General features: G+C 74.9%; 45 protein-coding genes, 1 tRNA gene and 1 pseudogene (1 of these 47 running past the window's edge). 25 read left to right on the top strand and 22 right to left on the bottom strand.

Annotation, left to right across the window (positions count from 1 at the left end):
- The 3 genes from ACZ5WK_RS03360 to ACZ5WK_RS03350 all read right to left on the bottom strand — a co-directional run.
- Positions 1-4499, bottom strand: the 5' portion of a protein-coding gene (locus tag ACZ5WK_RS03360; protein ID WP_465544465.1) for a hypothetical protein. The gene continues 709 nt to the left of window position 1, outside the view; 4499 of the gene's 5208 nt are visible here — the first part of the coding sequence; its start codon is at positions 4497-4499; its stop codon lies beyond the left edge, outside the window.
- The gene (locus ACZ5WK_RS03355; RefSeq protein WP_465544463.1) at positions 4496-5356 is read right to left on the bottom strand and encodes a DUF4132 domain-containing protein; all 861 of its coding nucleotides are present in this window, start codon (positions 5354-5356) and stop codon (positions 4496-4498) included. The genes ACZ5WK_RS03360 and ACZ5WK_RS03355 overlap by 4 nt, the downstream gene beginning before the upstream one ends.
- Positions 5357-5529: 173 nt before the next feature.
- Complete coding sequence (locus tag ACZ5WK_RS03350) at positions 5530-6264, bottom strand: DUF4386 domain-containing protein (protein WP_465544461.1); 735 nt, start codon at positions 6262-6264, stop codon at positions 5530-5532.
- Between the two features lie 206 nt (positions 6265-6470).
- On the opposite strand from ACZ5WK_RS03350, the gene ACZ5WK_RS03345 reads away from it, so the two are divergent.
- Positions 6471-7205 (top strand): TetR/AcrR family transcriptional regulator, encoded by a 735-nt coding sequence (locus ACZ5WK_RS03345; RefSeq protein WP_465544459.1) that lies wholly within the window; start codon positions 6471-6473, stop codon positions 7203-7205.
- Between the two features lie 91 nt (positions 7206-7296).
- On the opposite strand, the gene ACZ5WK_RS03340 is transcribed toward ACZ5WK_RS03345, so the two are convergent.
- Positions 7297-8460 carry a PQQ-dependent sugar dehydrogenase gene (locus ACZ5WK_RS03340; RefSeq protein ID WP_465544457.1) on the bottom strand — a complete coding sequence of 388 codons (1164 nt, stop codon included), beginning with the start codon at positions 8458-8460 and terminating at the stop codon, positions 7297-7299.
- A 338-nt stretch (positions 8461-8798) separates the two neighbouring features.
- Here ACZ5WK_RS03340 and ACZ5WK_RS03335 point away from each other — a divergent pair, with 338 nt between their 5' ends.
- From ACZ5WK_RS03335 to ACZ5WK_RS03325, 3 genes are all read left to right on the top strand, one after another.
- Complete coding sequence (locus tag ACZ5WK_RS03335) at positions 8799-10070, top strand: MFS transporter (protein WP_465544455.1); 1272 nt, start codon at positions 8799-8801, stop codon at positions 10068-10070.
- Positions 10071-10074: 4 nt separating this feature from the next.
- Positions 10075-10761: a TetR/AcrR family transcriptional regulator gene (locus ACZ5WK_RS03330; RefSeq protein WP_465544453.1), complete on the top strand. Its 687-nt coding sequence runs from the start codon at positions 10075-10077 to the stop codon at positions 10759-10761.
- Positions 10762-10828: 67 nt separating this feature from the next.
- Positions 10829-11572: a siderophore-interacting protein gene (locus tag ACZ5WK_RS03325; RefSeq protein ID WP_465544451.1), complete on the top strand. Its 744-nt coding sequence runs from the start codon at positions 10829-10831 to the stop codon at positions 11570-11572.
- A 610-nt stretch (positions 11573-12182) separates the two neighbouring features.
- Here ACZ5WK_RS03325 and ACZ5WK_RS03320 read toward each other — a convergent pair.
- Positions 12183-13334: a CapA family protein gene (locus ACZ5WK_RS03320; RefSeq protein ID WP_465544449.1), complete on the bottom strand. Its 1152-nt coding sequence runs from the start codon at positions 13332-13334 to the stop codon at positions 12183-12185.
- 231 nt (positions 13335-13565) lie between these two features.
- Here ACZ5WK_RS03320 and ACZ5WK_RS03315 point away from each other — a divergent pair, with 231 nt between their 5' ends.
- The 3 genes from ACZ5WK_RS03315 to ACZ5WK_RS03305 all read left to right on the top strand — a co-directional run bounded on the left by ACZ5WK_RS03315 (position 13566) and on the right by ACZ5WK_RS03305 (position 16584).
- Complete coding sequence (locus ACZ5WK_RS03315) at positions 13566-14789, top strand: M48 family metalloprotease (RefSeq protein WP_465544448.1); 1224 nt, start codon at positions 13566-13568, stop codon at positions 14787-14789.
- A gap of 84 nt (positions 14790-14873) precedes the next feature.
- Positions 14874-15296 carry a MarR family winged helix-turn-helix transcriptional regulator gene (locus ACZ5WK_RS03310; protein ID WP_465544446.1) on the top strand — a complete coding sequence of 141 codons (423 nt, stop codon included), beginning with the start codon at positions 14874-14876 and terminating at the stop codon, positions 15294-15296.
- Positions 15297-15480: 184 nt separating this feature from the next.
- Positions 15481-16584: a PP2C family protein-serine/threonine phosphatase gene (locus tag ACZ5WK_RS03305; protein WP_465544444.1), complete on the top strand. Its 1104-nt coding sequence runs from the start codon at positions 15481-15483 to the stop codon at positions 16582-16584.
- Between the two features lie 24 nt (positions 16585-16608).
- Here the strand turns inward: ACZ5WK_RS03305 and ACZ5WK_RS03300 are convergent, their stop codons facing one another.
- Positions 16609-18015 (bottom strand): ABC transporter substrate-binding protein, encoded by a 1407-nt coding sequence (locus ACZ5WK_RS03300; protein ID WP_465544442.1) that lies wholly within the window; start codon positions 18013-18015, stop codon positions 16609-16611.
- Complete coding sequence (locus tag ACZ5WK_RS03295; RefSeq protein ID WP_465544440.1) at positions 18006-18638, bottom strand: MTB12 C-terminal domain-containing protein; 633 nt, start codon at positions 18636-18638, stop codon at positions 18006-18008. Before ACZ5WK_RS03295 ends, ACZ5WK_RS03300 begins: the two co-directional genes overlap by 10 nt.
- Before the next feature lie 169 nt (positions 18639-18807).
- On the opposite strand from ACZ5WK_RS03295, the gene ACZ5WK_RS03290 reads away from it, so the two are divergent.
- Genes ACZ5WK_RS03290 through ACZ5WK_RS03270 form a run of 5 tightly spaced genes read left to right on the top strand, consistent with a single transcriptional unit; the run spans position 18808 to position 23275 of the window.
- Complete coding sequence (locus tag ACZ5WK_RS03290; protein WP_465544438.1) at positions 18808-19614, top strand: hypothetical protein; 807 nt, start codon at positions 18808-18810, stop codon at positions 19612-19614.
- A gap of 9 nt (positions 19615-19623) precedes the next feature.
- A complete protein-coding gene (locus tag ACZ5WK_RS03285) occupies positions 19624-21627 on the top strand; it encodes a branched-chain amino acid ABC transporter permease (protein ID WP_465544436.1) in 2004 nt (667 codons plus the stop codon).
- On the top strand, positions 21624-22406 hold the full coding sequence (locus ACZ5WK_RS03280) for an ABC transporter ATP-binding protein (RefSeq protein ID WP_465544434.1): 783 nt from the start codon (positions 21624-21626) through the stop codon (positions 22404-22406). The genes ACZ5WK_RS03285 and ACZ5WK_RS03280 overlap by 4 nt, the downstream gene beginning before the upstream one ends.
- The gene (locus tag ACZ5WK_RS03275; protein WP_465544432.1) at positions 22403-23074 is read left to right on the top strand and encodes an ABC transporter ATP-binding protein; all 672 of its coding nucleotides are present in this window, start codon (positions 22403-22405) and stop codon (positions 23072-23074) included. Before ACZ5WK_RS03280 ends, ACZ5WK_RS03275 begins: the two co-directional genes overlap by 4 nt.
- A 57-nt stretch (positions 23075-23131) precedes the next feature.
- On the top strand, positions 23132-23275 hold the full coding sequence (locus tag ACZ5WK_RS03270) for a hypothetical protein (RefSeq protein WP_465544430.1): 144 nt from the start codon (positions 23132-23134) through the stop codon (positions 23273-23275).
- Positions 23276-23279: 4 nt separating this feature from the next.
- On the opposite strand, the gene ACZ5WK_RS03265 is transcribed toward ACZ5WK_RS03270, so the two are convergent.
- The 6 genes from ACZ5WK_RS03265 to ACZ5WK_RS03240 all read right to left on the bottom strand — a co-directional run bounded on the left by ACZ5WK_RS03265 (position 23280) and on the right by ACZ5WK_RS03240 (position 29082).
- Complete coding sequence (locus ACZ5WK_RS03265; RefSeq protein WP_465544428.1) at positions 23280-24065, bottom strand: SDR family NAD(P)-dependent oxidoreductase; 786 nt, start codon at positions 24063-24065, stop codon at positions 23280-23282.
- 168 nt (positions 24066-24233) lie between these two features.
- Positions 24234-24923, bottom strand: coding sequence for a response regulator (locus tag ACZ5WK_RS03260; protein WP_465544425.1), 690 nt, complete (start codon positions 24921-24923; stop codon positions 24234-24236).
- The gene (locus tag ACZ5WK_RS03255) at positions 24913-26217 is read right to left on the bottom strand and encodes a sensor histidine kinase (protein ID WP_465545207.1); all 1305 of its coding nucleotides are present in this window, start codon (positions 26215-26217) and stop codon (positions 24913-24915) included. The genes ACZ5WK_RS03260 and ACZ5WK_RS03255 overlap by 11 nt, the downstream gene beginning before the upstream one ends.
- 79 nt (positions 26218-26296) lie before the next feature.
- Complete coding sequence (locus ACZ5WK_RS03250; protein ID WP_465544423.1) at positions 26297-27076, bottom strand: ABC transporter permease; 780 nt, start codon at positions 27074-27076, stop codon at positions 26297-26299.
- On the bottom strand, positions 27073-28011 hold the full coding sequence (locus ACZ5WK_RS03245; RefSeq protein ID WP_465544421.1) for an ABC transporter ATP-binding protein: 939 nt from the start codon (positions 28009-28011) through the stop codon (positions 27073-27075). Before ACZ5WK_RS03245 ends, ACZ5WK_RS03250 begins: the two co-directional genes overlap by 4 nt.
- A 141-nt stretch (positions 28012-28152) precedes the next feature.
- The gene (locus ACZ5WK_RS03240) at positions 28153-29082 is read right to left on the bottom strand and encodes an NADP-dependent oxidoreductase (RefSeq protein ID WP_465544419.1); all 930 of its coding nucleotides are present in this window, start codon (positions 29080-29082) and stop codon (positions 28153-28155) included.
- Positions 29083-29236: 154 nt separating this feature from the next.
- On the opposite strand from ACZ5WK_RS03240, the gene ACZ5WK_RS03235 reads away from it, so the two are divergent.
- Both ACZ5WK_RS03235 and ACZ5WK_RS03230 read left to right on the top strand, forming a co-directional pair.
- Positions 29237-30577 (top strand): helix-turn-helix transcriptional regulator, encoded by a 1341-nt coding sequence (locus ACZ5WK_RS03235; RefSeq protein ID WP_465544417.1) that lies wholly within the window; start codon positions 29237-29239, stop codon positions 30575-30577.
- 98 nt (positions 30578-30675) lie between these two features.
- Positions 30676-31119 (top strand): protein-tyrosine phosphatase family protein, encoded by a 444-nt coding sequence (locus ACZ5WK_RS03230; RefSeq protein ID WP_465544416.1) that lies wholly within the window; start codon positions 30676-30678, stop codon positions 31117-31119.
- Positions 31120-31150: 31 nt separating this feature from the next.
- On the opposite strand, the gene ACZ5WK_RS03225 is transcribed toward ACZ5WK_RS03230, so the two are convergent.
- A complete protein-coding gene (locus ACZ5WK_RS03225; RefSeq protein ID WP_465544414.1) occupies positions 31151-31879 on the bottom strand; it encodes a hypothetical protein in 729 nt (242 codons plus the stop codon).
- Between the two features lie 118 nt (positions 31880-31997).
- Positions 31998-33287 carry an MFS transporter gene (locus ACZ5WK_RS03220; protein WP_465544412.1) on the bottom strand — a complete coding sequence of 430 codons (1290 nt, stop codon included), beginning with the start codon at positions 33285-33287 and terminating at the stop codon, positions 31998-32000.
- A gap of 91 nt (positions 33288-33378) precedes the next feature.
- Here ACZ5WK_RS03220 and ACZ5WK_RS03215 point away from each other — a divergent pair, with 91 nt between their 5' ends.
- Complete coding sequence (locus ACZ5WK_RS03215) at positions 33379-34371, top strand: ArsR/SmtB family transcription factor (protein WP_465544410.1); 993 nt, start codon at positions 33379-33381, stop codon at positions 34369-34371.
- 284 nt (positions 34372-34655) lie between these two features.
- On the top strand, positions 34656-35177 hold the full coding sequence (locus ACZ5WK_RS03210; RefSeq protein ID WP_465544408.1) for a GNAT family N-acetyltransferase: 522 nt from the start codon (positions 34656-34658) through the stop codon (positions 35175-35177).
- 114 nt (positions 35178-35291) lie between these two features.
- Here ACZ5WK_RS03210 and ACZ5WK_RS03205 read toward each other — a convergent pair.
- A tRNA-Glu gene (locus tag ACZ5WK_RS03205) sits at positions 35292-35363 on the bottom strand.
- Positions 35364-35786: 423 nt separating this feature from the next.
- On the opposite strand from ACZ5WK_RS03205, the gene ACZ5WK_RS03200 reads away from it, so the two are divergent.
- From ACZ5WK_RS03200 to ACZ5WK_RS03170, 7 genes are all read left to right on the top strand, one after another.
- On the top strand, positions 35787-38780 hold the full coding sequence (locus tag ACZ5WK_RS03200) for a hypothetical protein (protein ID WP_465544406.1): 2994 nt from the start codon (positions 35787-35789) through the stop codon (positions 38778-38780).
- 728 nt (positions 38781-39508) lie between these two features.
- On the top strand, positions 39509-42457 hold the full coding sequence (locus tag ACZ5WK_RS03195) for a sensor histidine kinase (protein WP_465545205.1): 2949 nt from the start codon (positions 39509-39511) through the stop codon (positions 42455-42457).
- Positions 42454-42885: a roadblock/LC7 domain-containing protein gene (locus tag ACZ5WK_RS03190; protein WP_465544404.1), complete on the top strand. Its 432-nt coding sequence runs from the start codon at positions 42454-42456 to the stop codon at positions 42883-42885. Before ACZ5WK_RS03195 ends, ACZ5WK_RS03190 begins: the two co-directional genes overlap by 4 nt.
- Before the next feature lie 7 nt (positions 42886-42892).
- Positions 42893-43315, top strand: a complete 423-nt coding sequence (locus ACZ5WK_RS03185) for a DUF742 domain-containing protein (RefSeq protein WP_465544402.1) — start codon at positions 42893-42895, stop codon at positions 43313-43315.
- Between the two features lie 3 nt (positions 43316-43318).
- Positions 43319-43957 (top strand): GTP-binding protein, encoded by a 639-nt coding sequence (locus ACZ5WK_RS03180; RefSeq protein WP_465544400.1) that lies wholly within the window; start codon positions 43319-43321, stop codon positions 43955-43957.
- A gap of 42 nt (positions 43958-43999) precedes the next feature.
- Positions 44000-45142 (top strand): FAD-dependent monooxygenase, encoded by a 1143-nt coding sequence (locus ACZ5WK_RS03175; protein WP_465544398.1) that lies wholly within the window; start codon positions 44000-44002, stop codon positions 45140-45142.
- A gap of 109 nt (positions 45143-45251) precedes the next feature.
- Positions 45252-46325: an aminotransferase class I/II-fold pyridoxal phosphate-dependent enzyme gene (locus tag ACZ5WK_RS03170; protein ID WP_465544396.1), complete on the top strand. Its 1074-nt coding sequence runs from the start codon at positions 45252-45254 to the stop codon at positions 46323-46325.
- Here ACZ5WK_RS03170 and ACZ5WK_RS03165 read toward each other — a convergent pair.
- The 4 genes and pseudogenes from ACZ5WK_RS03165 to ACZ5WK_RS03150 form a co-directional block, all read right to left on the bottom strand.
- Positions 46232-47059, bottom strand: coding sequence for a serine hydrolase (locus ACZ5WK_RS03165; protein ID WP_465544394.1), 828 nt, complete (start codon positions 47057-47059; stop codon positions 46232-46234). The genes ACZ5WK_RS03170 and ACZ5WK_RS03165 overlap by 94 nt on opposite strands.
- A gap of 86 nt (positions 47060-47145) precedes the next feature.
- Complete coding sequence (locus tag ACZ5WK_RS03160) at positions 47146-47934, bottom strand: leucyl/phenylalanyl-tRNA--protein transferase (protein WP_465544392.1); 789 nt, start codon at positions 47932-47934, stop codon at positions 47146-47148.
- Positions 47931-51326 (bottom strand): non-ribosomal peptide synthetase, encoded by a 3396-nt coding sequence (locus ACZ5WK_RS03155; RefSeq protein WP_465545203.1) that lies wholly within the window; start codon positions 51324-51326, stop codon positions 47931-47933. Before ACZ5WK_RS03155 ends, ACZ5WK_RS03160 begins: the two co-directional genes overlap by 4 nt.
- A 108-nt stretch (positions 51327-51434) precedes the next feature.
- Positions 51435-51560, bottom strand: a pseudogene (locus ACZ5WK_RS03150) (MbtH family NRPS accessory protein); the annotation flags it as partial.
- 272 nt (positions 51561-51832) lie between these two features.
- On the opposite strand from ACZ5WK_RS03150, the gene ACZ5WK_RS03145 reads away from it, so the two are divergent.
- On the top strand, positions 51833-54985 hold the full coding sequence (locus ACZ5WK_RS03145; RefSeq protein ID WP_465544390.1) for a putative bifunctional diguanylate cyclase/phosphodiesterase: 3153 nt from the start codon (positions 51833-51835) through the stop codon (positions 54983-54985).
- Between the two features lie 143 nt (positions 54986-55128).
- Here the strand turns inward: ACZ5WK_RS03145 and ACZ5WK_RS03140 are convergent, their stop codons facing one another.
- On the bottom strand, positions 55129-56094 hold the full coding sequence (locus tag ACZ5WK_RS03140) for a DUF4331 family protein (RefSeq protein ID WP_465544388.1): 966 nt from the start codon (positions 56092-56094) through the stop codon (positions 55129-55131).
- Between the two features lie 313 nt (positions 56095-56407).
- Between ACZ5WK_RS03140 and ACZ5WK_RS03135 the strand changes: the two genes are divergently transcribed.
- Positions 56408-56977, top strand: coding sequence for a hypothetical protein (locus ACZ5WK_RS03135; protein WP_465544386.1), 570 nt, complete (start codon positions 56408-56410; stop codon positions 56975-56977).
- 115 nt (positions 56978-57092) lie between these two features.
- Here ACZ5WK_RS03135 and ACZ5WK_RS03130 read toward each other — a convergent pair whose 3' ends face one another.
- Positions 57093-57554, bottom strand: a complete 462-nt coding sequence (locus ACZ5WK_RS03130; protein ID WP_465544384.1) for a hypothetical protein — start codon at positions 57552-57554, stop codon at positions 57093-57095.
- Positions 57555-57671: the final 117 nt, after the last annotated feature.

Raw genomic sequence — 57671 nt, 5'->3', positions numbered from 1 at the left:
CCGCCCTCGGCCGGCAGGCCGTACCGGGTGCGCAGGATGGTGGCCGGCTTCTGGTCCTTGACGGTGCGCTGGAGGTCGTAGTCCAGCAGCAGGCCGGGGTCGGCGAGCCTGGCACGCAGTGCGGCGACGGCCTGCGGCAGCAGCGGGCGCAGCGGGCTGTCGGCGGGCAGGTAGTAGGCCAGCCAGCGGAGCGCGTCGACGGTGCCGCTGAGCGTGTTGCTCCCGGGCAGGGCGGCGGCGTCGTCGGGGCGGAGGCGGACGTCGCCGGCCTCGTCGGCGCGCACCCGGAAGCCGGTGGTACGGCTGAGCCAGGGCGTCCGGGCGGGGTTGAGCACCGCCTCGATGTGGCCGATGGCGGCGCCGCTGACGGTGGCCTGGGCCTCCTCGGGCAGGGTGACGAGCGTGCCGAACCGCTCCGTCCAGCGGGCTGCGCCGGCGAGGGTGTCGGGGCCCTCGGTCCAGAGGCTCTTCGGGTCGGCGGGCAGCAGGGCGGCCCAGACGTCGGCGAGGCCGGTCCGGTCCCGGTCACGGAGCCAGTCGCGGGCGGCCCTGGCCTCGGTGGACTTGAGGCCGAACTCCTTCAGCCGGTCGGCCGGGAGCACGTTGCCGTACCACTGGAAGAGACCGCTGGTGGGGCTGAGCAGCAGGGTGGCGCGGGTGGTGCCGATGCCCGTCCGCCCGGCGAAGTCGGCGGCGTGGCCGGCCTGGTGGGCGACGGCGCCGTGCAGGGCGAGCAGGGCGGTGAACCGGGCCGTCCAGTCGGCGGTGAGGGTCTCCTCGGTGGTGCGCTCCTCGGCGGTGGCGAAGTGGGCGACGGGGCCGAAGGCGCCGCTCGGGTCGTGGTCGACGGCGAGCCAGTGCACCCGGTCGCCGCGGTGGTGGCGGCAGCCCAGGACGATCACGGTGCGGTCGCCGTGCCGCAGCACCTGGCCGGTGCGCTTCTCGTGCTTGTGGTTGTGGTTGTGGCTCGCGCCGTGGAGCGGCTCGGTCAGGGTGATCTCCCGCAGGGTGGCGCCGCGGTCGGCGAGCGGGCCCTTCGTCAACTCGTGGAGCAGCAGCGCGAGAGCGGACCGCTCGGCGCCTCCGGTGAGCGGGGCGGCCGCGGCGTAGGCGAGGGTGCCGAGCCGGCCGAGCAGGTGGAGCCAGCCGTGGTGGTTGTCGTCGCCGTGCAGCTCCACCCGCAGCGGGGTGGACCAGCCCTCGGTGCCCTCGGGCGCCGCGGGCGGGTCGGCGAGGACGGCGGTGACGGTGCGCAGGTTGTTGATGACCCGCCACTGGCCGTCGCTCCCCCAGGACCGGCCGAAGCCGCCGAGGTCGGGGAACACGACGCCGACGGCCTCGCGCAGCTCGTCGTCGCGGCCGTGCTCGGGCCGGTAGGCGGCCGGGCGGGCGGCGCCCGCCTTGGAGCGCGCCTTGGCCTCGGGCTGCGGCACGAACCGCGCGACCCCGTCGAGCAGGTCGGCGGCGGCCCGGGCGAGCCCGGCGACGCCGGCGCGCAGCAGCGGGTGGCCGATACCGGGCAGCGCCTCGCCGACGGCCGCGACGGGCACCCTGGCACGGCACTTCTTGCCGTTGGCGAGCAGGCGCCGCCCGCCCTGGACGGTGAGCCAGCGCTGCTCGTCCGCGGCAACCGGCCGGGTGTCCACCGGCCAGGCGGCGTCGATCAGCCGGGCGGCCTGCTCGTCGGTGACGGCGCGCAGGACGAGCGAGCCCTCCTCGTCGCGCGGCCGCAGGGCGTGCCAGTGGACGAGCGGCGGGACGAGCCCGGTGCCGGCGGCGTCGAGCCCGCCGGCGCGGCAGACGCTCAGGTCGGCGGTGGTGCCGGTGGTTGCGTCCACCCGGGCGCCGTCGGCGTGGGTGCCGTCGTTGCCGGGCAGGGCGAGGGCGAGGGAGCCGCCGCGCCCCTCGACGACCATCGGGCGGGCGCCGCCGGGCAGGGCGAGCCGGCCGACCGGGAAGCGCTGGGGGTGGCTGCCGGCTCCGGACAGGACGAGGGTGGTGCCGTCGGCGGTACCGGTGGTGACGCGGCCTGCTCCGACGCGGACCCAGCTGCCGAGCGCGGCGCCGTCGGTGCCCAGCGGGCTGGCCTCCAGCCCGGGCTGCATCGGCAGCAGCCGGGTGCGGTGCACGTCGAGCCGGCCGGCGGCCGCGGTGGCGGCGATCCGGGGCGGCTCGGCGGCGCGGCCGAGGGTGCCGGTGGCCGGGTCCAGCTCGGTGAGGAAGCCGCCGCCCTGGCCGTGGCGGACCGTCCAGTGGCCGGTGCCGTCGCCGATCACCGGGTGCTCGGCGGGCATCCGGGTGTCGCCGGCGTGCAGCGGGCGCTCGCCGGTGGTGCGCCCGCCGCCGGGCAGCGGGAGGGACGGGGCTTCGGGCTCCTGGTTGCCGCCGTAGTAGCGGGCGACGGTCTCGCCGCCGAGGAGGAAGGTCTCGGCGGGGCGGCCGGACCAGTAGGCGTGTTGCTTGCCGTCCCGGTACCAGGCGACCAGCAGTTCGCCGTCGACGTAGCGGAGCCGGGGGCGCTGCCACTGCTCCAGCTTGTCGGGGATGCGCAGGGTGTGCTCCAGCAGGATGCCCTGCGGTCCGGCCACCACGACCTGGTTCTTGCGGGCCAGGACGAGGTGCGGCCAGGCGTCCTCCGCGTACAGGCCCTCGGGGAGGTGGTTGCCGGCCGTACCGCCGGGGGCCTCGCCGCGCTCGACGCCGAGCCTCTCGAGCGCCTCTTCGAGCGCGGGCCAGCCGAGTTCGTCGAAGATGCCGGCCCGCAGGGTGCGGGCGAGCAGGCCGGCGACGTCGAGGCCGGCGATCCGCTCGGCGGCGGCCGGGTTCTCGGCGCGGATGGCGCGGCGGCTGCTCCGCAGCTCACGCAGCAGGTCCGCGGCGCTCGCCAGGCCGCGGGCGGCGAGGAGTTCGTCGGCGCGTGCGTCGGACCATTCGACGAACAGCTCGCGCAGCACCGGGAGGGCGGGCACCTGCTTCGCCACCGCGGCGTCCCAGACCCCGGGGACGGCGGCACGCAGCGCGGGCCGGAACCGGGGGTCGGCGGCGAGCGCGGCGAGCGTACGGCTGCCGGGGCCGGACTGGGCGACCCAGGCGCCCAGGTCGAGGGCGAGGCCGTCGGCGGGGTCGGCGACCGGGACGCCCTCGGCGAGCAGCAGGTCGAGGACCTCGATCAGGGTGGTGCTCCGGCGGCCGCCGAGGAGCTCGACCGGCACACCGTCGGCGCGCAGCCGCCCGGCCATCCGCCCGGCGAGGGCGACGGTCTCGGTGCTGAGGCCCCGGCTGCGCCAGCCCCGGCCGATGTGGCCCAGCCAGCGCTGCAGCCAGGCGGCGGCCGGCTCGACGGGCCCGGCGCCCTCCACCGGCCCGGTGCACGGCCCGGTGAGCTGCTGCTCGGCGCCGCTCTCGGCGAGGACGGCGAGCCAGGAGGCGTCCTGGGCGTTCTGGTCGCCGGAGCCCGCCGGGTCGGGCAGCAGCTCCAGCAGGCGGGCGCGGACCGTCCCGTCACTGCGGCCGAGGTCGACGACGGCGCCGTGCCAGGACTTCCAGAAGGCGCCGGGCGCCCGGTTGACGGCGGGTGAGGCGAGCAGCTCGCCGAGGAGGGCCCGCTCGTGCTCGGTGCGGTCCAGCCCGGCGGCCCGGATCAGGGCGCGGGCGTCCTCGGCCACGCCGGCGTACGGGGCCATGCCGGCCGCCGAGCGCTCGGTGCAGAGCTGGCGGAACCGCTGCCAGGCGGTCAGCGGGTCGAGCCGGCCGCTCAGCTCCCTGACGTACTGCCGCAACGCCTTGACGGTGAGTGCGCCGGCCAGCGCGAACTCCAGGAAGACGGCGCGCAGCCGCTCCTCGTCCACGGTGAGGCTGTGGGTGCGCTCGGCCTCGCGGGCCTTGCCGAAGAAGGTGCCGGCGTAGGTCTGGTTGCCGTGTTCGAGGAAGATCCGGCCGACCTCCTCGCAGTAGGTGGGCAGGAAGTGCGGGACGGCGCGGCCGAGGCGCACGGCGAGCGCCTCGAAGCCGTCCTTGGCGTGCCCGGGCTTGGACCTGGCCTGCCGGGCGAGCCGCTCCATCTCCTTGACCAGGGCGAGCGCGTGGTGTCCGTTGGCCGGGTCGTGGACCAGCGCCCAGGCCGGGAAGCCCAGCGCCTCCTGGCGGACCTGGCCGACCTCGGCCGGCTCCTGCGCGGGCTTGAGGCCGAGGAAGTCGACCGCGAGGTCCTCGGCCGGGCCGAGCGCGCGGGGCACCAGCCGGACGACGCGGCGGCCGTCGAGCGCCGGGTGGGCGTAGCTGCGGGCGGTGAGCACGTCGGCGGGGCTGTCGGGCTGCCCGGCGCCGGGCAGCGCGCCGGCCGGGAGCACCGCGCCGGCGTCCAGCAGGCGCTCGTTCAGTGCGGTGGCGTCCGTGCGGTCGGTGTCCGTGCGGTCGGTGTCCGTGCGGTCGGTGTCCGTGCGGTCGGCGTCCGTGCGACCGGTGCCCGTGTGACCGGTGTTCATCTGGCTGGTGCTCATGCGGCTTCCTCCCCTTCGATCGTGCGGCCGGAGTGCAGCGCGGCGGCCATCCGCATGCCCTCGGACCAGGCGACCGGCCCGACCCGGGCGAGCGGCAGGACCTTGCCGTCCGGACCCGTCCAGCTGAGTGCGCCGGTCTCGCACTCGTCGTAGTCGTAGAAGTCCCCGACCCAGACGCGGGCCTCCAGTGCGACGCCGCCCTCGACGACCGGCAGGACGGCGTGGCCGCCGCGCACCCGGTAGCCGAGCCGGGCGCAGCGGCCGAGCAGCTCGCGCAGCTCCTTGTAGCGGCCGCCGGCGTAGGTGGTGACCTCGGTACCGGGTGCGTCGGCACCGGCCGGGCGGTGCCAGACCTCCCGGTACAGCTGCTGGACCTGCTGGGCGACGCCGAGTTCGACGGCGAACTCGCGCAGGTCGTCCAGGTCGTCCAGGAGGACGGGGTGGGGTATCCGGATCTCGCCGTCGGTGAGACGCACCGTGTCCCCGTCGAGGTCGACCAGGCCGAGCCCCCGCTCGGCGTCGGCGCCGCGCAGGAACCCGGCGACCGAACCGTCAGCCCCGGTGACCACCAGGTCACGCAGGACCTCCTGCCAGGCCTCGTCGGCCCAGACGGCGGTGACCACGGCGGCGGGCACCGGCAGCGAGCGCACCATCCACCGCTCGACGTCGTCCAGGCAGCGGCGCCGGTGCGCGGCCAGCCACTCGGCGAGCTGCCTGAGCCCGGTGACCACCGGATCGTCGTTCAGCTTCGGCGGGACGGCCTTCAGCCGGCGGCCCGCCGCGTTGCGGCAGATCACCTTGCCCTCCTCGTCGAGCGCGACTTCGTACCCGCCCGCTCCCGCTTCCACCCACGCCACGGCCGCTCTCCTCCCAGCTGGTCAGTGATGGGAGGAACGTAACGGGACACACTGACAACGCGTCCGCCGCCGCTTCGCCGAGGTCATCGGCGGTACGGCGGCGGCGGTGCGACGGGGGTACGGCGGCGGCGCGACGGGGGTGCGGCGGCGGCGCGGCAGCGGCGCGTTGCCGCTCAGACCTGCGGCAGACCGACCGGGACCGGAACCGGGTCGCCACCCACCGGCAGGGGCCCGCCGGCGGCGGCCGGCGTCCGGAAGCCCCGGAAGATCAGCCGGAAGGCCAGCGCCAGTTCCCAGGCGAACACCGGGACGGCGGCCAGCTGTCCCCACGCCGAGAGCTGCCCGTAGAGGCCGAGCAGCACGGCGATCGCCGAGGCGAAGATCAACGGGCCGCCGACCAGGCCCAGGACGGCGATGAACCGCGGCACGAGGCCCGACCGGTACAGCAGATGCGCCACCAGCACGGTGTTGGCGCCCAGCACGAAGTTCGGCCCGAGCAGGAACGTCCAGTCGTGGACCGCGAGCAGCGCCCTGCCGACGGTGCGCGACGCGGCCGGATCCGTTCCCGCCCCCTGATTCTGACGGAGCGTCACCATCGAGAGAAGGCTGACGATGCCGACGGTGATGACGGCCGCCTCCAGGGTGCGCAGGCCGAGATAGCCGACCGCGGCGCCTTCGCCGTACCGGCGGACGACGGGGAACAGCGCGATCGCGGTGCCGACGACGGCCAGGGCGAGCACCACCTCGAAGAGCGCCCCCAGCAGCACCCGGCCGTCCGGGCCGGCGCCCACGACGAAGTCGGGGTTGCCGAGCACCGGGCCGTAGAGGACCAGCCCGCCGATCGAGGCGACGTGGGTGACCAGGTAACACGCGCCCGCCGCTGTCGCGAGCCTTCTCGAGGGGATCACCGGAACTCCTTCACTGGCACGGCCGGCCGCATCCGGCACCAGAGGTGTACGGCGTACACCTTCGTCGATGACGCTAGGGTGTACCGCGTACACCTGTCAAGGAAGAATCGGCCCGGACCGGGCGGGCTCCGGGATGAACGGGCTCCGGGACGAACGGAGTCCGGCCGGCGGAGTCCGGGCCGAGCCCGAGGAGAGGCGGTCAGGAGATGCCCCAGCAGACGAACGCCACCGCGCGTCGGACCACCCTGAACCGGGACCGGGTGCTGCGCGCCGCCGTCGCACGTGCCGACCGGTCGGGCATCGAGGCGCTGAGCATGCGCAGCCTCGCCCAGGAGCTGGGCGTCGTGCCGATGGCGCTCTACAAGCACGTGGCGAACAAGGAGGAGCTCCTCGACGGCATGGTCGACGCCGTCATCGGGGAGATCGGCGAGGAGGGCGGGGCGAGGGCCGGCTCGCCGGCCGACGCGTCCGCCGGCGACGCCGACTGGAAGGGCGCCGCCCGCCGGCACATCCTCTCGGCCCGGCACGCGCTGCTGCGTCACCCGTGGGCCGCGCGCGTCATCGAATCGCGAACCGGCCCCACCCCCGGCATCCTCGGCTACCTCGACTCCCTGATCGGAACGCTCCTGGCCGGCGGCCTCTCGGCGGACCTCACCCACCACGCGATGCACGCCCTGGGCAGCCGCGCGTGGGGATTCACGCAGGAGCTACTGCCCACCGCGCCCAGCCCCGACCCGCAGGTCCAGGCGGCCGCCCTGCGCGAGCTGGCCGTCCGATTCCCCCACATCGCCGAGATCGCCACCGTCCGGCCCCACGACGACGGCACCGTGGTGGGGCAGGGCTGCGACGACCAGTTCGAGTTCGAGTTCGCACTCGATCTCCTGCTGGACGGCTTCGAACGGCTCCACCGGCAGGGCTGGTCCTCCGCCGGCCGCGCGTGAAACCGGCCCCGTCCGGCACCGGTCCGGCCTGAGCCCTTCCCCCGGCGAAGCCCGCCCCGCCCGGAGGCCGGCCCCGCCCGGCGCGCTGTCCCTAGGAGATCGCCAGCCGCAGGAGGCGGTCGTCCCCCGGCTTGGGCTCGCCGTTCCCGTCGGTGTTGTCGGTGAGCACCAGCAGCGTGCCGTCCCGGTCCGCGACGACCGTGCGCAGGCGGCCGTAGGCACCGTCGAAGAACTCCTGCGGAGAAGACGCGAGATGCTCACCGTCGAGCGGGACGCGCCAGAGCCGGGTGCCGCGCAGCGCGGCCATCCAGACGGCCCCCTGGGCATAGGCGATGCCGCTCGGGGAGGCCTCGGAGGTGCGCCACTCGGCCACCGGGTCGGTGAACTCGGGGCGGCCACCGACGCCTTCGACGACCGGCCAGCCGTAGTTGCCGCCGGCGCGGATCAGATTCAGCTCGTCCCAGTTGTCCTGGCCGAACTCCGAGGCCCAGAGCCGGCCCTGGGGGTCCCAGGTGAGCCCCTGCACGTTGCGGTGGCCGTAGGAGTAGACGGGCGACCCGGGGAAGGGGTTGCCGGGGGCGGGGGTGCCGTCGGGGGCCAGCCGGAGGATCTTGCCGCCGAGCGAGCCCTTGTCCTGGGAGAGCGCGCCGTTGCTGCTGTCACCGGTGCCCGCGTAGAGCAGCCCGTCCGGACCGAACGCGATCCGGCCGCCGTTGTGCCGGTGGCCGCGCGGAATACCCGTCAGCAGGACGGACACGTCGCCCAGCTGCTGCCCGGCGGGCCGCGTCGGGTCGTACGGGAAGCGGACGATCCGGTTGTCGTCGGCGGTACTGACGTACGCGTAGACCAGGTGGTCGGTGGCGTAGCCGGGCGACAGCGCGAGGCCGAGCAGGCCGCCCTCGCCACCGGGGACCACCCCGGGGACGGTGCCGGCCTCGGTCTTGCCGCCGCCCTTCGCGGCGATGCGGAGGATCTTCGCGGCGTCCCGTTCGGAGACCAGGAAGTCCCCGTCGGGCAGGACCACCAGACCCCAGGGCGACGCCAGTCCGTCGGTGACCGTCGCCCGGACCGCCACCGACGGGGTGGAGGCCGGCGAGGCGGGGGACGCCAGGGTGGGGGTGCCCGAGGGCACCTCGGACGCGCCCGGGGTGGGCACCGTGGAGCTCGCGGCCCTGGAAGCCGCGGAGGAGCAGCCGCCGACCGCACCGGACCCGAACAGCACTGTCAGCAGGGCGACCACAGAACGACGGCGCATGGACGTCTCCTCCAGAGAGCCTGGTGCGGCTGCCGCGCGGCTGACACGGCCGCGACCAGCTCACCACACCGGCCGCCCCGCAGCCCTCGGTACGCGCCGTGCCGGCGCAGCCGACCGGCTGCCGGTCCGAACCGGGCCTCCGCGGCAGGCCCCTGACCAGGCCCAATGGCGCCCGCAGTGGAGCCGCCCGGCGACGGTGACCGCCGCGGGCACGCGCGCAGGAGGCCGGGGCGATCGAGCGAATCCAATCTAGACGCAACGTTGCGTCCAGTGTTAGCGTCCATCCAACCGAGACGCACCGTTGCGTCCACTCTCGCCGCGACCCCTGAGGAACCCCCATGCCATCCGCCCCGCAAACCCCGGCCGGCCCACTCGCCCGCGCCGCGGTCGCACTCGCCTTCTGGGTCACCATGGCCGGCACCACCGTCCCGACCCCGCTCTACCCGCTCTACCAACAGGCCTTCGGCTTCTCGCCGTTCATGGTCACGGTGATCTTCGCCGTCTACGCCGCCGGCGTCGTCGCCGGCCTGCTGACCCTCGGCCGGCTCTCCGACGCGATCGGCCGCCGCCCCGTCATCGCCGCCGCCCTGCTGCTCGCCGCGGCCGCCGCCGACCTCTTCGAGGTCGCGGACTCGCTGCCCTGGCTGCTCACCGCCCGCGTGGTCTCCGGCCTCGCCGCCGCCCTGGTCACCGGCGCCGCCACCGCGGCCCTGCTCGACCTCGCCCCGCCCGAGCGCCGGCTGCGCGCCCAGACCCTCGCGCTGGCCGCCAACATGGGCGGCCTGGCCGGCGGCACCCTGCTCTCCGGCACCCTCGCCGAGTGGGCCGGCTCGCCGCTGCGCCTGCCCTGGACGGTGATGCTCGCCCTCACCGCCCTCGCACTGGCCGGGCTCCTCGCCGTTCCCGCAACGGCACGGGAAGCCGCCCCCGGCGCCGCACCGACGGGCTCCGGTGACCGCCCCCGAAGCACCCCCGCCCGGCTCCGCCCCCGCCTCCAGCCGCTGCGCATCCCGGCCGGCATCCGCCCCGCCTTCGTACGCGCCGCGCTCGCCGGCGGTTCCGGGTTCGCCGTGCTCGGGGTCCTGACCGCGGTCAGCGGCCTCTTCCTGGCCACCGTCCTGGACCTCCACCACCACGCGCTCACCGGCTTGGTGGTCTGCCTGGCCTTCGCGGCCACCGCCGTCGGCCAGCTGCTCGCCCGTGTCCTGCCCAAGCCGCGTGCGCTGCCCGCCGCCTGCGCCGGCCTGGTGCTGGCCGCCGCGCTGATCGCCATCGCGCTGCTCACCGAGTCGCTGCCACCGCTGCTGCTCGGCGCCTGCGTCAACGGCCTCGCCACGGGCACCGCCGTCGGCACCGGCCTCGGCGCCATCAACAACGGGGTCGCCCCGCAGCAGCGCGGCGCGGCGGTCTCCACCTTCTTCGCCATCCTGTACGCGATGCTCTCGGTGCCGGTGGTCGGCGTCGGGGTCCTGATCCAGGCCACCGACCTGCGCACGGCGGGTGTCACGTTCAGCGCGCTGGTGGCCGCGCTGGCCGTCACCGTCGCGGCCGGGCTGGTGCGGCGGCCGCGGAGCGCGCTCCCGTCGACCGCCCGCCCGGAGGAGGCATGAGAGGATGAGCCCGACCAGCGCCCCCGGCCGGCTCCCGCACCGGCCCGCCCGTGAGGACCTCCGCACCATCGCCGCCCAGCCCCGCACCGCCACCGGCAGCAGCAGCGCGAACAGCAGCAGCAGCCGCCGGAGCGAGGCCGCGCGCCTGGCGGTGCTCAACGCCGCCGACGACCTCCTGGTGGAGCACGGCTTCGAGGGCCTCACCATCGAGGGCATCGCCGCGGCGGCCGGCGTCGCCAAACAGACGATCTACCGCTGGTGGAAGTCCAAGGTCGACATCCTCTTCGACAACCTGGTCCTCGACGCCGCCTCCGCCCTCACCTGGCCCGAAGCCCCGTCCGACCGGACGGCCGGCGCCGCCGGCCCCTCGGGCCCCGCGGACCTGCGCGCCTACGTCCACCGCTTCGCCGCCTTCCTCGGCGAGGAGCCGGCCGGCCGCGTCCTCCAGGCCCTCCTGGGACACGCCCAACTGGACGCCCGTACGGCCGAGTTGCTGCACGGCGGATTCCTCGACGGGCTCCGCGCCCGCGATGTCGCCCACACCCGCACCGCACTCGGCTGCTCCGAGGACGAGGCCGCGGTGCTGCTCGACGCCCTCCTCGCCCCGCTCTACCACCGCACCCTGGTGCTGCGCCGCCCGCTCGACGCCGCGTTCGTCGACGCACTGCTCGACCAGCACCTCCCGCGCTGAGCGCGACACCTCCCGAACTCCCTCTCACCCGGCCCGTGTTCACCTCCGGGCCCGCTCTGGAGTCACCATGTTCCGACGCCCCCGACCGGCCCACGACGCCGAGGTCACCGCGGTCACCCCGCTGACCTCCACCCTGACCAGGATCACCTTCACCGGCCCCGGCCTGTCCGACCTCGCCGTCGAACACCCCACCCAGTGGGTCAAGTTGGCCGTGCCCGACAGCCCGCCCCGGTCCCCCCGGGCCTCCCGGGACCCCGAGGGCCGCGAGGTCTCCCGCGCCTACACCATCCGTCACCACCGCCCCGCCGAAGGCGAGGTCGACATCGACCTCGTCCTGCACGGCAACGGCCCCCTCGCCCGGTGGGCCGCCGCGGCCCGCCCCGGCGACCGCGCCCGGATCGCCGGCCCGCGCGGGCGCCGCCCCTCCTTCGACGGCGCCGGCCACGTCCTCGTCGCCGCCGACGAGAGCGCCCTGCCCGCCGCGCTCACCGTCCTCGAACAACTCCCGCCCGGGGTGAGGGTGTCCGCCTACTTCGAGATCGCCGGACCGGCCGACACGCTGCCCCTGCCCGCCCGGGCCGGACTCACCGCGGCGTGGCTCCCCCGTCCGCCCGCCCACCCCAAGGGGCGCCTCCTCACCGAGACGCTCCTCGCCACCGACCTGCCGCCCGGCACCACCGCCTGGCTCGCCGGTGAGGCCGGCGCCGTCGCCACCGTCCGCCGCCACCTCCTCACCGACCGGTCGCTCCCCCGCGACCGCGTCCACGCCAAGGGCTACTGGAAGCACGGCGAGGCCGACCACAAGGGCTGAACGCCCTTCGGCGGCGCACACTCTCAGCCACCGACCGCATCGCGGGGGGAGAGATCGTCGGGCCGCCGCCCGCTCCACCCCGGCCGGTGACCCGCCCGACCCCGCTGGACGGGCCCGCCGTTCGCGGCGGGTGTCCCGCCCCTCGGGGGCGGACTCCGGCCCGGGGTCTCCGCCACCTGTCCGGCGAGGTCCGTCCCGGCCGCCCGCGCTCATCCGCGGGCCGGGGAAATCCACGTGCTGACGGTCCGTCACCGCCCTATCGTGGTACCCATGTGTACACGCGCTCGGACGTCTCGCCGGCACTTCGTCTGCCCGCCCTGCCGGGTCTCGGTGAAGCGGTGGCCGGCACCGGGGCACGACCTCTGCCCGCACTGCCGGGGCAAGTTGCTCGAGGCGGGGCAGGATCTTGCGGTCCCGAAGCGGCGGGACGACGCCGGGTGGCGGGCGCTGACCGCCGTGCTCGCCGCCGGGGTGACGTTCCACTCGGGGTGCTGCCACGGCCCGGGGTGGCGGCCGCGGACGCCGCGCGAGGTGCGGGAGCGGCTCGCCCTGGCGCACCGCAGCAGCATCCCCGTCGCCGAGGCGGTCACCACCCGGGACTTGGACGAACTCAGCGCGCGGGGCCGGGCGCAGGGGCCAGGCCGGTACAGCCCCGGAGGCCGTCGCGCCGCTTGAGGGCGGCCTCGGCGGCGGCGCCGGTCTGCGGGACGGGGACGCCCTGGCCGTCGACGGTGGCCGGGGTGAACACCTCCCCGGTGACCTTGCCCGCCGAGGTGAGGGTCAGCGTCGTGACACCGGTCTCGTTGGAGAACGCGTAGTTGGACGTGCCGTACCAGAGGAAGTTGCCGAAGCCGTACCCGACGTAGGTGTTGCCGAGCATGCCCGAGCCGAGCATGGTGTGCGCGTGGGTGCCGACCACCGCGGTGGCACCGGCCGTCGCGAGCTTCTTGGCGATGGCGGTCTGCGGGCCGGTCGGGCAGGCCTTGCCCTCGTCCCCCCAGTGCAGGTAGACGAGGACGACGGGCGCCTGCTGCTTCGCCGCCTCGACCGCCTTGACCAGCGCGGCGGCGTCCAGCGCCGAGGCGATGCCCGGCTTGTCGGCACCGGCCCGCCACTTCTGGTTGGTGATGTCCTCGACCTGGCTGGCCGCGACCACGGCGACCTTCACCCCGCGCACGGTGGTGACGTACGGGGCGTACGCCTCCTTGGCGTTGTGGCCGACGCCGACGACCGGGATCGGCGAGGCGGCCTTGGCGGCGAGGGTGTCGGCGAGGCCGTCGGGGCCGAAGTCGACGGCGTGGTTGTTGGCCATCGAGACGACGTCGACGCCGGAGTCCTTGAGCGCGGTGAGCGCCTTGGGCGAGGTGCGGAAGGTGTAGGTCTTCGGCTCGGGGGCCCCGCGGTCGGTGATCGCGGTCTCCAGGTTGAGGACGGCGAGGTCCGCGTCGGAGATGGTTCCGGAGATCGGGCCGAGCGCCTGCTCCGGGGGCTTCACCGCGAGCCGGGACTCCGTCCGGCCCTCGAAGTGGACGTCGCCGGCGAAGGCGACCGTGATGCTGCCGTCGGGCCGGGGTCCGGCGGCGCTGCCGGACGGCGCCGGCGCCGCGGTGCCGGTCGCACCCGCCGTGGCGGACCCGGCGGCCGAGGGCCCGGCCGCATCGCCGGCCGGTGCGGCCTTGGCCGGGGCCGGGTCGTCCGGCCCGCAGGCGGCCACGGGTATCAGCCCGAGCAGCAGTGCGACGGCGGCCGCGGCACGGCGCATGTGAGATCCCCCCCGGGGTCGGTCCAAGAGCGGTCAGCCTACGCCACTCCCCCGCGCCTCCTCCGCCCCGCCTCCACACCGTGTTCGGCGAGCAGCACGAGGCACGGCGGTCCTGCGCGCGGGAGGGCCCGCCCGCTCCGCCACCGGGGCGGCGGAGCGGGCGGGCGGCTGACAGAATTCAGAGGACAGATGACGGACGACAGATGACAGCAAACGGATGACGGCCCACAGATGACAGATTCCGTCAGCCCGCCCCCGGGCACCCCGGCACCCGCCCCCGAGCCCCACGACGCCCCCGGCCCCGCCGCCGACTTCACCGACGCCGAGCTCACCCGCGGCCGCACCCTCCGGCGTGCACAGCTGCCGTGGGCACTGGGCGGGCGCCTGGCGGGCCTGGCGCTGACGCTCGCCCTGGGGCTGACGCCCGCCGGGGCGGGGCTGGTGACGGCGGCGGGCGGCTGGTTCGGCGGCTCGCGGACGGCGGAGGTCCTGGCCGGGGCGGCCGCGCTGGTCGTGCTCGGGCAGGTGGCGCAGCTGCCGTTCGGCGCGGGCGTCCGCTCGGCGCGTGCCCGGTACGGGCTGGTGACCCAGGGCTGGGCCGGCTGGGCGGTGGACGCGCTGCGCGGGTCGGCGCTCGCCCTGGCGCTGACGCTCCCCGTGGCGCTCGGGCTGTTCGCGCTCACCGCCTGGTCGCCGGAGCGCTGGTGGCTCCCGGCGGCGGCCGCAGCCGCGCTGCTCACGGCGGCGCTCTCGTTCCTGTACCCGCTGCTGGTGGAGCCGGTGTTCAACCGCTTCACCCCGATGCCGCCCGGCCCGCTGCGCACAGCGCTGCTGGCACTGGCCGAACGGGACGGCGTCCGGGTGCGGGACGTCCTGGTGGCGGACGCGTCGCGGCGGACGACGGCGCTGAACGCGTACGTGTCCGGCCTGGGCGCGACGCGCCGGATCGTCGCGTACGACACGCTGCTGTCGACCGCCGAGCCGCGCGAGGTGGAGCTGGTGGTGGCGCACGAGCTGGGGCACGTCAAGCACCGGGACGTGCTGACCGGCACGCTGCTGGGGGCGGCGGGAGCGGCGGCGGTGGTCGTCCTGCTCGGCCGGTTGGCCGCCTGGGGACCGCTGCTGTCGGCGGCCGGGGCCGCGGACGCGGCCGATCCGCGCGCTCTGCCGTTGCTGGTCGCCTGCGCGGCGCTGCTGGGCGCGCTGTCCGGCCCGGTGCAGTGCGCGGCGAGCCGCCGGATCGAGGCCCGGGCGGACCGGCACGCACTCGAACTCACCTCCGACGCCGAGCAGTTCGTCGCGATGCAGCGCAGACTGGCCTTGGCCAACGTGTCCGACGTCGACCCGCCGCGGATGCTTGAGCTACTGTTCGCCACTCACCCGAGCGCGACGCGCCGGATCGCGGCCGCCCGCGCCTGGCAGGCCTCGGCACCCGACGGGAGCCGGGCCGGCTGAGCGGGGCGGCGCCGGGCAGGACTGCGCCGCCTACCATAAAATCGTTGTATAGTGCAACAAAATTCCCGAGGAGGTAGGTACGCCGTGCCCGGTCGTGAGACGTCGATCGACACCATCCAGCGCGAGCTGACCGCCTTCGCCCGGCGGGCCCGCCACAAGGCCAGCCAGCTGCACCCGGACCTCTCCCTGGTCACCTACAGCATCCTCGACCTGATCAACGAGCGCGGCGGCTGCCGGGCCGCGGACGTCGCGATGCACTTCATGCTGGACAAGTCCACCGTCAGCCGTCAGGTCACCGCGCTGGAGAAGCTCGGCCTGCTGCGCCGCGAGGCCGACCCGGACGACCAGCGCGGCCAGATCCTGCGCGCCACCGAGGCCGGCCTCACCCTATTGCGCGAGGCCAACGAACAGCGCCGGGCCTCCTTCACCGCCCGCTTCACCGACTGGTCAGACCAGGACGTGGCGCGCTTCGCCGACTACCTCGCCCGCTACGGCGCCCAGGACTGAGCCGCCCGCGGGGGACCGAGCCCCGGGACTGAGCCGCCCGCCCGGGCGCCGTTCCGCGCGGACGGCCCACCCACGGCCCGGGGTGCGGCGCACCGCCCGGACGGTGTACAGAGGAGAGGTGCCACTTCGGCAGCGTCCCCGTGACCGCCGCCGGTCGTGGCGGCCCGGCCGCCGCGCTCTGACGGTGCTGTCGCTCGCGCTGATCGTGGCGATCACCGTGGTCGACATCGTCGCCCCGCCCGAGATCCACCTGGGCCCGCTGCTGATCGTCGCCCCCGCGATCACCGCCTCCTTCGCGGGGGCCCGGGCCACCACCGCCGTCGCCCTGATCGCCCTCGCCGCACTGACCGTCATCGGCCTCCTGCGCGACGGCATCGACACCGCCAACCACGAGACCCAGCTCGGCGCGCAGATCGCCGTCTCGGCGCTGATCATCGGCCTACGGGTGCTGCGCGACCGGCACGAACGGGAGCTGGCCCAGGTCCGCTCGGTCTCCGAGGCGGCCCAGCGGGTCCTGCTGCGCCCGCTGCCCGACCGGATCGGGCCGCTCCACCTCGCCTCCGTCTACCTGGCCGCCGAGGCCGAGGCACAGGTCGGCGGGGACCTCTACGCGGCGGCCCGCACCGCCACCGGCACCCGGCTGCTGGTCGGCGACGTCCGCGGCAAGGGCCTCTCCTCGCTCGGCGACGCGGCCCTGCTGCTGGGCGCGTTCCGGGCCGCCGCCCACCTCCACGCCGAGCTCCCCGACCTCGCCACCTACCTGGACGGCAGCGTCTGCTGGGACCTCGCCCAGCTCGGCGAGCAGAACCGCCTGCGCCGGGCGGTGGCGGGCGCCGTCCCCGACCCGGCCCGGGACGGCCCGGCCGCGGACGACGCCGGCGAGTCGTTCATCACCGCCGTCATCCTGGACATCCCGGACGACGGCTCCGTGCTGCGCCTGATCGACTGCGGCCACCCGCCCCCGCTGCTGCTGCACGCCGACGGCATCACCGCCCTCAGCGCCCGCCACCCCGCTCCCCCGCTCGGGCTCGGCGAGCTGGCCCCGACCAGGTACGAGGTGGAGGTGTTCCCCTTCCTCCCCGGCGACCGCCTGCTGATCTACACCGACGGCGTGATCGAGGCCCGCGACGCCGCACGCCGGTTCTACCCGCTCACCGAGCGTGTCACCGCCTGGCGCGCCGACCGCCCGGCCGCCCTGCTGAACCACCTGCGCCGCGACCTGCTCCACCACGTCGGCGGCCGGCTGGACGACGACGCGGCGATCGTCCTGGCGGAGCGGCTCACCTGAGAGCCGACCCGTCCCACGGGCGCGTCACGGCCGGTACGGCAGCTGCGGCACCTCGAAGCAGTCGGTGGTCATCGACGCCACCTGGGTGACCCAGCCGCCCTTCCCGCCCTGCGCCGCGTCCTGCCAGCGGGCCGCGTTCAGGCAGGCCCGGGTCGGCCCGGACGGCGGCGGCTGCGGCACGAAGGAGGCGGGCAGGATCAACCCGTGCGCGTCGTACGGCTCGGAGCGGTTCATGAACCGCTCGACGCAGGCCCGGGTGACGTCCGCGCCGCAGGAGTCCATCGCGTCGGTGAGCCACTGCGCTCCCGCCCACCCCTCCAGCTCCCAGGCCGAGAGCAGCGGCTCCCGGTCGGGGTAGTACCGGGCCATCGCGGTGCGGAACTCCTGCACCGCCGGGTAGCCCACGTCCTCGTAGTTGAGGCTGGACGAGGTCGCCCAGAGCGCGTTACGGCAACCGGGTGACGACCGGTAGTCGGTACGGACGGTCTCGGACCAGTTCTGGACGTTGGTCACCTTCGCCGCGACCTTCACCCCCGAGTCGTCCAGCGCCCGGCAGAGCGCCGCGTTGCCGCGCGTGTCCATGGCGTCGAAGAGGAGCTGCGAGCCGTCGGCGCGGACGGCGGCGGCCACCGCCTGGAAGTTCGGCAGCGCGAAGTCGACCGTCTGCACCAGGACGCGGTAGCCCTCCGCCTCCAGGCCGGTCTTCAGCTGCGCGGCGTAGCGGGCCGAGTCGGCCTGGTTGTAGGCGACCACGGCGGCGCTCCCGGCGCCCAGCCGCTCCTTGAAGAACCGGAACACCTCCGTGCTCTGGTAGAGCGTCCCGTTCCAGCCGACGGCGTGGCCGTCGCGCGGCGCGCTGCTGCCGTAGATGCCGTAGAGGTGCGGCCAGCGGTCGTACGCCGTGCCGACCGGCTGACCGCCGATGTCCGGCACGCCCTTGCCGCTCACGTACCCGGCACCGGCGTAGTCCAGCACGCTGCCGGAGACGAAGGCGAAGACGTGTTCCTGGTCGATCAGCCGGTGCACGCAGTCCTGGTTGCCGATGCCGCTGCCGCCGTCGTCGCAGGTGACCAGCCTGACGGTGCGCCCGTGCAGGCCCCCGCGGTCGTTCAGGGCCTGGACGAAGGCCTGCGCGCCGTAGCGCGGGCCGGCGAACACCTCGCTGCCGACCGGGCTGGTCAGCGAGGTGACGATGCCGATCCTGATCTCGGCGGCGGTGACGCCGGTGTCGGAGGCCGGGTTGCCGACCGGCGTCGTGCCCCCGCCCGGGGTGGGGCGGGGGCCGAACGCGCTCTCCGGCAGCCGGGTGCCGCAGGCGGTGGCGAGCAGGACGAGCGGCAGCACGAGGAGCGACGCCAGGGCGCGGCGCGCGGGCCGCCGGCGGGTGGGTCCGTCGGCGGCCCGGCGGGACGGCGAGCCCGTCAGCTGCATCCGGGGATCGGCGTGCCGCTCGCGCCGCCGGCCTGGGTCAGCAGGCCGCACAGGGTGGAGCGGGAGACCTTCCAGGTGCCGTTCTCCAGCACGGCCTGGCCGGTGGCGCTCGGTTCGACCACGGTGCCCTGGAGGGAGAGCTCGTAGGTGACGGTGGCGCCGGTCGGCGAGGTGAACGTCACGTCCGTCACCTTGGCCTTCACCTGGCCGACCCGCGGGTCCTGGGAGAAGCCCTGGAGGACGGGGAGCAGCGCGTCACCGTTCTGGAGCAGGCTCGCCTTCTCCGGGATCGGGGTGCTGGGGTCGAAGAACTTCTCCCAGTTGGCGGTGACCTGGTTCTTTGCGGTCGCCTGGTCCGCGGGCGCGGTGGCACCGGCGCTCGCGCTGGCACTCGCACTCGCGCTCGCACTGAGCGACGCCGAGGCCGACGCCAGCGCCGACTCCAACGCGGACACCGACGCGGACGCCGAGCCCGAGGCCGTGGAGCCGGACGTGCTGCTGCTGCACGCGGCCACCGTGCCCGCCAGCAGCAGCGCGAGCAGCACGCTCGCCGACCGCAGGACGGGGCCGCCGCCCCGACTCGTGCCGCGGGTGTCGCGGGTGCCGCTCTGCCTCACGTGCATGGTGTTCCTCTCGACTGCGGCGATCGCCGCGCGGGCACCGTCTGCCCGTCTGCCCCGGCCGCGCGAGCCGCGCGACCCGGATGCGCCGCGCGGCCCGCTCTGCCGGTGTCCGGATGCTGTTCCAGGCCGATCCTGGAAATGTCGCAGGTGACACCATGAAGGCGGATCCATGGACGAATCGCAATCCGGGGGCGAAAGCACCCGCACCGCCGGGACGGGGCCGGTCGCCCGCCACGGCGCCGGGCCGCGGCACCCCGCGGCGCGGGCGGTGCGGACGGTCCGGGACGCGCGCGAGTGGACCGGCTGGATCATCGCGGCCGCCGGGGCCGCCCTCTGCGTGCTCGGCTGGTACGGCGTCTCCGGCGAGCGCTTCGCCGAGCAGCAGATCCCCTACCTGGCCTCGTCCACCATCCCGGGCGCGGCGCTGATCGTGGCGGGCATCGTCCTGGTCGCCCTGCGCTCGGCCGGCCGCTCCCCGGGGTCCGACGACCACGCCGCCGACCTGACCGGCCGACGGGTCGCGCGGCTGTACGACCTGCTGGTCGAGCCCGACGGCACCGCGCCGGACGAGACCGAGGCGGGCGACACCGCGCCCGAGGACACCGCGCGCAGCCGGGCCGCGCCGGGCGAAGCCGCGGGCGCCGTCGGCACCGTCGGGAGCGGCGCCGCCGCGGTGGCCGTCACCGCGGGCACGCTCTACCACCGGCCGGACTGCCCGCTGGTGGCCGGCAAGTCCCACGCCGAGCCGGTGGACGCCGCCGCCGTCCGGGCGCGCGGGCTCACCCCGTGCCGACTCTGCGAACCGGATGCGCCCGGCGTGCCCGATACGCCCGACGTGCCCGGTGAGCCCGACATACCCGACGAGCCCGGTGAGCCCGATGCCCCCGGCGGACCCGGTGCCCCCGGCGGACCCGATGCGCCCGGCGGGCGGGCCGGCCCCACCCGTCCGGGCGACGCCGCCCCGCCGGCCGGCTGAGGCGGTCCCGTGCCGGACGTCCCCGCCCTCGACTCCCTCGCCCTCACCGTCGACCTCGCGCTCGCCGGCCTCACCGTGGGCAGCGCCGCCGCGCTCAGCGGCATCGGCCTGGTCGTCTGCCACCGCGCCACCGGCGTGCTCAACCTCGCCCAGGGCGCCCAGGCCATGCTCGTCGCCTACCTGGTGCGCGACCTGGTCGTGGTGCGGCACTGGCCGGTCTGGCCGGCCGTCGCGTGCTGCCTGCTGCTGGTCGCACCCGCGCTGGGGGTGCTGCTGGACGTCCTGGTGTACCGGCCGTTGCAGCGGCGCGGGGCCGGAACGGCCGAGACCATGGTGGCCGGGCTCGGCGTGTTCGTCCTGCTGATCGGCGTGGTGGTACTGGTCTGGGGCACGGCCCCGGTGAGCGGCGCGCCGTCCCCGTTCGGCGGCACCCCGATCGGGCTGCCCGGCGGGCACACCCTGCGCCCGGACGCCGTGGCGCAGCTCGCCGCCATCCTGGTGCTCGCCGTGACGGTGGCCGCGGTCACCCGGTTCACCCGGTTCGGCCTCCAGGTGCGCGCCGTCGTGGACGACCGGCGGCTCGCCCGGCTGGCCGGGGTGGACGCCGACCGGGTCTCGGCGGCGGGCTGGGCGTTCGGCTCGTTCACCGCGGGCCTGGTCGGCGTCGCCCTGGCGCCCTACCTGCTGCTCGACCCGTACGGGCTGCCGCTGCTGGTGATGGAGACCCTGGCGGTCGCCGTCGCGGCCCGGCTGCGCAGCATCCCGGTGGCGGTGGCGACCGGCCTCGGCCTCGGGATCGCCCAGTCCGAGCTGACCAGACTGCAGCCGTCCGGCCGGCTGCTGCCGCTGGTGCAGGCGGTGCAGGCCAACCTGTTCGTCGTGGCGCTGCTCGCCACCGCACTGCTGGCCGGCCCCGCGATCGCCGGCGAGCGCGGCGACCGCACCCCGTTGACCGGCGTGCCGCCGACCGCCCGGTGGACGGGCCGACGGGGAGCGACCGGCGGCGGGCGGGCGGCCGGGGCGGTCTGCCTGGTTCTCCTCCTGCTGCCGCTCGGCTTCCGCGACGGCGACCTGCGCAGCGCCCTGCTCGTGCCCGCGCTGGCCCTGGTGCTGCTCTCCGTCGTGGTGGTGACCGGGTACGGCGGGCAGATCTCGCTCGGCCAGGCCGGGTACGCGGGGCTGGGCGCGCTCGGGACGGCGCTGCTGATGTCGGGGCGGATCCCGGGCCTGCCGCCGCTGCCCGCCGTGCCCGCGCTGCTGTTCGCCGTGCTGGCGACGGCTCCGCTCGGGCTGCTCACCGGGTGGCCCGCGATCCGGCGGCGGGGCCCGGCCCTGGCCCTGGTCACCTTCGCGGTCGGGACGGCGATGAGCCGCTTCGTCTTCCAGCAGCCGTACGCGACCACCGGGCTGACCCTGGACCGGCCCGCCTTCCTGACCGGCGACCGGGCCTTCTACCTGGCCGAGCTGCTGCTGCTCGCGCTCGGCCTGCTGGTGGTGCACGGGCTGCACCGCGGGCGGCCGGGCCGGGCGCTGACGGCGATGCGCGACCACGAGGCGGGTGCGGTGGCCGCGGGCGTGAACGTGCCCGGGCTGAAGCTGTTCGCGTTCGTCGTGGGGGCGGCGCTGGCCGCGCTCGGCGGCGGGCTGATGGGGCTCGCCGGGCGGGCCTTCGACCCGGCGTCGTTCGACCCGGTGCTCGGGCTGCTCTGGTTCGCCGCCGTGGTGGTGGCCGGCGCGGACAGCGCCCTCGGGGCGGTGCTGGCCGCCGCGCTGCTGATCGGCCTGGACGCGGGCACGGTGACCGGGGTGTCGGCGGTCGCTGTCGGTGTGCTGGCGGCGGCGATCGGCCGGCTGCCCGGCGGCCTCGCGGGCCTGGCCGACCGGCTGCCGCGCCGCCGCCCGGTGCCGCCGCCCCCGGCGCTCCCACCGGTCCGCCTCACCGCGGCGGGGCTCCGGGCCCGTGCCCTGATCGCCGCCCGGCGGGCCGCAGGCTCCGCGGAGGTGCCGCCGTGAGCCGGCAGAGCACCGACGTCCACCGGGCGGGCACCGGCCCGGTCCGGCTGACCGCGCGGGGCGTGGTGCGCCGCTACGGCGGGATCGAGGCCGTCGCCGGGGTGGACCTGACCGCGCCGGCGGGGCGGGTCACCGCGCTGATCGGGCCGAACGGCGCCGGGAAGAGCACCCTGTTCGACTGCCTGGCCGGGACGGTCCGCCCGGACGCCGGGCGGGTGGTCCTCGGCGGCCGGGACGTCACCCGGGTGCCCGCGCACGCCCGGGTCCGGCTCGGGCTGGCCAGGACGTTCCAGCAGATCGCCGTCTTCCCGACCCTCACGGTGGCGGACAACGTCCGGATCGGCGCCGAGCAGCGACGCGGCCGCCGCCCGGACGCCGGCGCGGTGGATGCCGCGACCGCCCGGGCCCTCGCCCTGTTCGGCCTGCAGGGCGTCGCGGCGCAGCCGGCCGGCGACCAGCCCACCGGGGTGCTGCGCCTGGTGGAGCTGGCCCGCGCACTGGCGGGCGGTCCGCACGTCCTGCTGCTGGACGAGCCGGCCGCCGGTCTGGACACCGCGCAGACCGCCCGGCTGGTCTCCGTCCTGCGCGGTCTGGCCGACCGGGGCACGGCGCTGCTGCTGGTCGAGCACGATCCCGACCTGGTCCGTGAACTCGCCGACCGCGTCTACGTGATGGCGGGCGGCCGGGTGGTGGCGCGCGGCCCGGTGGCCGACGTCCTGGACGACCCGCGGGTGGCCCGGGCCTGGGGCGGCGCCGCCGCGGGGACGGGGCGGCTGTGACCGTCGAGGCCGCCCTGCACGCCGCCCGGGTCCGCTACGGCCCGTTGGAGGCCCTGCACGGTGTGGACCTCGCCTTCCCCGCCGGCGCGGTCACCGTCCTGCTCGGCCGCAACGGCTCCGGGCGGACCACTGCGCTGCACGCCCTGGCCGGCCTGGTCCCGCTGGCCGCCGGGCGGGTGACCTGGCAGGGCCGGGACGTCACGGCGCTGGGCGTGCACCGGCGGGTGCGGCTGGGGCTGGCGCTGGTGCCGGCCGAGCGGGCGGTGTTCGCCTCGCTCACGGTGGCCGAGCACCTGGAGCTGGGCGGTTCCTCCGCCGGGGAGGCACTCGCGCTCTTCCCCGAGCTGTCCGCCCTGCTACCCCGCCGGGCCGCGGCACTCTCCGGCGGTCAGCAGCAACTGGTCGCCGTGGCCCGGGCGTTGGCCACGCGACCGCGCCTGCTCCTGCTGGACGAGCCGGACCGGGGCCTCGCGCCCGCGGTCGCGGCCCGGCTGCACGCGCACCTGCTCGCCACCGCCGGGGCCGAGGGCCGGGCGGTGGTACTGACCGCGCGGTCGCTCCCCCACGGCCTGGCCGGGGCGGCCGTCGTCCACGTGCTGCACCGGGGCGAGGTCGCCTTCTCCGGGGAGCCCGCCGAGTTGAGAGAGCGTCCGGCCGGAGCCCGGTGATCACCGAGCCGGAACCGCACACCCGGCCGGGCCGCCGACCTGCTCGCCGAGGGCGCCGTGCCCGCCGCGAGCCCGCTCGTCGTGCTCCGCGTCCGCGACCGGGCCGCCGCCCGCGCCGTCCTCGACACCGCGGAACGGGCCCTCGCGGCCGGGCGCGGCCCGGGCGGCGGCGCGGCCCTGCCCGGTGTACCGGGCGGCTGACGGCCTACTGCGCCAGGTAACCGCCGTCCACCGGGAGGACCACGCCGGTGACGAAGGAGGCGTCGTCGGAGGCCAGGAAGAGCACGGCGGCGGCCACCTCGGCCGGGGCGCCGAGCCGGCCCATCGGGTGGAGCTTCTCGATCGCGGCGAGGTACTCGGGGCCGCCAGGCTCGTCCTGGAGACGGCGGACGCGCTCGGTGGTGATGGTTCCGGGGGCCACCGCGTTGACCCGGATGCCCCGGTCGGCCCACTCGACGGCGAGGTGCTTGGTCAGGCCGGACGCGACGAACTTGGCGGGCCCGTAGACGGCCTGGCCGCGCTGGCCGGCCTCGCCGGAGATGGACGAGACGCAGACGATCGCGCCACCCCGCCCACGGGGCGCCGCCATCGCCTCCACCGCGTACTTGCAGGTGAGGAACATGCCGCGGCCGTCGACGGCCATCACCTGGTCCCAGTCCTCGGCGCTCGCCTCGGTGATCTCCATCAGCGGGATCACGCCCGCGTTGGCCACCAGGACGTCCAGACGGCCGTGCCGGTCGACGGCTGCGGCGACCATCCGGCGGGCGTCGTCGTCCCGGGAGACGTCGCCGACCACCGTGCTGACGGCCTCCGGGAGTTGCCCCGCCAGCCGTCGCAGGCCGTCCGCGTCCACGTCGGTCGCGACGACCGACGCGCCCTCCCGGGCGAAGCGTTCGGCCACCGCGCGGCCGATGCCGCTGGCCGCGCCCGTCACCACGCACACCTTGCCGGTCAGCCGGCCCCCGTACGAGAAGTCGCTCACATCGGTCATGGCACCGGACTCTACCGACGCTGCGTCAGAATGCCGGGCAGCCAAGGGCTCCGGCGTTCGCGGCCGGCCGCCCCGGCGTCCGCGGGGCGCGCCCGGCGGCGAGGGCACCACTCAACGGCCGCGTCCGGTCGATCGATCGCACCCACGGCGGGATCGGCCGGACAGGAGCTAACCCAGGATGCGCCGCTCGTACGCCTGGGCCACCGCCGCCGCCCGGTCGGCCGCGCCCAGCTTGGCGTAGATGTGGGTGAGATGGGTCTTCACCGTGGCCTCGCTGACGAAGAGCACCCGGGCGATCTCCCGGTTCGAGGTGCCCTTGGCCACCAGGGCCAGCACCTCGCGCTCGCGCGTCGACAGCGGGGTGTCCGCCCCGGTCTGCTCCCGGCCGCGGACCGTCTCGCCGCGGACGGCCTCGCCGCGGGCCGCCGGGGTGCGCACCGCGGCGACCAGCCGGGAGGCGACCGCCGGGGAGAGCACGGTGCGCCCCTCGGCCGCGGCCCGCACCGCGGTGAACAGTTCGTCGCGCGGCGCGTCCTTCAGCAGGTAGCCGGTGGCGCCCGCCTCGATGGCGGGCAGGGTGTCGGCGTCCGTGTCGTACGTGGTGAGGACGAGGACGCGGGCCCGTGCGCCCAGGCGGGTGAGCTCGGTGATCGCCTCGACCCCGCCGCCGCCCGCCATCCGCAGGTCCATCAGGACGACGTCGGGGTCGAGGGCGGCGACGCAGGCCACGGCCTCGGGGCCGCTCGATGCCTCGCCCAGCACCCGGAACCCGGGGTCGGCGGCGAACATGCCGCGCAGGCCGTCGCGGACAACGGGGTGGTCGTCGACGAGGAGCAGGGTGATCACGTCAGCGCTCATGGCGCACCAACGGTACGCGAGCCGAGATCGCCGTCCCGAAGCCGGGTTCGGACTCGACGGTGACCGAGCCGGCGATGCGTTCGGCCCGGGCCCGCATGCCGGCCAGGCCGAAGCCGCCGGTACCGGCGCGCGCGGAGGCGGCCGGCAGGGCGAGCGGGTCGAAGCCCCGGCCGTCGTCCCGGACGTCCAGGACGACCTCGTCGTCGATGAAGGACAGGGTGAGGCCGAGGCGGGTCGCCCGGGCGTGCCGGGCGGCGTTGGCGAGCGCCTCCTGGGCGATCCGCAGCAGCGTGGCGGCGATCTCGCCGTGCAGCGCCTCCACCGTGCCGGTGACGGTGAACTCGGCCCGTATGCCGGTCCGTTCGCGCCAGTCGGCGACCGTCTTGCGCAGCGCCCCGGGCAGCGTGTCGTGCTCCAGCGCCGCCGGCGAGAGGTTACGGACGGAACGCCGGGCCTCGCCGAGGCTGAGCCGGGCGAGGTCGGCGGCGCGGTCCAGGTGCTCGCGGGCCGCCGCCGGGTCGGGGGTGGTGGCGCCGGCCTGGAGCTGCGTGACGATCCCGGCCAGGCCCTGCGCGATCGTGTCGTGGATCTCGGCGGCCATCCGGGTGCGCTCGTCGGCGACCCCGGCCTCCCGGGCCTGGACCAGCAGTTGGGCGTGCAGGGCGGCGTTCTCCGCCAGCGCCTGTTCGAGCGCGGCGTTGGCGCGGGCCAGCTCCTCGATCGTGTCGGCCTGGATCCGGGCCCGCTCGGCCTCCTGCGAGGCGATCCGGCTGACCACGACCAGCAGTGCCAGGTGGACGGTGAACACTCCGGCGAAGGCGATCCGGCCCACCGTCCCGTGCGGCGGGAGCCCGCCGGACTGGGCGCCGGCCAGGACCACCGCGGTGGCGACCAGGCCGGCCCAGCGCAGCCGCTGCGGCAGCAGCCGTTCCGCGTCGAAGTAGCCGGCGGCCGCGTAGGTCGAGAAGAACGGGTTCTGCCAGGCGAGCCCGAAGGCGAGCGCCCAGCGGACCGCGTAGTAGCCGGCGCTCCGGGCCGACGGACCGGGGCGGTCCCGCGCCACCACCGCCCACCAGCCCTGCAGCGCGAACGCCGCGGCGGCCAGCGCCCCGGCGACCGCCCACCGCCAGCGGTCCATGCCGAGCACCCGGGACGTCACCAGCGAGACGACGAGGCCGGCGCCGAGCAGGACGAACGGGCCCCAGCGGTGGAAGGCCACCCATCGCCGCTCCACGGCCGTGAACGCCGCCGCGGCGCTCTCCGCACCCGTCCTCGCCGGGCCGTCGCCGGCCACGCCGGTCTCCCTTGCCACCGCACCCACCGCCCCGCCCGCTGCCCCGCCCGCGATGATCACCGGCCCAGTCTGCACGAGGCTATTCCCAGCGGAACCAGCGGGCGGCGGCCGCCGAGAGCGCCACCGTCCACAGCGCGAGCACGCCCAGGTGGTCCCAGCCCGGCCAGCCGCCCGCCGACGCCCGGCCGAGCGCCTGGGCGGCGGCGCCGAACGGCGTGAGGCCGACGATCCGGGCGAGCACGTCCGGCATCGCCTGGACCGGCAGCCAGACGCCCGCGCAGAACATCATCGGGAAGTAGACCGCCGAACCGATCCCGGAGGCGATCTTCGAGGTGCGGGAGAGCGCCGACACCAGCGCGCCCAGCGCCAGCGCGGCCAGGGTCGCCGGTACCAGGGCGAGCAGGTAGCCGAGCGGCCCGCGCGGCAGCGGCACGTCGAAGGCGATCCGGCCTACCGCCAACGACAGGACGGCGGAGAGCAGCGCGGCCGCGCCGTGCAGGACCGCCTGCGCCCGGAGCAGCGCGCCGGCACGCACCGGGGTGGTCGACATCCGGCGCAGGATGCCGCGTTCCCGGTAGCCGGTGACGACCGGCGCCATGGCCTGGAGCCCGGCGGTGAGCATCGCGATCAGCACCGACACCGGCGCGTACGCGTCGACGAAGCGGATGCCGCCGAGCGATGCGTCGGGGGTGCGGAAGGCCGGGATCGAGCCGAGGATCACCAGCAGCAGGGTGGGGAAGGCCAGGATCCAGAAGACGCCGGCCGGCTCGCGCAGGAAGAGGCGGGCCTCGGCCCGCAGGACGGCGGCGCCCGGGCCGCGCCGTCCGCGGGTACCGGTCCCGATGGCTGCGGCGGTCATGACGAGGCTCCGGTGAGGTCGAGGAACGCGTCGTCCAGGGTGGCGTCGGTGACGCGCAGTTGGTGGGCGGTGATGCGGTTCCGGGCGAGCAGGGTGAGGACGGCAGCGACGGTCTCGTCGGTGCCGGCCAGGGTGAGGCGGCCGTCCTTGGTGGCGACGGAGACGAGCCCCGGCAGCGCGGCGAGATCGGGCCCGGCCAGCGGCGCGGAGGGCGTGAACGAGATGACGGTCGCCCCGGCGGCCCGGCCGGCCAGGCCGCCCGGGGTGTCGAGCGCGACGACCCGGCCCCGGTCCAGGACGGCGATCCGGTCGCAGAGCCGCTGCGCCTCCTCCATGAAGTGGGTGACCAGGAGGACGGTGACCCCGCCCGCCCGGACCGACTCGATGAGGTCCCAGGTGGCGCGGCGGGCGCGCGGGTCGAGCCCGGTGGTCAGCTCGTCGAGGACGACGACGCGCGGCCGGCCGATCAGCGCCAGCGCGATGAACAGCCGCTGCTGCTGCCCGCCGCTGAGGTCCGTGAACCGGGCCGACAGCCGGTCGGTGAGGCTCAGGCGCTCCGCCAGCTGCCGCCAGTCGGCGGGGTCCGGATAGCAGGCGGCGTACAGCTCCAGCGCCTCGCGCACGGTCAGCCTGGGCTGGAGTTCGCTCGACTGGAGCTGGACGCCGAGGACGCGGGTGGTGGCGGCGCGGTCCGCACGCGGGTCGAGCCCGGCGACCCGCACGGCACCGCCGTCGGGGGCGCGCAGCCCGGCGACGCACTCCACCAGGGTGGTCTTGCCGGCGCCGTTGGGGCCGAGGATGCCGAAGATCTCGCCCTCGGCGACGGAGAAGGAGACACCGTCGACCACGGTGCGGCCCGCGTAGGACTTCTGAAGGCCGGTCACCTCGATGACGTGGCCCGGTGCGGGCGTTGCTGGACTGCCGGGAGGTTTCATGGGTCCAGCGTCGCGGCCGGCGGGGCCGGGCGGCATCCGCCGATCCGCTCGGCCCCGCGCGCCCGCATCAACCGATCGGCTGATGGGGGCGCCCGCCCGGTCGCCCCCCCGGGGTGGTGCGCCGCAGCCTCGACCGCAGCCTCAGCCGACCGCGAGGACGATCTTGCCCCGCAGGTGCCCGCGCTCGCTCTCCTGCTGCGCCTGCGCCGCCTCCGCCAGCGGGAACACCCGGTGCAGCGGCAGCCGCAGGGTGCCCGCCTCGTGCAGCGCGACGGCGCCGGCCAGCGCCGGGCCGTGGTACTCGACCGCCTCCGTGCCCCCGCTGAACCGCACCCCGTACGTGGCCGCACCCTCCCAGTCGGCGATGGTCAGCACGTGCTCGGCGCCGCCCACCAGCTCGATCGAGAACGGCAGGACGCCGCCCTGCCCGGCCGCGTCCAGCACCTTGTCCACGCCCTCCGGGGCGACGGCCCGCACCCGCTCGGCCAGCCCGTCCCCGTACGCCACCGGTATCGCGCCCAGCTCGCGCAGGTGCGCGTGGTTGGCCTCGCTCGCGGTGCCGATCACCCGGATCCCGCGCGAGCGGGCGAACTGCAGCAGCACCGTGCCGACGCCGCCGGCCGCGCCGTGCACCAGCAGCGTCTGGCCGCTCTTGACGCCCAGCAGGTCCAGCGAGCGCCAGGCCGTCTCGGCCGCCACCGGGATCGCCGCGGCCTCCTCCCAGCTCAGCGTGGCCGGCTTGCGGACCAGCTTGCCGGCCTCCCCCAGCGCGTGTTCGGCGTACCCGCCGCCGAGGATCAGGCCGAACACCTCGTCACCGGCCTGCCATGCGGTCACGCCCTCGCCGACCGCCTCCACGACGCCCGCCACCTCGGAGCCGGTGACGTGCGGGAGCGTCAGCGGGAAGAGCTGGGTCAGCGCGCCGTTGCGCAGCTTGTGGTCGAGCGGGTTGACGCCCGCGGTGCGGACGGCGATCCGCACCTGGCCCGGGCCGGGGGCGGGCAGGTCGATCTCGATCGGGCGCAGCACGTCCGCGCCGCCGTACTCGGAGAAGCCGATGGCCTTGGTCATGGAAATCCCACCGTTCCTGGTGTCTCGGGAGGTTCGTCGTGGTGACGGGTCCAGCCTGGCGGGCCGGCGGCCGATCACCGGCCCGCCGTTCGGCCGGTTCGACCTGTCCGAACGGCCAGGCGGCCGGCCGGCCGGCCCAACTAGGCTGGACGGCATGGTGGAACACGTGCACGACAGCGGGGAGCCGTCCGGGGCCCGGCCGTGGGAGCGGCCCGAGGACGCGCTGGCGCGGGCCGTCGAGGTGCTGCGCACCCCCCGGCCGGCCATCCTGCCGCGGCTCTCCGAGATCCTCGCCGACCTCGTCGCGCACACCGCGATCGCCCAGCTCAGCGGCGTCTGCACGTACTCCCCCACCAACGCCTTCGGCGCCGCCGACCTGGCCGGGGGGATCACCAGCCTGGAGCTGGCCCGGCTCGCGGAGGCGGTGGAGCCCGGCCACCCGTGGCAGGGCGAGGCGGTGCTCGCGGGCCGGCTCCGGTCGGCCGTGGCGGTCGCCTCGGCGCCGGCCGGCAGCAACGGCGCCCTGCTGGTGCTGGTCCGGGAGAGCGCCGGCCCGCTGCCCGCGCAGCCGCTCGCCGTCCTCCAGCAGCTGTGGGAGCTGGTCACCACCCACTCCCACCACCGCGCCACCGACGCCGCCCCCGTGCACGCGGCCGCCTCCCGCGCCTCGGCCGGCGCCCGGGCCCGGGCGATCGCCGAACTGAGCGGCGCCCACGCCTCCGCCCTCACCGCGATCCTCGCCCCGCTGCGCTCCGCCGCCCTGGACGACGCCACCGCCCGCCGCAGCGCCACCGAACTCGCCGTCGACGCCCTGCTCGGCCTGCGCGCGGGCGCCGACCTCGACCGAGAGCTGAGCGAGGAGCCCGCCGCCACCGCGTTCGCCCGGCTCGCCGACGAGCTGCGCCCCCTGCTGCGGCACAGCCCCGTCCGGCTGGACCTGCTGCCCCCGGCGGCGGGTGACCGTTCCGTCCCCGCCGACACCGCGCACACCGCCCGGGCCGCCGTCCGCTCCACCGTGCTCACCATGCTGGAGCAGGACAACCTGACGCGCCTGCACGTGAGTTGGCAGTTCGTGGCGGACACCGTCCGGGCCGTGGTCCGCGACGACGGCCCCGGCCTGCTGGCCTCCGACGCGCTCGCCGTCCACCGCACCACCGACCGGATCGCGGCCCTGGCCGGCCACCTGACCGTCGACGCCGTCCCCGGCTGGGGCACCACCGTCACCGTGGACCTGCCGCTGAACGTGTCCGCCGCGCCCGCCGCCACGGACCCTCTGGAGGGGCTCCAGCCGCGGGAGTTGGAGGTCCTCGACCAGCTCGCCCAGGGCCGCCGCAACCGGGAGATCGCCCTGACCCTGCACATCAGCGAGTCCACGGTGAAGTTCCATGTGGCCAACATCCTGGCCAAGTTGGGCGTCGCCTCACGCGGCGAGGCCGCCGCCCTGGCCCACCGCGCCGGCATGCCCGCCTCGACGGCGCTGTACGCGGCTTCCTAGACACCCGCAGGGGTGGTTTCACGACGTGCGCACGCCGTGAAACCACCCCCGGACCGACCGGCCGGGCTCCGTCGGCATCCGCGGCGTAGGCTCGGCCCATGACCGCCTCCGCCGCCTCCGAGCTCTGGGAACCGACCACCCCCGGCGTGCTGCACCTGCCGTCCGGTCGGCTGGTGCGGGGGCGCGGCCTGCTCCGGCCGGTGCCGCCGGGCCCCCGACCCGACGTCGGCTTCTACCTGTTGGGCCGTCGGCCCGCGGCCTTCCCCTGGGAGACCAGGTGGCTCCGCTGGCCGGACTTCCGGCTGCCCGCCGACCGCGCCGAGGCCGCCGAGGCGCTGCGCGAGGCCTGGGAGCGGTCCGCCGCTGAGCGGGTCGAGCTGGCCTGCGCCGGAGGCCGCGGCCGGACCGGCACGGCGCTCGCCTGCCTGGCCGTCCTGGACGGGGTGCCGGCCGGCGAGGCGGTGGCGTACGTACGGGAGCACTACGACCGGCACGCGGTGGAGACGCCGTGGCAGCGGCGGTTCGTGGGGCGGTTCGGGTAACGGCCCGCGTTCACGGACAGGCCCGGGGCGGCTACCGGGCAGACGCGGCGGCCAGGACGTGGTCCACGTCGACCAGGGCGGCCCACCAGGTGGACATGTCGTCCTCGGGGTCGTCGGGCTGCGGGGTGCGCCAGCTCGTGGCCGCGTGCAGGACGGCGTGGTCACCCGGTTCGAAGGGCGGGAGGGTCCAGGACAGGCCGCGGTGACCGTCCACGGACTCGACGCCCCAGGTGAGGCGGGGCGAGCGGCGGTGGACGTCGTCGAGGTGGGCGGCCCAGCGGCGGGGCAGGGAGTCCCCGGCCTCCGCGCGGGCACAGATGTCCTCCTCGTCGGAGCCGCCGAGGGTGAGGACGGTGCCGGCCCTCTCCAGGCCGAGGGCGGCCACGGCCTGCCCGCCCTCGTAACCGCTCTCGACACCGGCGGGCACGTCGCGGAAGACCGCGGACAGCCGGACGCGGTCGAGCGCCGCCCGGGCGTCGATGCGCCAGACCGCGCCCCAGCAGGCGTCGACCGGGAGTGTGAACTCGGTCGGGTCGGCCTCGAACGGGCAGAGCAGAAGCTCCAGTTCGGCCGAAGCAAGCTCCCAGTGGTACACCAGCGCACCGCCCGGCAGCCGCTCCACGCGCTGCGGCCGCCCCGCCACCTGTTGCCCGTCGACGGCCGCGTGGAACTCCAGCAGGCCCACCGGTGTCCCCACCGAGGGCGCCACGGGCACGATCGGTCCGGGTGAGCGGGGAACGGAGGGCAGCAGACCGGGCATGCCGGCAGCCTACGCACACCGCCGGGTGGGGACCACGGCACCCGCCCTGCGCAGAAGTCGGCCGGTCCGACTTCCTGCGCAGGGCAGCGCGCGGGCCGCGGGTACGGACATCGGTGGCTCAGAGGCCCGGCAGCTCGCGCAGCCTGCGCAGGGGCGAGAAGCAGACCGGCACCCAGACGAGGGCGAGGCCCACGGCGCCCGCCCAGAGGGCGGCCCGGGTGGAGAGCAGTTCGCCGAGCAGCCCGGCCAGTGCCGCCCCGGCGGCCATGGAGCCGGTGAGGACGAAGCGCATGGTGGCGTTCATCCGGCCGAGCAGTCGGTCGGGGGTGACGCTCTGGCGATAACTGACCTTGAGGACGTTGTCGATGCCGACCTTGAAGGTGGTGACCAGCCAGCCGCCGCCGGCGAGCCAGAGCGCCGGGCCGCGGTCGACCAGCGCCACCGTGATGCCGAGCGGTGCGACCGCCAGGCCCATCGACCAGAGCACCCGCCCGGCGCCGAGGCGGCGGGCCAGCGGGCGGGCCGCCAGCGAGCCGAGGAAGACGCCTGTCCCGCCGGCGGCGAAGAACAGGCCGATCGCGGCGTCGGGGAGCCGGAGTTCACGGACGAACAGGACGGGGAGCACGGTCTGGCAGAGCTGGATGGACAGGTTGGTGCAGCCACCCGCCAGGGCGACGGCCCGCAGCGAAGGGTGCCCGAAGACGAAGCGCAGGCCCTCCCGGACCTCCCCGGCCAGCCGCCGGCGATCCGCGCCCACGGGCTCCGACGCCGGCTCCGGCTCCGGTCGGCGCAGCCGCAGCAAGCAGGCCGCCGACCAGAGGTAGCTGACGGCGTCGACGGCGAGCGCGAGGGGCGCGGAGACCAGTGCCACCAGGAAGCCGCCGACACCCCGGCCCCCGACCTGGGTCGCGGCGTCGACCGTCACGAGATACGAGTTGGCCCGGGCGAGACGGTCCCGGCCGACCAGGTCCGGCAGGTGGCTCAATGCGGCGACGTCGAAGAAGACCGTGGCCGCGCCCGTGAGCAGGGCCACGAGGCAGAGCTGTCCGAGGGTGAGCGCGCCGAACGCCCAGGCGACCGGAACCGAGGCGAGGAGCACCGCCCGGACGAGATCGGCGGCCACCATGACGGGCCGCCTGCGCAGCCGGTCGACCCAGGCCCCGGCGGGCAGGCCGATCAGCACGAACGCCAGCGTGCTCATCGTCGCCAGCAGGCCGACCTGCCCGGCGGAGCTGTCCAGTGCCACCACGGCGACCAGCGGGAGAGCGAGCTGCCCGAGCGCACTGCCGAGTTTGCTCACCCCCGTCGCGCCGAGGAGCAGGCGGAAGTCGGGGTCGTGGAGGAGCGCGCGGCCGGTCGCGGGCCGGGCCGCGGGCGGGCGGCCGGTGCCGAGGTGAGTCGTGGTCATGGAGTGAGCCTGGCGCCGCCCTCGGACCCGGGCCATGGATTTAGGCTGTACTGAAAGGCGAGGTGGCCGGAGCGAGTGACGGGGATGCGCAGTGCTGGAGTTGGAGTTCACCGCCCGCGATCTGGCGCGGACCAGGTTCGCCCTGTCCCCGCTGTGGGAGGTCGTCGCCAGTGTCCGGATCCTCAGGAACCCGGACGAGCACCGTCTGTACCGGCCCTGGAGCGACCGGGTCCGCCCGCGGCTGGCCGCCGCCGGGCTGGACCGGAGCCTGCTCGCCGATCTCGTCCCGGACCCGCCCCGGGCGATCCCGATCTTCGTCGCGCCCCCGCCCGCAACTCCGCTGTCCGACCTGAAGGTCGAGCTGGCCGTACTCCGGGCGACCCCGGCCGAGCGGGTCCGCTCCGGTCTCGGCGGGAAGCGGGCGCCGCGCTCCGCCCGCATCGATGCGCTGCTCGAAGACCCCCATCGCGGCCTGGCGGAGCTCGCCGAACTCGTCGAGGAATACTGGGAGATCGCGCTCGCTCCGTACTGGCCGCGGATGCGGTCGCTGCTGGAGGGCGACATCCTCCACCGGGCCAGGCTGCTGGCCGAGGGCGGCGCCGACCGGCTGCTCAACGACCTCGACCCGGCCGTCGCCTGGGACAGCGACACGCTGCGCATCCGGCACCGTTTCCCGGGCGGCTCCCGACGACTCGGCGGGCACGGCCTGCTGCTCGTGCCGTCGGTGTTCGCCTGGCCGCGCGTCTTCTCCGTGACCGCCCCCGCCTGGCAGCCCACCCTGCGGTACCCGCCGCGCGGTATCGCCACCCTGTGGGAACGGCGCACGGCGGTGGCCCGACCCCTCGCTGCGGTGATCGGCCGGACAAGGGCGCACCTGCTGGCCGAGCTCGACCTCCCCGCCTCCACCACCGACCTCGCCGGGCGCACCGGCATCACGGCGGGCGGGATCTCCCAGCATCTGACCGCCCTGCGCACCGCCGGCCTGGTCGATGCCCACCGGACCGGCCGGTACGTCCTCTACACCCGCACCGAGGCCGCCGAGGTGCTGCTCGCCGCTGCGGAGCGGGGCGAGCGGGAGGGGTAGGGGTAGGGAGGGCAGGGATAGGGAGACGGCCGGCAGCAGGAAGCCGCGAGCGGGCTGCCGAGGGGCCTCGGAAAATCAGGAGAGTTCTCTCTCCCGCCCTGCTACGGTCGTGCCGTCCGTGTTCGACCAGGATGCCGAGAGAGACGGGGAAGGTGAGATTGTGGCCGCGGTGATGACCGCTGCGCCTGTGCCGCGCAGCGCCCGGACGACCGTTCTCATCTCCCGGGCCCTGGTCTGACCGTACTTTCGCGTGGTCCCGGGGCCCTTCACCCAAGGGTTTCACCATGTCTTCTTCCGCTTCGTCCTCCTGGCTCACCCGCACCGAGACCAGCGCGGACATCCCCACCGTCCACGCCCTCACCCTCGCCGCCTTCGGCCGTCCGATGGAGGCCGACGTCCTCGCCGCCCTTCGCGTCGACGAGGGCTGGATCGACGGCCTGTCCGTCGTCGCCACCGACCCCGCCGGCACCCCCGTCGGCCACGTCGTCCTGACCCGGGCGTTCATCGGTGACGTCCCGGCCCTCGCCATGGGCCCGGTCTCCGTGCACCCGGAGCACCAGCGTTCCGGCGCCGGTTCGGCCGCCGTCATCGCCGCGCTCGATGCCGCCCGCGCCATGGGCGAGCGCTTCGTCATCCTCCTCGGGCACCCGACCTACTACCCGCGGTTCGGCTTCGTCCGTGCCTCCGCCCACGGCGTGGAGCTCACCATCGACGCGCCCGACGAGGCGTGGATGGCCCTCAGCCTGAACGAGGGTGACCCCCTGCCGTCCGGTGTGGCCCGCTGGGCAGCGGCGTTCGGGATCTGACAGCCGGCCCGGGCCGGTCGGCCACCGCCCGCCAAAGCCAGAGCCACAGCCAGAGCCACCGGCCCGGAAAACAGACAGGGGCGGAAGTCGAAAACGACTTCCGCCCCTGCGAGTTGGAGCGCCGGGCCCGAATCGAACGAACCCCTCCCACTGAAAGTGGGCGTGCTACCGCTGCACCACCGACGCCTGACCGGCCGGGCTTCCGATCACTTCCGCGATCTTGTCCCGCCGACATGGAAGAACTTATCAGCGGGTGATCAGAAGACGAAATCCGGCCCTGCCGACGGGCCGGACGCAAAACGTCCCTGACCTCGGCGGTCATCGACGCTCCGGCCCGCCGACCGCAAGGGTGGCACCCGCGCCCCTTCGACCGCTCCCGATGACTGCCGGCCAGGGCACGATCGGCACGCTCCTCCGGCGCGCCTCGCCCGGCCCCGAGCCCCCCGGGGGCCGCCGAACGACCGCGCCGAAATCCCGGCGCGGCCGTTCGTGTCCACCCTCTAGGATCCCGCTCCGGGGGGAGGCCACTGCGCCGGTCGATGCTGCCTTGTCCGCTCCCCCGGCCGCGCTCACCCCGCGCCGCCGATCCGACGACCGGGAGACGACTCGGTGATACACGCTCAACGTCTGGGCCGGGGACTGCTGGCCGGGGCCTCGGCACTCGCGCTGGCCCTGCTGCCGGCGGGCCTCGCACCCACCACGGCCGCCGCCGTCGACGCGACGCCGGTGACACCGGCCGACCTGAACGCCTCACGCAGCTTCAGGGACACCTTCCTGCAGGATCCGGCTCTCGACACCGACCCGCTGTACGGGCTGAACGAACACCTCGACGCCCGGCAGTCGATCCCCCTGGCGCAGCGGCCGATCTCGTACACTCGGGTTTCCGGCCGGTGGGACACCGTGACCCCGCCGACCCCGGACCACGTCCAGGTCAGCCACCCGGACCACCCCAACCGAATGGTCTTCACCCGCGGCCTCTCGGCCGTGATGCTCGGTGCCCCCGCCCTTGCGGACGCAACCGGCCACTACACGGTCTCGACGGTGGTCGACCCGGTCGTCGGCGACACCGGCAGCGCGGACTGGGGCTCGGTCGTGCTCAGCCGCAGCCACCGCGGCACCGGCTACGTCACCGGCAGCGACGTGGACCTCGGGCTGACCGTCAGATCGGACGGCCGGCTGAGCCTCTTCCACGGCGGAGGCGGCGAGACGCCGTTCTGGTCCGGATCGGTCGCGCCCGCGGCCCAGTACGCCGTCTCGCTCACCATCTCGACCGGCGCGGACCGGGCGGTCACCCTGACCGTCAACGGCACACCGTTCACCGTCGCCGCGCCCGCCGGGGTCACCCGGTGGCCGGGCAGCGCCTACCTCTACCTCGGCGCCTACCTCTCCGCCGGGGACCAGGTGACCACCTTCGGTGACGGCGCGGGCCACGGCCTGAGCGTGAGCAAGGTCGACACCAGCGCCACCGCCAGTGCCCGGCCGCTCGTCGACACCTTCGACGGCGCGCCCAACGCGACCGCGGACTTCGGTCTCAACCAGGACCTCAGCGCCCGCCAGCCGAGCCTGATCTCCGGCAACTACACCGCCGTCTCCGGCGTGAAGGGGACGGCCGTCGCTCCGCCGGCGGGCTCCGTGCAGGTGAACAGCCCCGCGCACCCGAACGTGCTGTCGTTCCCGAAGGGCACCGCCGCGGTACGCCTCGACAAGCCCGCCACCGGCGACCTCGACGGCAACTACACGGTGCACGCGGTGCTGACCCCGGCGGCGGGCGGCACGACCGGCGCGGACTGGGCCTCGCTGGCCGTCAGCAACGCGTCCGGCGGTACCGGCGCGGTGGACGCCGAGGACGTGGCGCTCGGCCTGAGGGTGGAGGCCGCCGGCGGGCTGACGCTCTACCAGGGCGGCACGGCGACCGCCCTGCCGGCCGTGAGCCCGGCCACCGGCTCCTACGCGGTGTCGGTCGCCGTGGCGAGCGGCTCGACGCAGCAGGCGACGGTGACGGTGAACGGCGCGACGGTGTTCTCCGGCCGGACCGCCGCCGAGCTGCCGCGCGACGGGTACGTGACCCTGGGCGCGCACCACTCGGCGGCCGGCCGGGTCACGACCGTGGACGACCTGCGGATCTCGATGCTGGGCGGGCTCGGCTACTACGGGTACTACGACATCCGCGACCCGGACGACCCCAACTTCAGCACCAACCACGCGCCCGAGGTGGCGCCGTGGACCAACTTCAACGGCTACCAGCGCGGCAACGACCCCCGGGTCGACTTCCTGGACCAGTGCCTTCCGGCGTCCTGCACCATCGACGTCAACAACGAGGTGGTCAGCCACCGCACGGACGACCCCGACAGGTTCGACCCGAACCCGGACGCCGCGAAGAACATCGCCGACCTCGTGACGCGCATCGGCTCGAACATGGACAAGATCGCCGCCGTCGACCTCACCGACGAGGCCTACTACCGCGGCCTGAGCGCTGCCGAGGTCGAGGCGCAGGCCAACCTGCTCAGGGCCGCCTTCCCGGGCAAACTGCTGATTCTCAGCTACGACGCCCAGCACATCAAGCCCGAGAATCCCGTCCCCTCGAATGTCGACATCGCCGGGTTCGACCACTACTGCGTCGGCCGGAGCGTCCTCCAGAGCGACCTGGCCGGGCTGAAGGGCATCCTCTCCTCACCGGACCAGCACCTGATGCTCTTCCCGGAGTCCCTCTCCGGCCTGGGCGACGACTGCCCGTCCGACGCGACGGTGGCGTCGTCCGCCACCGAGTACCCCGCCCTCGCCGCGCAGGACCCGCGCATCGTCTACCTGCAGAACTTCCGCTGGCTCGGCCCGGACCAGCCGAGCACCATGCCTCTGACCGTCGCCGCCGAACGGGCGACCGGCAACGCGGTCGTCAACGCGGCGCCCACCCGGCCGGCCGCCTCGGCCGGCATCTACCGGCCGTCGGAGGGGACCTTCGCCGAGGCCGCCCACAACGGCGTCTTCCTCGGCTCGTCCGTCCTCGGCGGCGACCACCGGCCCGACGACGTCCCGCTGACCGGGCACTGGAGCGGACCGGGCGTCGACACCATCGGCGTCTACCACCGGGACACCCGGACCTTCGTGCTGTCGGACGACAACGCGACGCCCGGTGTCACCGTGCAGTACGGCAACACCGGCGACGTCCCGCTGGCGGGCGACTGGAGCGGCCAGGGGCGGACGACCATCGGCGTCTACCGCCCGAGCGACCAGACCTTCTACCTGACCGACGACAACGTCAACACCAGGTACCGGATCAAGCTGGGCAACCCGGACTGGAAGCCGCTGGTCGGCGACTGGGACGGCAACGGCACCACCACCGTCGCGGTCTACGACCCCGCGACGCAGAACTTCTACCTCAACGACTCCAACGAGACGGAGAACGTGCGTCCCGCGATCAGGTTCGGCAACCCCGGCGACATCCCGGTCAAGGGCGACTGGGACGGCACCGGCACGGACACCGTCGGCGTCTACCGGCCCGGCAACGGGAGCTTCTACGGGGCCGCCGGAAACAGCAACCTCGTCGTCTACGGCGTGAAGTTCGGCAACTGGGGGGACGTCCCGCTGGTGGGCAACTGGGGCTGACCTTCCGGCGGTCGAGGCGCCCTTCCGGTCGTGGCATGCGGCCGCGACCGGAAAGGGCACCCGGGGAGGGCGGACGCTACCGAGCCGCCCTCTCCCCGGTGCGCCGTGCGGCGTCCACCTCGGCGTCCACCTCGGCGTAGGGCAGGTGGCCCGGAACGCCTCGCACCGCTCCTCGACCGCCACCTCGCCGTGACCATCGATCAACTCCTCGGACGACCGGGCTCCGCCCCGCCCTGAGGGATCGTCCGGCCGAGCGGGCGGGCCCGCCGGAGCCGCGCAGGGGCGGTCCGGGCCACGGCCACGCGGCGCACGCCGCCCCCGGTGGCGGCGCTCCACCGGGGGCGCGGCGGGGCTCGGCCGGGGCCGGCCGGGTTGCTCGAGGACCGACCGGAATCGGCCCGGGGCCAGTTGCTCACAGCCGGGGCCATCGGCACACAGTTCTCACACAATCCCCCCGGACGCCCCGGCCTGCCCTTCCGGCCACCGTCCATCTGCCCCGATAACACGTCATCGCACGTCAGAAGAGGACATCCCGCGTCACAACGGTCCTTCGCCCACCAATCATGAACTCGGGAATGACGTTGTGTTAAGGCTGTGTGTGCACCCTGCCCAGGTAGCGAACGGATTTTCACTCCTATTACACGGTATGACTAGTATCGCCTCGTCAAAAGCCCGTGCCCGGACGGTCCGGCCCCACCAGGCCGGCCGCCTTCCCCTAGGAGTCAGCTCTGCGCGCGCGTGCGAATCGGCGGCCCCCGACGCCGAAGACCCCCCGCAGGCGTCCACGCCTGTCACTGCGGACGGCGCTGCTCGTCCTGGCCGTCGTCCCCAGCCTGGCCCTCGCCGTCCTCTGGGCGGTCACCAGCGGCCAGACCCTCCTCGACTTCAGCCGGCAGGCGGACCAGGGCCTGCTGGCCCAGAAGGCCGGACAGCCCTCCAACAAGGTCTATTACAACCTCCAGGAGGAGCGCCGGCTCAGCGCCGAGTCGCTCGCCCGGCCGGGCAGCGTCACCGAGGCGCTGCGCCGCCAGCGCCAGCTCACCGACGACGCGGTGCGCCAGTTCCAGGCACTCTCCGGCGAGACCGCCGACAGCGCCCCCGCCGAGGTGCGCAGCGCCGTCGCCGAGGCGCGGCAGGCGATGGGCAGGCTCGCCGAACAGCGCTCCGCGGTCGACCGCGCCGCCATCGACCAGCAGGCGGCCTTCACCTACTACACCGACCTGATCGCCGTCGACCTGCGGCTGTTCACCGCGCTCAGCCACGTCGACAACGGCGAGGTCACCTGGATCTCCAAGACCCTGGTGAACGCCTTCTGGGCCAAGGAGATGCTGGCCCGCGAGGACGCCCTCCTGGCCCGCGGCTGGCCGTCCGGGAGGCTCGGCGCGGGCGACTTCCAGCAGGTCCAGCAGGCCATCGGCGCCCAGGACCACCTCTTCACCGTCCAGGTCCTCCCGTACATCCCGGCCGCCGAGGCCGCAGCCTGGCAGGACCTGATGACCAGCCCGGCGTGGCAGGCCAAGTCCGCCGTCGAGCAGTCGCTGACCCGGGCCGTCCCGGCGGACGCGAGCGGCACCGTCAAGCTTCCGCCGTCCCAGGACCAGTGGCGCCAGGCCGTCGACCAGCTCAACCCGCAGCTGGTGAAGGCGATCGAGACCCGCACCGACAGCATCGTCGAGGTCGGCAAGGGCTCGTTCCTCTCGCTGCTCACCACCTTCGCGCTGACCACCGTGATCGGCCTGGTCGCGGTCGTCGCCGTCATCGTGACCAGCTGGCGGCTCACCCGCTCGCTGCGCCGCCGCGTCAGGGAACTGCACACCCAGGCACAGGAGCTGGAGCGCACCCTGCCCGAGGTGGTCGAGCGCCTCTCCCGGGGCGAGCAGGTCGACGTCGAGGCCGAGAGCCGGGTGATCACCGCGGGCGACCAGGGCAACGGCACCGACGAGCTGGCCCGCCTCGGCCAGGCGCTCAACCTGGCCCGCGCCTCCGCGCTGGAGACCTCCGTCCGGCAGGCCGAGCAGCACCGCGGCTTCGAGCGGCTGCTCCAGCGCATCGCCCGCCGCACCCAGCTGCTGATCGGCCAGCAGCTGAAGAAGCTGGACGAGCTGGAGCGCAGGCACGAGGATCCGGAGGTGCTGGAGGGCCTGTTCGACCTCGACCACCTCACCGCCCGCCTGCGCCGCTACGAGGAGAACCTCGTGATCCTGGCCGGCGGCCAGCCGCAGCGGCGCTGGCGCAAGCCCGTCCCGCTGCTGGACGTGCTCCGCTCCGCCCAGGGCGAGGTGCAGGACTACCGGCGGATCATGCTGGACGTCGAGGGCCACCCGTGGCTCTCCGAGCGGGCCGTCGGCCCGGTCGCGCACGTGCTCGCCGAGCTGATGGAGAACGCGGCGAGCTTCTCCAGGCCGCCGACCCCGGTCGAGGTGCGGGCCGCCATGGTCGGCCGCGGGCTGGCGGTCGAGATCGAGGACCGCGGGCTCGGCATGGACCCGGCGCAGTACGACGCGGCCAACGAGCTGATGAGCCGTCCGCCCCGGATGGACGTGCTGGCCCGGGCGGACGACATCCGCCTCGGCTTCTACGTGGTCGCCCGCCTGGCCGCCAACACCGGCCTGCGGATCGAGTTCCGGCCGTCGGCCTTCGGCGGGACGCGGGTGGTCGTGCTCGTCCCCGCCGAGCTGGTCATCGACGGCGACGCGGGCCTGCCGGACGCCACACCGGTCGAGCCGATCCCCCTCGTCCGGCGCTCGCGCGAGGCGGCGCCGGGCGTGGCGCCGGCCTCGGGGGCGCAGGCGGGCGGACCGCGGCCGGACACGGACGGGCCGGTCGCCGGCGAGCCACCGGAGATCGTGCTGGTCCCGTCGGCCGCCGGGCCGGGCCCGGTCGAGGCGTTCGCGCACGTCGAGTACGTCCAGCCGCTGGATCCGTCGCCGGAACAGCCGCTCGAACAGCCGCCGGAGTCCGCGCAGCCGGTCGACCACGGCTCCCCGGCGGACGGCACGCCCTACGCCGCCCCGACCGGCGGCGCCGCCGCGCACGCCGGGGCCCACTCGGCGGCCCACGCGGGCGCGCCCCGGCCCGCACCGGCCCCGGGCGCACCCGGGTACGACACCCCCGCCTACCCGGACATCGCGTACGCCAAGGTGACGCCCGCCGAAGCCCCGTACGCCGACGAGCAGTACCGGCCCGCCCAGCACTACCGGCTCGCCGAACGGCGCGAGCGGCGCGAGTACGCCAACGCGGTCCCGCTGAGCGAGCCGAGCGGCGGCCAGCCGCCGCTGCCGCAGCGGGTGCGCCAGGCCAGCCTGGCCGCCGAGCTGCGCGTCCCGCCGCTGCCCGGGACCGAGCGCACGCCCGGTCCGGCCGACGGCACCACGGCGGGCGGTTCCGCCACCGGGCAGGCCGGGGCGGCCGACCCGTCCCAGCGCCCGGCGCGGCGCTCGGGGGCGGCGATCGGCGCCTTCCAGCGGCAGTCCCGCGCGGCGCGTGGCCAGGGCGGCGGCCACGACTCCGGCGAGCACCGCCTCCCCGGCCGGGCCCCCGGCGCCACCTCCGATCCCGGCACCCGCCCGGCACCCCGTACCGAGCCCACCGGGCCCCCGACCCCCGCGCCGGGCCCCTCCCCCTGGGCCCTCCCGGCCGCGGACCCCCGAACCACGAGGACGGAAAACCAGTCATGAACCGCACGACCGCCACCCACCAGGACCTGGACTGGCTGCTCGACGGACTCGTCGACTCGGTGCCCGGCACCAGGAACGCCGTCCTGCTCTCCGACGACGGCCTGGTCGTCAGCCACTCCCGCTCCATCGAGCGCGCCGACGCCGAGCGCCTGGCCGCCGTCGCCACCGGACAGCAGAGCCTGGCGCGCGGCGTGGGCCAGCTCTTCGACGGCGGCCCGGTGCACCAGGTCATCGTCGAGCTGTCCGAGGTCTGGCTGTTCATCATCGCCGCCGCCCAGGGCACCCACCTCGCCGTGGTCGCCTCCCAGGAGGTGGACGCCGAGGTGATGTCGGTGGCCATGCACACGCTGGTGCAGCAGGTCGGCCAGAAGCTGACCACCCCGGCGCGCAGCGAGTTCGACGCCTTCGCGGCCAGGAACCGGGGGTGATGCCCCGGTGATCCCGCACTGGAGCGAGGTGCCCGACGAGGACGAGGAGGACGGTTCGGACTCGATGGTGCGCCCCTACACCATCACCCGCGGCCGCACCGCGCCCGAGCGCGACGACCTCACCCTGATCACGGTGCTGACCACCGTCGTGGACGAGGCCCGCGCGGCCCTGGCCCGGGGCTCGCGCACCGGGCCACGCGGGCTCCAGCCCGAGCACCGGATGATCCTGGACCGCTGCCGGCGCCCGGCCGCCGTCGCCGAGGTGGCGGCCGCTCTGGACCTGCCTGTCTCGGTCACCAAGATCCTCTCGGGCGACCTGATCTCCCAGGGCCTGCTGCTGGCCCGGGCCCCGCTCTCGGTGGCCCGGGCCGGCGGGGGCGCGGACCTCGGACTGCTGACGGCCGTACGCGAAGGACTCCGGAGACTCTGAACCATGGCACCGACCGCACCCCTTCCTTCCGCCGCCCCGACCATCGTTGACGCGCCCACCGTGTCCACCGCGCCCACCGCGCCCACCGCCGTGAAGATCCTCATCGCGGGCGGCTTCGGCGTCGGCAAGACCACCCTGGTCGGCTCGGTCAGCGAGGTCGCGCCGCTGCGCACCGAGGAGTACCTGACCCGCGCCAGCGTCGGCGTGGACGACCTGTCCGGCGTCGACAGCAAGGACACCACCACCGTCGCCCTCGACTTCGGCCGGATCACCGTCAACCCCGAGCTGGTGGTCTACCTGTTCGGCACGCCCGGCCAGGAGCGCTTCTGGTTCATGTGGAACGACCTGGTGAACGGCGCGCTCGGCGGGATCGTCATCGCCGACACCCGCCGGCTGGACACCAGCTTCGCCTCCATCGACTTCTTCGAGAGCCGCGGCATCCCGTTCGTGGTCGCGATCAACTGCTTCCACGGCCACAACACCCGTACGCCGGAGGAGATCCGGGCCGCCCTCGACCTCGACCGGCAGGTGCCGATGCTCCTCGGCGACGTGCGCGAGCGCGTCTTCGGACGGGACCTGCTGCTGGCCCTGGTCGACCACCTGATGGACCTCTCCACCGCCCGCGCGGCGCCGGCCGGCTGAGCCCTCTCCCCCCTCCCACTCCCCCGTTTGGAGAACCCCGTCATGACCTCATCCCTGCGCGTCCTGATCCACGGCGGCGGGATCGGCGGCCTGACCCTGGCCACCGCCCTCGCCCGGCGCGGCCACCGGGTCGACGTGGCCGAGCTGCGCGACGAGCTGGAGGCGCTCGGCGTCGGCATCATCCAGCCGTCCAACGCGCTGCACGTGATGCGCGAGATCGGCGTGCTGGACGCCTGCCTGGCCGCCGGCTTCGCGTGGGAGGTGCTGACCATCTGCGACCCGGCCGGCGCCACCCTCGCCGAGATCCCGCAGCCGCGGATGGGCGACGCGCCCGCCAACAACGGCATCCCGCGCCCCGCCCTGGCCAGGGTGCTCTCCGCCGCCGCCACCGAGGCCGGCGCGTCGATCCGCTTCTCCACCACGATCACCGAACTCACCGACGACGGCGAGGGCGTGGACGTCACCCTCTCGGACGGGCGGAGCGGCCGCTACGACCTGGTGGTCGGCTTCGACGGCATCGGCTCGCCGCTGCGCAGGCGGCTGTACGGCGACAGGTACGCGCCCGAGTACACCGGTTTCGCCAACTGGCGGGTCACGCTGCCGCGCCTGCCCGAGGTGCAGGGCGTGGTGATGTCCGCGGGGAACCTCAGGGCGAAGGCGCTGCTCACCCCGATCACCGACGAACTCATGTACCTGGGCTCGGTGTTCGCCGAGGCCGAGGACTTCCGCCCGGACGTGGACCGCGCCCACGAGCAGCTCGCCGCGCGGCTGGCCGGCTTCGGCGGCCCGATAGCCGAGGCGCTGGCGCAGGTCACCGACCCGGCCGCGGTGGTCTACTCGCGGATCTCCCAGGTCACGGTGGAGGAGCCGTGGTACGTCGGCCGGGTGGTCCTGGCCGGCGACGCCGCGCACGCCAGCACCCCGCACCTGGCCCAGGGCGCGGCGATGGCGGTCGAGGACGCGCTCGTGCTCGCCGAGTCGCTGGACGCCGTCACGGCGTCCGGCGAGGTGGCCGCCGCGCTGGCCGCCTGGGAGGAGCGTCGCCGGCCGCGCGCGATGTGGGTGCAGGCGCTGTCCCGCGCCGTCCTCAAGCAGGAGACCGGCACCCCGGCCACCCCCGAGGAGGACGAGCTGCTGAAGGTCGGCATCCCGGGCGCCGCGCACGTGCTCGTCCAGCCGTACTGACGCTCCGCCGCCCCTGCCGGTGGCCCTGCGCGGGGTTGTGCCCGCGCAGGGCCACGGACAGACTTGACGACCGTCCGACAAGTAGCGTGACCGGCTTGAGGGGTACGGGATGTCGTCGCTGTTCCGCATGCTCGACCTGCACGAATCCGTGGAACGGGCCCGCCGGCGGGCGGACGGGCGTCTCTTCGTCTCCGACTACAACGGCGGCCACCCCTACGTCGCCGACTACCTCGGCGACCTCGCCCACACCCCGCCCTACCGCCTCGGCGACGTCACCCGCTACTCGGCGATCGACGAGGACGACGCCCTGCGCGCCAAGATCGCACGGCTGCACGAGAGTTACGACGGCGAGCCCCGTTCCCCCGGCCAGGTCGTCCCGGCCGGCGGCTCCAGCAGCCTGATCGGCACCTTCTGCACCTGGCTCCGGCTGACCGGTCACACCCGGATCCACTACCTCCCGCCCGTCTACTACAAGTTCGCCTACTTCTTCCGGACGCTCGGCATCCAACCGGTTTCCGTCGCCGAAACCCACGCCCACCAGGGCGAGTTCGCGTTGAACCTGCCCGACGAGCGGACCGTCCTGCTGCTCACCGACCCCGTCTGGTACACCGGCCGGCGCGTCCCCGCCGAGGTGCTCAAGCAGCTCTCCGAATGGCAACTCGCCACCGGATCCCTGGTGTTCGTGGACGGCACCTTCCAGTACCTGCGGTGGGACGGCAGCCGCCGCGAGGACTCCGCCACCCTTCCCGCCGACCTCACCCTGCGGATGGTCTGCCCCACCAAGTACCTGTCCATCCACGGCTACCGCTGCGCCCACCTGCTGGTGCCCGAGCGGCTCCGCGAACCGCTCGCCGAACTCCACCTGAACCTGCACGGCGACGTCACCGTGGCCGACCGCCTCTTCGCCCACCGCGCCGCCGACCTGATGCGGGTCGAGGGCAACCACCGGCTGATCGACCACATCCGCGCGAACCACCAACGACTCTCGGCCGGAACGGCGTTGGCCGCCCAGGCCGCCATCGAGACCGGCTACTTCCTGTTCGCCCGCCCCAGCGCCCCCGCCGACCGCCTGCTCGCCCTGGACGGCCGCTACTTCGAACTCCCCGGCCACCCCGGGTTCGTCCGGATCAACCTGCTCAACGAGGCGGCGCTGGAGGGGCTGGAGGCACTGGCGACCTCGTGACGCCGCTCCCAGACCGCCGCCGAGATCCGCGCCAGCAGGCGGGCCGCAGGGTCCGCCTCGTCCTCGCCCGAGGCCAGCGGGCCGGTGTAGCAGACCGCGATCAGGTACGGCGGGCAGTCCTCCGGGTGGACCAGGCCGACACTGTGCCGGACACCGGGGAACCAGCCGTTCTTGAACGCGATCCGGGTGCCCGGCGGCAGCCCGGCCGCCAGATCCACCCGGAAGGCGTTGCGCTCCAGGAGTGCGAGCAACTCCGGTTCGTCCGCGAGGGACTGCAGCAGGCGGGCCAGGTCGAGTGCGCTCACCCGGTTGTGCACGCCCGCCTCGCGCGCGGCGTAGTCCTCGATCCCGCGCGGGCTGGCGCTGCGGGTCGCACCCGCCCGCCGCCAGACCTCGGCCACCGCCTCGGGCCCGGCGTGCGCGAGGCAGAGGTTGGTGGCGAGGTTGGAGGAGTGCGTGATCATCCGCTCGGCGAGGGTGCGCAGCGGGGCCGTCCCGCCGAGCAGCGTCCAGGGCTGCGGGTCGCTGTCCCAGCCGGGGTCGTTGCCGAACTCCCCGCCGGCCGCCGAGGCGAACCGGTTCACCACCGGCACCTCGGCCTCGAGATCGGCCCCGCTGCGGTACAGCGCCGCCAGCACGGCCACCTTCATCGTGCTCGCCGCGTCGTGCAGCTCGTCACCGGCCCGCACGAGAACGGGCTCACCGCCCCACCGTGCCACCACCACAGAAACCATGCCCGGCCCCGTTCCCGGGCGGGGCCCCGGGTAAACGGCCGCACGGATTCACCGCCCCCGCCCGGGCGTCCCGCCCTCCCCGGCGGTCAGACACGCCCCAGACGGGAGGCCGGAAGGGAGTCCGGGGCCAGCGGCCGGACGCCGTCCGGCGGGGCGGCGAGCTCGGCGAGATAGCGGGCGCGGGGGAGGCTGGTGGCGCCGAGGGTGCGGACGTGGGGGGTGTCCCACTGGGCGTCGAGGAGGCGGCCGCCGGCCTCGGCGAAGCGGGCGGCGAGGTCGGCGACGGCGACGCGGGCGGCGTCGGAGCGGCGGTGGAACATCGAGTCGAGGCTGAGGACGGGGCCCGCGGCGACCCCGAAGACGCCGCCGATCAGCTCCTCGCCGTCCCAGACCTCCGCGCTGTGGGCCGCACCGCGCTCGTGCAGCTGGAGCAGTGCGGCGCGCAGCTCCTCGGTGAGCCAGTACGGCCGGCGGTCCTCCGCGCAGGCGGCGAGCACCCGGGGGAAGGCCCGGTCGGCGCTGGTCCACCACGGCAGGCTGTTGCGCAGGCGCCGGGCGAGCCGGCTCCCGAGGCGCACGCCGTCCGGGGCGATCACCGGGCGCGGGTCGGGGGACCACCAGGCGAGCGCGTACGGGTCGTCGTCATCGGCGGCGGCGCCCGGGAGCAGCGGCACCGTGCCCGCGGCCACGGCGTCCTCGAACCGGGCCTCGTTGAAGGCGCTCGCGTAGTCGTCGGCGGCGGGCATCGGGAAGAGCCCGCGCCGGTACGCGGCCAGCAGCACCTCCGCCCCGAGCCCGGCCCCGAACGCCACCGGCCCGTCCCCGGGAGCCCGCGCGACGTCCAGCCCGTCGAACACCCCGGCCGTGGCGCTCACCTCCGCACCACCCCGACCGGCGGGGTCAGGAAGCCCTCCGCCGCCAGCTGCTCCAGGTAGTGGTCCAGCAGCCCGTCGTCCACGGCCGGCAGGTCGATCCCGCTGCCCCCCAGCGCCTGTTCGGTGTTGGCGCGGTCGAAGAGCGGGAACGTCGGGCGGAAGTACATCTCGCTGATGGAGAGTTCCGTCCCCGGGCTGCGGTCGACGAAGAGCGGGACGAACGGGGTCATCGGGTGGGTGGGGTGGCCGGCGGCGAAGCGGACGAGGTCCTGGACCCAGATGTCGTAGGGGACTTCATCAATCGGGTAGCCGCGGGCGCGCAGGCGGGCGGCGAGGTCGGCAAGGACGGCGGGGCGGGGTGAGGTGATGTGGTAGACCTCGCCGTTGGCGGGGGCGTGGGCGGCGATACGGGCGACGGTCTGGCTGAAGCGGTCGGCCGGGACGAAGTCGAGCAGCAGCCGGACGTCCGGGCAACTCCCGCTGTCTGCCATGTACTTGATCAGCGCGCAGATCTCGGTGCCGGTGTTCATCACCCCCGTGGTGAGGTCGCCGGTGACGTCGTTGGTGCGCAGCACGGTGACCGGCAGGCCGGCCGCGGCCGCGTTGTGCAGCAGCTGTTCGGCAACCCACTTGCTCTCCACGTAGCCGACCGCGAGCCTCTCGGGGTACGCGAGCGGCATCCGTTCGGTCACCTCCTTGACGCCGGCCGGGCCGAAGCCGGCCAGGACGGCGAGTGTGGAGAGGTAGTGCACCGGGATGCCGCGGGAGTGCCCGGCCAGCCGGACGATCTCGCGGGTGCCGCCGACGTTGGCGGCGCGCAACTGGTGGTAGGGGTAGATAAAGTTGACCTGCCCGCCGAGGTGGTGAATGGCGTCCAGGCTGCCGGCCAGCGCCTCGAACCGGTGCTGGGTCAGGCCGAGCAGCGGTTCGGTGAGGTCGCCGACCAGCGGGACAACCCGGGCGTCGGAGAGGTCCTGCCGCAGGAAGCGCTGTTGCGCGGCGCGGATGCGTTCGAGCGCGTGTTCCTCGTCGGGGGCGCGGACCAGGCAGTGGATGCGGGCGCCGGTGGTCCGGAGCAGGGTGTGCAGCAGGTGGGCGCCGCAGAAGCCGGTGACGCCGGTGAGCAGGATCTCGGCGGGTTCGGCGCGGGAGGGCGCGGGGCGCCAGGACTGCCGGACGGGGGTGTCGAGTTCGGCTTCCGCGACCCAGTCGACGGCGGCCTCGCCGAGGCCGCCCCGGGCCGAGCGTGCCGTCCGGGTGGCGGCGGCGAAGGCACGCAGGGTGGAGTCGCGCAGCAGCGAGCGGGTGAGGAAGCGGATCCGGGTGACGTCGATGCCGAACATGATCCGGGCCCGGGCGATCATCTCCATGACGAGCAGGGAGTTGCCGCCGAGTTCGAAGAAGTCGTCGGCGGGCCCGACGGTGTCGACGCCGAGCAGCTCGGACCAGAGGTGGGCGATGCCGGCCTCGGTCGCGTTCCCGTTGCCGTCGGGGCGCGGGGTCCCGTCCGGACGCGGGGCCCCGTCGGGGCGTGGGACGCCGTCGGCGCGTGGGACGCCGTCGGCCCGGGCGGGCTCGTCCGTGCCCACGTCGCCCGCCTTCATCGGCTGGCGGGCCCGGGCCTCCTCATCGGCCCCTCCCCTGCCCTCCCGGCGTTGCAGCTGCGGTGCGGTGTGCGGCAGCCGCCGGCGGTCGATCTTGCCGTGGGAGGTGAGCGGCATCCGGTCGAGCAGCACGAACTCGGCCGGGACCATGAAGTCCGGCAGCCGGTCGGCCAGGTAGGCGCGGATCTGGGCGCGCCGGGCGCGGGCACCGGAGCCGACCCGGTCGGTGAGCGTGTAGTAGGCGGTCAGGACGCGCGTCCCGTCGTCGCTGCCGTCGGCGGCGACGCGGGCCTGCCGGACGTCCGGGTGGGCGGCGAGCACCGATTCGACCTCGGCGGGGTCGACGCGGTAGCCGCGGACCTTCACCTGGTCGTCGAAGCGGCCGAGGATCTCCAGGTTGCCGTCGGCGCGCCAGCGGCCGGCGTCGCCGGTGCGGTACATGCGCTCACCGGGGGCGGGCGCGTACGGGTCGGGCAGGAACGTCTCGGCCGTGAGCCCGGGCCGGCGCCAGTAGCCGCGCGCGAGGCCGGGGCCGCCGAGGTAGATCTCGCCCTTCTCCCCCGGCCGCACCGGGGAGAGCCGCGCGTCCAGCACGTGCACCCGCACGCCCGGCAGCGGCCGCCCGATCGGCACCGGCGCCGCCCCCGTCACGCCGCCGTCCGCCGCCTCGCCGTCCGGGGCCCCGCTGTGGGCCGCGGCCCCGTGCACGGCACACCTGTGCACCCCGCCGCCGGCGAGCACCTCGGGCGTCACCTCGCAGAGCGTGGACGTGACGGCGGCCTCGGTCACCCCGTAGGCGTTGACCAGCCGGACGCCGGGCAGCCGGGCCAGGCAGGTGCGGCAGTCGTCGGCGTGCACGGTGTCCCCGCCGACGACCATCAGGCGCAGGCCGGCGGGGGCCGGACCGCCCTCGGGGAGCAGGGCGAGCACGTGGTGCCAGTAGGCCGGTGTGAGGTCGGTGACGGTGAGTGCCAGGTCGCTCATCCGGTGCACCAGTTCGGTGGGCGCCCAGGTCCGCGCCCCGCCGAGGACGAGGGTGGCGCCGCTGACCAGGGTGGCGAGCACCTGCTCCAGTGCGGTGTCGAAGCCGAGCGCGGCCAGTTGCAGGACCCGGTCACGCGGGGTGAGCTCGTAGGCGCGGATGACCCGGTCCAGGGTGAAGACCAGCGAGCGGTGGGTGACGGGTACGCCCTTGGGGGTGCCGGTGGTGCCGGAGGTGTAGATCAGATACGCGAGGTCATCCGGTACGGCGGTGTCGGGTACCGCGGGGTCGGCTGTGTCGGGTGCGGGTGCGTCGGGCACGGCGGGCACGGCGGGGTCGGCGGGGTCGGCTGCGTCGGCTGCGGCTGCCGAGGAGCCGGCCGCGACTGCGGCCGGGACGTCGTCGGGTGTGCCGGCGGGTGCGCCGGGGTCCGGGGCGGGAGGGAGCGCCTGCCCGTCCACGCCCAGCACCGTGACCCCCGGGAACCGCCGCCCGCGCCCCGCCACCACCACCTCGGCCCGGCAGTCCTCGACGAGCTGCGCCAGCCGCCGCTCCGGGTGGGCGGGGTCCAGCGGGAGGAACGCGCCGCCGGCCTTGAGCACGCCGAGCCAGGCCGTCACGAGGCCGGTCCCGCGCTCCAGGCAGACGGGTACCACCCGCTCCGCGCCGACGCCGCGGGCGCGCAGCGCGGCGGCCAGCCGGTCGCTGCGCCGGTCCAGTTCGCGGTAGCTCAGTTCGCCGTCCTCGGCGAGCACGGCGACGGCGTCCGGGTCGTGTGCGGCGCGGGCCCGGAAGAGCCCGTGCACGGTGTCGGCGAACCCGGCGCGGGCCGGCGGGCGGCCTGCGCCGGCTCTCCCGTCCGGTAAGGGCCCGAGCCCGAGCCCCTCCCACCGCCACTCACGTTCGACGTAGGCCCGGCAGGCTGCCCGGTCGTCCGGCCCGAACACCGTCCGCCAACCGCTCGGGACGGTGAAATCGCCGGGCCAGATCGTATACTGACCGTCTTCGTTGCACAGCACGGCGTGACGTCCGGAGTTCACTTCCGTCCGTGCGCCCTGTGCGCTGTCTGCTGCATCGTCCACCGGCTTGACCTCATGCTGTGGCGGCAGAATGCTGGGAGGTGCGACATTTCCGACTATACGCACTCATGGCACATTTCGAATGTCCGATCGCAATCCACGGACGGACGAAGCCCCTGCCCGACCCGAAGGGCATCCCTGGAAGACCCGTTCCTCGCCGAACTCCCCCGCCCGACCGGCGGAGTGATGTCGTGGAGGAGGTAGCCTCGTTGACACGCCGGCGACATCGCCTGATGGTCTGTTACCTGGTGTGGATGGTGCTGTTCACCTGCATCTACTACATCAATCCCGCGCAGCGGATCATCTGGTGGACGGGCATCGGCCTCGGCGGCGTCGCCGCCATCGTGGTCGGCGTCCGCCTCAACCGCCCCTCCCACGCGCTCTTCTGGTACCTGCTGGCACTCGCCAACCTCAGCTTCACCGCCGGCGAGGTGGTCCAGGTCATCCAGTTGGAGTTCCTGCACCTGGGGAGCCCCTTCCCCTCCGTCGCCGACGGTTTCTACCTCGCCGAGTACCTGCTGTACGCGGCCGGCGTGTTGGGCTTCATCCGCTGGCGGACGGCCCATCAGGACCGCGCCAGCCTGCTGGACGCGCTCATCCTCACCATGGGCCTCGCCCTGCTCGCCTGGATCTACCTGATCCTCCCGTACGCCCGGAACCCCGACCTCAGCTGGTTCCAGAAGGCCGTCTCGATGGCCTACCCGCTGGGGGACGTGATCGTCCTCTTCCTGCTGATGCGGCTGCTGGTCCCACGCGGCGGCAGCAGCCGGGCCCTCCAGCTGCTCACCGTCGGCACGGTCGGCCTGCTGATCTCGGACATCCTGTACGGGCTGATCCAGCTGCACGGCGACTGGCACATCGGCACCCCGGTCGACTTCGGCTGGGCCGCCTTCTACACCGCCTGGGGCGCGGCCGCACTGCACCCCTCCATGGTCGAGCTGACCAGACCGGTGCCCTCGCAGGAGGCCGATCTCGGCCGCGGCCGGCTCGCCCTGCTCACCGTGGCCTCGCTGATCGCGCCGACCATCCTGATCGTCGAGTCCATCAACGGCAACACCAACAACGCCGGGGTGATCGGCGCCTTCTCCGCCCTGCTCTTCCTGCTCGTCCTGGCCCGCCTCGCCATCGTCGTCGGAGCCCGGCGGCAGGCCCTGGCCCGGGAGCGGGCGCTGCGCGAGGCCGGCGCCTCGCTGACCTCGGCCGTCACGGTCGAGGAGGTCGCCGACGCCGTCCAGAACACCGCCTCCACCCTGATGCCCGCCGAGCCCGGCCACGTCGCACTGCTCGCCGTCACCGAGGCCGGTGTGCTGCACGTCCGGCACGCCGAACGCGGCCCGACCCTGCACGCCCTCGGCAACGGCTCCGACTCGGACGAGGTGCTCGCCCTCGCCGCCGTCCGGGAGACCCGGTTACTGCCCGTCGAGGACATCGGCAGCGACCTCGCCGCCCGCCTCGACGGCATGCCGTCCGCCCTGCTCTGCCCGCTCACCCTGGCCGAGCGCCCCTCCGGTGACCCGCTGATCGGCGCCCTCATCGTCACCGGCACCGAACAGGAGCTGGCCAGCCTCTGGGGCTCGCTGGAGATCCTCGCCGCCCAGGCCGCACTGGCCGTCGAGCGCGTCATGCTGAGCCAGGAGATCAACCGCCGCAACAGCGAGGCGTACTTCCGCACCCTGGTGCAGAGCGCCAGCGACGTCATCCTGATCCTCAACGCCGACGACGGCGTCCGCTACGCCTCCTCCTCCGCCGAGCGCGTCCTCGGCTACCCCAGCCTGGACGGCACGCTGATCACCGACCTCGTCCCGCCCGAGGACAGCCGCGTCGTCGGCAGCGCGCTGGCCCGGATGCGCGGCCTGGACGGCAGCGGCGCGCGCACGGGCGACGGCCGGGAGCCGCAGCGCGAGCACTGGCGGGTGCTGCGCCACGACCGCACCCCGATCGAGGCCGAGGTCCGCTGCAACGACCTGCGCGGCGATCCGACCGTGGGCGGCCTGGTGCTCACCCTGCGCGACGTCACCGAGCAGCGGCAGATGGAGCGCGAGCTCACCCACCGCGCCTTCCACGACTCGCTGACCGGCCTCGCCAACCGCGTCCTGTTCCAGGACCGCGTGGGCCACGCCCTCTCTCGCGGCGAGCGCAGCGGCGCGATCACCGGGGTGCTCTTCATCGACCTGGACGACTTCAAGGTGGTCAACGACACCCAGGGCCACGCGGTCGGCGACGAGCTGCTGGTCGCCGTCTCGCTCCGCGTCTCCACCGCGCTGCGGACCTCCGACACCGCGGCCCGGCTCGGGGGCGACGAGTTCGCGGTGCTGGTGGAGGACGCGGTGCGCCCGGCCGACGTCGGCGCCACGGCGGACGCCGTGCTGGCCGCCTTCGCGGAGCCGTTCAGGCTGAGCGCGGGCGCGGTCCGGGTGTCGGCGAGCATCGGCGTCGCCACCACCGAGGACAGCGTGGACGCGACGGAGCTGCTCAGCCACGCCGACCTGGCCCTGTACTCGGCGAAGTCGGCCGGCAAGCGGCAGTGGTGTCACTACCAGCCCGCGTTCCAGGCCGGGCTGGTGGAGCGACACGAGCTGAACGAGAACCTGGACTCCGCGATCGCCGAGTCCGCGTTCAACCTGTACTACCAGCCGATCGTCGACCTGCAGACCGGCAACCTGGTCGCCTTCGAAGCGCTGGTCCGCTGGCCGCACGACCGACGCGGCATGGTGCTGCCCGACGAGTTCATCGCGCTCGCCGAGGAGAGCGGCCAGATCGTGCCGCTCGGCGCCTGGGTCCTGGAGCGCGCCGCCCATGAGGCGGCCGGCTGGCACCGTCTCAGCGCCGGGCACCGCACGGCCGGCGGCCGCCCGCCGCTGCGGGTCAACGTCAACGTGTCGGCCCGGCAGTTCCGCGACGCGGGCTTCGTGGACGTGGTCCGCGGTGCGGTGCGCAGCTCCGGGATCGATCCCGGAGCGCTGGTACTGGAGCTGACCGAGTCCGTGCTGATGCGGCGCGACGAGCGCGTGCACACCGATATGCAAACGCTGAGCGAGCTGGGCGTCGGCATCGCGATCGACGACTTCGGCACCGGGTACTCGTCCCTCTCCTACCTGCGCGAGTTCCCGATCTCCATCCTGAAGATCGACAAGTCCTTCATCGACGGTCTCGGCCTCTCCCAGCAGCAGTACGCCCTGGTCGAGGGCATCACCCGGATCGCCGACACCCTCGGCGTCCAGGTCATCGCCGAGGGCATCGAGAACATCGAGCAGCGCGACCTCCTCGCCGCCATGGGCTGCCCCCTCGGCCAGGGCTACCTCTTCGCCCGCCCGCTCGCCCCCGACCAGGCCCGCGCCCTGATCCAGGAGTACGCCGACCTCAGCGACCTGCACCACGGCGACTGACGCACACCCGCTTCACGCGGCGGAACGCCTACCCTCTCGATCCGCCATGGACTGCCCATACACGCGACCATGCAGAAATCGATATGGCCGCGGCGCTCCCCCGGCCGGGCTGCCCACGGTGGGCGGGCGGCCCGGCCGCCGCGTCATTCGGCCGGGTGCGGGTGGCCGAGGTGGGGGAAGGCGGGGAGCAGGTCCGTGTGCGGCGGGATGTGGTCGCTGGTGATCTTGCCCCCGGAGACCATCGCCAGCCGGGCGGACGTCACGTCGTCCACCAGCGTACGGCCGTTGGGGTAGGCGGCCGGGCGGGAACGGTCGTAGCGGAGGACGTCGGGCAGGACGAGCTTCAGCGTCTCGGTGGCCGCCTCCGTGGTGTAGTCCCCGGTGTGCTGGAGGACGGCCGTCCACGGCTCGCGGTACCTCTCCCAGTCGTCGGCCGGCTCTCCCGTGTTGTAGGCGTCCTTGACCTCCTCGGCGTTGAAGTAGGCGGTCAGGGACGGGTGGGCGCCCCGGTCGACCGAGACCAGCCGGCCGTTCTCGTGCAGGCTGATCCGCGCCCAGACGCCGATCTCCGGCTCCGGCCCGAGCTCGGCGTCGGGCACTTCGAGGGCGATGCCGAACACGTTGGCGTCGGCCATCGCGTCCTTACCGGTCCAGGCGAAGTCGTTGACGATCCCTTCGAGATCGGCGAAGAAGGGGTCGCTGCGCAGCCCGACGGACAGCTTGCAGCCGTCCGCCTCCACGATGTCCGGCGTGTAGCCGAAGGCCACCGGGACTCCGGCGAACAGCACGTCGCCGCCCGCCTCGTGCTTGCGGGCCGCCTCCCCGGTGGCGCGGTGCACGGTGACGGTCTGGCCACCGGTGTCGGAGCCGGAGAAGGTGAAGGAGTAGGCGACGTCCGCCTGGTTGTCGCCGTCGCTGTCGATGTTGATCCGGTAGACCGCGTCCGGGTGGAACTCCGCCGCCCGGGTGGGCGCGTACGGGTTCACGTTCATGATGAGGACGGTGCGGCCGGAGGCGCCGGCAGCCGGGAACGCGAACACATCGGTGAGGTCGAGCCGGGCGTCGCCCCGGGGCGAGCGGAGGTTCGGACCACTGAGGTGGTGGGACATGGCGCTGCGCTACCTCGTCTCTGCGGACCCCCCTGGCTGTCGGCTCTGTGGTACCAGTGGGATCCGTGGCACGGGGGGAGGCCACCCGATCGGGGCCCGGCCGTCCGCCGGATGGCCGACGGACGGGTCCCCCGGCGTGCGCGCCGCACTGCGGGGCGGCCCCAGGAGCAGGGGGTGGCCGGGCCGGCTCCCTCGCGCGGGTGATGCGGCCCTCCCCACGGTGGAGGAGCGGGGGCCGGGGCAGCTGCCATCGTCGAAGCAGCCACCCCTTTCGGGGCTTCGGCCCCGGGGCTTCGGACGAGGAGGATCACCCATGACCGCGCGCACCATCCTGCAGAGGCTGCACGGCCGGCCGGCGGAGGGCGTACCCCGTTGGGCGGTGCGGACGGCCGGTCTCGTCAGCCTGCTCGTGCTGCCGTCCTGCCTCTGGCGGATCGCGGGGGTCGACCTGCGCGTGCCGCTGATGGAACCCGGCCCCGACGCCCCCGCCGCTCCCGAGCTCTTCGGCGGCGAGTGGTGGTACGTCATCGGGATGAGCCTGTTCAGCGAGGCCGTGGCCTTCCTCGCGGTCGGCCTGGTCAGCCGGTGGGGCGAGGTGTGGCCGCGCTGGATCCCCCGCCTCGGCGGCCGGCGGGTGCCGCCCCTCGCCGCCGTCGTCCCAGCCGGACTCGGCGCGGCGGCTTTGATGATCTTCCCTTACGCGCTGGCCATGATGGCCTCCGGCCGCAAGATCGACGGCTCCACCGACGCCGGCCTGATCACCCACGGCTGGCAGACCGTCACCTTCTGGGCCGCCTACCTCCCGCTGGCCGCCTGGGGCCCCCTGCTCGGCATCCTCACCGTGCACTACTACCGCCGGCGAGCGGCCCGCGCTGCTGCCTGAGGGCGGTACGGAACGCAGACTCACCCTCCCTCTCAAGCAAGGTCGAAGATCCGCCAAGCCATCGGGTCTCCCCCGCCGATCGCCGGGGAGACCCGATGGCTATGGGAAGGACAGGTCACCCGGTCGAGGACTTGCGAAGCAACTGTCCGTCTCCGCAGGTCTGGTCGAGGTCCTCGACCAGACACAGGTTCATCCCGCCATCATCCTTCTGGACACTCCCAGAAATGGTGCAAGCAAGTTGCTGGCCACTTCCGCCGGGCATCAGGCTGATACTCGACCCCTTGGGGTCGCTGGTCCTCGCCACCTGTGTCTGATCGCCCAGAAGAAGCCACTTCCCGGCAGCAAGGGCCTGGGCACATCCGTCCTGCAGCGAGACCGCCTTGGCAATCCGTTCCGAACGGAACGTTCCCCCCTGCTCGATGACGAGGCTGGCCCCCTTCTGGTTGGTCCAGGTCCCGAGGATGTCGCCCTGGGACACCTCAACAGACGATCCGCCGGCCGAGCAGCCACTCATCAGCAGCCCTGCAAGCCCCAACGCGCACGCCAGCCGGGAAAATCTCAGGGACATGGTCTCCACTCCCAACGCCTATCATCCCCTTTACTCCAGCCGTAGATCGTGATCACGGATGGGAAGGTCAGGCCCGGGACGCTCCGAGGAACCGCAGCACGGCCAGGACGCGGCGGTGGTCCGCGT

This window comes from Kitasatospora sp. NPDC032757 (assembly GCF_055579305.1).
The sequence above is the reverse complement of the archived record's forward strand: the minus strand, read 5'-3'. Positions and strand labels throughout refer to the sequence as shown.

Excerpts from the sequence above, each read along its gene's own strand:
- ACZ5WK_RS03345 (WP_465544459.1), top strand. The coding sequence starts at position 6,471 with ATGCCCCAGCAGACGAACGCCACCGCGCGTCGGACCACCCTGAACCGG.
- ACZ5WK_RS03340 (WP_465544457.1), bottom strand. The coding sequence starts at position 8,460 with ATGCGCCGTCGTTCTGTGGTCGCCCTGCTGACAGTGCTGTTCGGGTCC.
- ACZ5WK_RS03335 (WP_465544455.1), top strand. The coding sequence starts at position 8,799 with ATGCCATCCGCCCCGCAAACCCCGGCCGGCCCACTCGCCCGCGCCGCG.
- ACZ5WK_RS03330 (WP_465544453.1), top strand. The coding sequence starts at position 10,075 with ATGAGCCCGACCAGCGCCCCCGGCCGGCTCCCGCACCGGCCCGCCCGT.
- ACZ5WK_RS03325 (WP_465544451.1), top strand. The coding sequence starts at position 10,829 with ATGTTCCGACGCCCCCGACCGGCCCACGACGCCGAGGTCACCGCGGTC.
- ACZ5WK_RS03320 (WP_465544449.1), bottom strand. The coding sequence starts at position 13,334 with ATGCGCCGTGCCGCGGCCGCCGTCGCACTGCTGCTCGGGCTGATACCC.
- ACZ5WK_RS03315 (WP_465544448.1), top strand. The coding sequence starts at position 13,566 with ATGACAGATTCCGTCAGCCCGCCCCCGGGCACCCCGGCACCCGCCCCC.
- ACZ5WK_RS03300 (WP_465544442.1), bottom strand. The coding sequence starts at position 18,015 with ATGCAGCTGACGGGCTCGCCGTCCCGCCGGGCCGCCGACGGACCCACC.
- ACZ5WK_RS03295 (WP_465544440.1), bottom strand. The coding sequence starts at position 18,638 with ATGCACGTGAGGCAGAGCGGCACCCGCGACACCCGCGGCACGAGTCGG.
- ACZ5WK_RS03290 (WP_465544438.1), top strand. The coding sequence starts at position 18,808 with ATGGACGAATCGCAATCCGGGGGCGAAAGCACCCGCACCGCCGGGACG.
- ACZ5WK_RS03265 (WP_465544428.1), bottom strand. The coding sequence starts at position 24,065 with ATGACCGATGTGAGCGACTTCTCGTACGGGGGCCGGCTGACCGGCAAG.
- ACZ5WK_RS03260 (WP_465544425.1), bottom strand. The coding sequence starts at position 24,923 with ATGAGCGCTGACGTGATCACCCTGCTCCTCGTCGACGACCACCCCGTT.
- ACZ5WK_RS03250 (WP_465544423.1), bottom strand. The coding sequence starts at position 27,076 with ATGACCGCCGCAGCCATCGGGACCGGTACCCGCGGACGGCGCGGCCCG.
- ACZ5WK_RS03245 (WP_465544421.1), bottom strand. The coding sequence starts at position 28,011 with ATGAAACCTCCCGGCAGTCCAGCAACGCCCGCACCGGGCCACGTCATC.
- ACZ5WK_RS03240 (WP_465544419.1), bottom strand. The coding sequence starts at position 29,082 with ATGACCAAGGCCATCGGCTTCTCCGAGTACGGCGGCGCGGACGTGCTG.
- ACZ5WK_RS03235 (WP_465544417.1), top strand. The coding sequence starts at position 29,237 with ATGGTGGAACACGTGCACGACAGCGGGGAGCCGTCCGGGGCCCGGCCG.
- ACZ5WK_RS03230 (WP_465544416.1), top strand. The coding sequence starts at position 30,676 with ATGACCGCCTCCGCCGCCTCCGAGCTCTGGGAACCGACCACCCCCGGC.
- ACZ5WK_RS03225 (WP_465544414.1), bottom strand. The coding sequence starts at position 31,879 with ATGCCCGGTCTGCTGCCCTCCGTTCCCCGCTCACCCGGACCGATCGTG.
- ACZ5WK_RS03220 (WP_465544412.1), bottom strand. The coding sequence starts at position 33,287 with ATGACCACGACTCACCTCGGCACCGGCCGCCCGCCCGCGGCCCGGCCC.
- ACZ5WK_RS03210 (WP_465544408.1), top strand. The coding sequence starts at position 34,656 with ATGTCTTCTTCCGCTTCGTCCTCCTGGCTCACCCGCACCGAGACCAGC.
- ACZ5WK_RS03190 (WP_465544404.1), top strand. The coding sequence starts at position 42,454 with ATGAACCGCACGACCGCCACCCACCAGGACCTGGACTGGCTGCTCGAC.
- ACZ5WK_RS03180 (WP_465544400.1), top strand. The coding sequence starts at position 43,319 with ATGGCACCGACCGCACCCCTTCCTTCCGCCGCCCCGACCATCGTTGAC.
- ACZ5WK_RS03175 (WP_465544398.1), top strand. The coding sequence starts at position 44,000 with ATGACCTCATCCCTGCGCGTCCTGATCCACGGCGGCGGGATCGGCGGC.
- ACZ5WK_RS03170 (WP_465544396.1), top strand. The coding sequence starts at position 45,252 with ATGTCGTCGCTGTTCCGCATGCTCGACCTGCACGAATCCGTGGAACGG.
- ACZ5WK_RS03165 (WP_465544394.1), bottom strand. The coding sequence starts at position 47,059 with ATGGTTTCTGTGGTGGTGGCACGGTGGGGCGGTGAGCCCGTTCTCGTG.
- ACZ5WK_RS03145 (WP_465544390.1), top strand. The coding sequence starts at position 51,833 with ATGGTCTGTTACCTGGTGTGGATGGTGCTGTTCACCTGCATCTACTAC.
- ACZ5WK_RS03140 (WP_465544388.1), bottom strand. The coding sequence starts at position 56,094 with ATGTCCCACCACCTCAGTGGTCCGAACCTCCGCTCGCCCCGGGGCGAC.
- ACZ5WK_RS03135 (WP_465544386.1), top strand. The coding sequence starts at position 56,408 with ATGACCGCGCGCACCATCCTGCAGAGGCTGCACGGCCGGCCGGCGGAG.